Source organism: Eggerthella sp. BIOML-A4 (assembly GCF_009875575.1).
Classification (GTDB): domain Bacteria; phylum Actinomycetota; class Coriobacteriia; order Coriobacteriales; family Eggerthellaceae; genus Eggerthella; species Eggerthella lenta.
This window is the reverse complement of sequence record NZ_WWRX01000003.1, coordinates 115344-172337: the sequence shown is the minus strand read 5'-3', so window position 1 is coordinate 172337 and position 56994 is coordinate 115344. Positions and strand designations below refer to the sequence as shown.

Below are 56994 nucleotides of genomic sequence, written 5' to 3'. Positions count from 1 at the left end.
CCAGCACGCACGGCGTGGCGGGCAGCACGCTCCAACCGTCGCCGCCGAAGTCGCGCACCGCCTCCTCCAGCGCCGCCTGCAGCTCGGCCGCCACGCGGCGCACGGCCGGCTCGTCCTTGCTCCACACCAGCACGTTCGCCATGCGCACGTAGGGCGGGTAGCCCAGCAGGCGGCGCTTCGGCAGCTCGTCGCGCAGGAACAGGGCGCGGTCGTAGGCGGCGGCCGCGCGGATGGCGGGAGCGTCGGCCTCGTAGGTCTGCACGAGCACGCGGCCCGGCAGCTCGGCGCGGCCCGCGCGACCCGCCACCTGCTCCACAAGGTCGAACGTGCGCTCGGAGGCGCGGTAGTCGGGCAGCTTCAGCATGGTGTCGGCGTTGATGACGCCCACGAGCGTGACGTCCTCGAAGTCGAGGCCCTTCGCGATCATCTGCGTGCCCAGCAGCACGGCGGCGTCGGCGGCGGCGAACTCCTCGAGCAGACGCTGGTGCGCGCCCTTGCCGCTCGTGGTGTCGGCGTCCATGCGCACGATGGGCACCCCCGGGCCCACGCCGGGCATCTCGTCGAGCAGCACGCGCAGCTCGGCCTCGACCCGCTGCGTGCCCGCGCCGAACTTCTTGAGGTAGGGGCTGCCGCATTCCGGGCACACGGGCGGCGTGGGTATCCGATAGCCGCAGTGATGGCAGATCAGGAAGTTGCCGCGTTCGTGGTACGTGAGCGACGTGGAGCACGAGGGGCACTCGGGCACGAAACCGCATTCCCGGCACAGCAAGAATTTCGCGAAGCCGCGCTGGTTGAGCAGCAGCACCGCCTTGCGGCCGGCGGCCAGCTCCTCCTCGAGCGCGCGGGCCAGCGGCAGCGCGAACATCGAACGCGACCCGCCGCTGAACTCCTTCGCCATGTCCACCACCTGCACCTCGGGCAACGGTTTGCCGTTCGCGCGCTCGGGCAGGCTCACCTGATGCCATGAGGGGTTTTTCGCGCAGGCGTGCAGCGCCTCGATGGAGGGCGTGGCGCTTCCCAGCACCACGGCGGCCCCGGCGCGCCGCGCCATCCACACGGCCACGTCGCGCGCATGGTAGCGCGGCGCGCTGTCCTGCTTGTAGGAACCTTCGTGCTCCTCGTCGATGACGATGAGACCGAGGTTCGAAAGCGGCGTGAACAGCGCGCTGCGGGCGCCCACGACCACGCGCGCCGCGCCCGAGCGGATAAAATCCCACTGGTCGTAGCGCTCGCCCTGGCTCATGCGCGAGTGCATGACGGCCACCAGATCGCCGAAGCGGCCGCGGAAGCGCGCCACGGTCTGCGGCGTCAGCGATATCTCGGGCACGAGCACGCACGCCGTGCGCCCGGCGGCCAGCGTCTCCTCGATGGCCTGCAGGTACACCTCGGTCTTGCCCGAGCCGGTGACGCCGTCCACGAGCACCACCTCGCCCGCGCCGCGCGAGCGCGCCGCGTCGATGGCCGCGAGCGCATCGGCCTGTCCTCGCGTCAGCGGCGGCTTGGGCGAGGGGGTGAAGGAGCCTGCGGGTTGGACTGCGCCTGCGGGCTGGAGGCTCGCAGGTTGGACGGCCGCTGGTTGGCGCAGTGAGTCAGCGAGCGTTTCCGCAGCGCTTGAGCCGGGGTCGATGACGGAAACGTGGCGCACTTCGGTGCGCGAGCCTTCGTCGACGGCCGTATATCGGGCGTTGCGGGAAGCCGCGGCGTCGGCCCGCTCCGTCGGCCGGCAGGCCGACGGAACCTGAAAGCCCCGCATGCGACGGCGGTGCTCGATGCGCACGACGCCCTGCTTCTCCAGTGCCTTGAGAGGCGACGACACCGCGCCGAACTCGGCCGTCAGCTCGGCCACGCGCAGCTCGCCGCGCTCGAGCGCGGCCGCGATGGACGCCTGCTTCACGGCGTTCTTGCGCGGCTCGAAGTCCGCGAGCGCAGGCCCCGGCACCACCCAGCGGTCGTCGACTTCCCCCACCGTCGGCTCTTCAAGACGCCAGTAGCCTCCCTGCGCGCGCACCATGCGCGGCACGCCGCCAGGCGGCGTGAACAGGCGCACGCACGACGACAACGGCGCGATGTAGCGTTCCGAGAGCCACTGCGCGCACGCAGCCCCCTCCTCGTCGAAGTACGGGCGGCTCACCGCGCGCACGATGCCCTTGAGCTTGGCAGGGTCGAGACCTGCGGGCCAATCGCCTTCGGCGCGCTCCTCGATGCCGATGACGAAGCCGACGGCCTGCCGCGGCCCGAACGGCACGAGCACGGCGCAGCCGACCTCGATCGGCTGGTCGCCCGCTTCTTCAGGGACGGCGTAGGTATACGGCGCGTCGAGCGCCTGCGTGGGTATGTCCAAGATGACGGATGCGAGTTTCATGCCCCCAGTATATCCCAACCCCGAGCTGCCGCAGGAGCCCTACCGCTCCACCGCAGGAAATCCCTTGGCATTCCGCTCGCCCCCGCATCCGAACACGCTATCCGTTGTTAAACCAGGATCGACATGCACCGCCGCACGCCGCTTTCCCTATCGGGCGGCTGGCGATCAGGCGAGACGAGCACCTGGTCGATGGCCGAAGAGGGCTTCCGAACCGCCGGCGAGAGGGACGAGCCGACCTGGGCTATGTCAATCTTGGTTTAACCGCGGAACACGCTACCGTTGACGAAAAACCATCGGATTCGGAAGTTCTTAAGCGAACCTCAAGCGCACAGAGAAAGCTCCTGTCGAATAAGGACAGGTCACCGGAAAGATCACTTTCGATATCGCGCAACGAGCTCGACCGAAACGCACGATGTCTTCCGAATTCGGCGACTTTTCGCCATTTCGAGCCCGCTCCGCTGTTAAACCAGGGTTGGAATCGGCCTTTCGCCGTCGAGCCGGGATCGGAGGGGGCCCGGCCGGGCGGCGCCGCTCCCGGCCGGGCGGCGGGCGACGGGATCCGTGGGCACGAATCGACCACCATGACAATGTTGCCTTCGGCGAACTCATATTGCGACGGTTCCGAGTTTCAGCGACCTGGGCATATGTCGAGCGCCTTCCCGGAAGCCCGGCGCGAACGGCCCGAAACGGCTCGAAACGAGCCCCGAAATTGTCACGGACATCGATTCGCGCCCACGATCCCCGCTTTCCCTGCTAACCCCGGTTCAACAGCGAAGAGCCCGGCTGGCAGCACGAAACGGCGCGCGGGAGAGAACGCGGGACAGAAACCCTTCCAGACCTACCAAGCGCATAGCCGAACGCTCACGCTTCACGCGAAGCGCCCCCCGAGGCACCGTCCCGCGCGCCGCAAAAGCAAAACCGCCCGGCGCGATCGCCGGGCGGTTCGCCACATGCTTCTACGGTTGTCGCTTACGCCAGGCCGCAGGCCTTACGCAGCTCGTCGGCCTTGTCGGTGCGCTCCCACGTGAACTCGGGAAGCTCGCGGCCGAAGTGGCCGTAGGCGGCCGTCAAGCGGTAGATGGGGCGGCGCAGGTCGAGCGCGTCGATGATGGCGCCCGGACGCAGATCGAACGTCGCGTCCACCGCGGCCATGATGTCGGCCTCGGGAACCGCGGTCGTGCCGAACGTGTCGATCATCACGCTGACCGGCTTCGCCATGCCGATGGCGTAGGCAACCTGCACCTCGCAGCGAGCGGCCAGGCCCGCGGCCACCACGTTCTTCGCCACCCAGCGCGCCGCGTAGGCCGCCGAGCGGTCCACCTTCGTGCAGTCCTTGCCGGAGAACGCGCCGCCGCCGTGGCGGCCCATGCCGCCGTAGGTGTCAACGATGATCTTGCGGCCGGTGAGGCCCGCGTCGCCCATGGGGCCGCCCACCACGAAGCGGCCGGTGGGGTTCACGTGGATCTCGGCGTCGTCGGCCAGCGCCACGCCCTCGCGCTCGAGCACCGGCTTCACCACGTTCTCGACGATCTGGGCGCGCAGCTCGTCGTGGGCGATCTCCTCGGCATGCTGCGTGGACACGACCACCTTCTCCACATGCACGGGGCGGCCGCCCTCGTAGCGCACGGACACCTGGGTCTTGCCGTCGGGGCGCAGAAGCGGCATGGTGCCGTTCTTGCGCACCTCGGTCAGGCGCTCGGCCAGGCGGTGGGCCAGATACACCGGCATCGGCATGAGCGTGGGCGTCTCGTCGCAGGCGTAGCCGAACATCATGCCCTGGTCGCCCGCGCCGACGCGCTCGTAGGGGTCGCCCTCGTCCAGGCCGTGCTGGGCCTCCCAGCTCTCGTCGACGCCCTGCGCGATGTCGGGGCTCTGGTCGTGGATGGCGTTCAGCACGCCGCAGGTGTCGCAGTCGAAGCCGTACTTCGCGCGGTCGTAGCCGATGTCGCGCAGCACCTCGCGCACGATGGCGGGCACGTCGACGTAGGCCTGCGTGCGGATCTCGCCGGTGACGATGACCATGCCGGTGGTGGCCATGGTCTCGCAGGCCACGCGCACCTGCGCGGGATCGGCGGGCTGCCCGCTGGGGGCCACGTAGCCGGCGGCCGCCAGCTCGATCTCCTTGGCCAGGATGGCGTCGAGCACCGCGTCGGATATCTGGTCGCACACCTTGTCGGGATGACCCTCGGTGACCGACTCGGACGTGAACAAATAGGTAGAGCATTCTTCGGCCATACGTTCCTCCTTCATCGCTGTAGGCCGGACCACCTTGGCGTATCCGCCAGGTTGGTGTCGGGATCACAGAGCCAACTCTCTCCCCCGACTCTTGATAAAACAGAGAACCGCGCGAAAAGCCGGAATCCCCGTGAAACCTTGCCGATGGTACCCCGAAAGGAGGATGCGCGCAATAGCGAAAGTCCCGCATGCGCGCAACCCCCACGAGCGAGCACAACGCAGCCGAAAAATGTGAAAACGCAGACGCCAAAATAAACACAAAGTGCATCCGGGCATTCGGTCTATAAACGCATTCGACTACTTCTTTGCTTCACATCATGTCGAAGAACACCTTTGCCGATGCATGCAAATAGTATTCGGAATGCCACGAAACAAACTCCGCTTCTTGATTGGCGCGTATTCCGAAATTCAAAGCCCAATCGTGTGCATCAAAACCGCTTTTCAATAATCGAAACGAACAGCGAACCAAAGTCGGTAACAAAGTAAGCATCACCACTGCTAATAGCGAGAGTCCCGTTACCCTTGTCATCAAACTGCGTTGATCTTCTATCAACCAATCCCAATCCAGCCAGCCTCGGCAACCTCTCCCAATTCTTTTTGTCCGTCGGGAGAAAACGATTAAGCGAAAAATACCGTTGCGATTTCAACATTTCATAATCACCGGGAAGGATGCGGTCAATGATGTTTGCGTACATTCTAAAATCGTCCCATCCTAAATGACGGTTTATATAGCCAGCATACAACCTGGCCAAGAATACCGCCTTCTCTGATTCAGCGAATCTATCGAGGATAATGATCAAGTATTCGATCTCTTTGTCTCGATCTCCTGAACTAAAGTATTGTTTATATCTGTCCTGGAACTCGGGAGAATCATCAACAGTGTTGAGTTCGTCAAGAAATATCGCAAAGTTTTTAAGATGATGGCGCTCTCTAACCGATTTTCCAATCCTGTAGACGGAAGCAACCGTTGCGAGAATGGGAATATCTTTCAGAAACCCTTCTTCGAAGATCGAATCCAATCCGACCTCGGCAATGCCCGATAAAGAAGACAGCGCTTCTTCGTTGATTGATTTGGACAAAGATAACGAAAGTGTGGTTTCGCTGCCTCGGGGCTCATCCTCCCTCATAAGCTACCCCTTCCTTCGATTGGACGCTTTTGCAGTTTCAAAGCCAATTTTTATCAACATCCAGACACTTCGATTCTGTTTCTTCAAGTCCCATGATCACCCCAAAGCACCGCCCTTCTCAACATTCCGCCTCCTCGCCGTTCATATGGCGATACGGCAACTTCCCCGATCGCGGCGCGCGGCTCGTGGTAGACTTTTTGGTTGAAATCCAGCCTCCGCCCCGAGCACGTCCCGCCGCTTCGGGAGCGGCGTCCCGAAAGGATCGCCATGCCAACCAACGCCGACTACACGCGCGAGTACTTCCAGATCATGGACGCGCTCGGCGGCGACGTCGCCGGACGTCGCGCCGCCTACGACTACATGCAGAGCTCCACGGCCATCGTGCACCACCGCGTGGTAGCGTGCTCGTTCATCCCCCGCCTGTTCAATAGAAAAACCTACGACACGATGAAAGAGACGGCGGAAACCGCGCACCGCATCCTCGTCAAGGTCATCGAGCGCTACCTGGCCGACCCCGAGTACCGGCGCGCCTTCGACTTCGACCCGCGTCTGGAAGAGCTCATCCTGCTGCCGCGCGGCTACGACTCGGTGCTGCCGTTCGCCCGCGTGGACACGTTCCTGGACGAGGACGACTACCGGGTGAAGTTCTGCGAGTTCAACGCCGACGGCTCGTCGGGCATGAACGAGAACCGCGAGATCACCACGTCGGTGGCGCAGTCAGAAACGTTCAAGGAGTTCGCGAGCCGCCACCGGGTGGAGGGCTGCGAGCTGTTCGAGTCGTGGGTGCAGGCGTTCTTGGACATCTACGCCACCTACGCCCGCCGCGTGGAGAACCCGCGCATCGCCATCTGCGACTACCTGGAGAACGGCGTGGTGGACGAGTTCCACATCTACGCCGATCTGTTCCGCCAGCGCGGCGTCGAGTGCGTGGTGGCCGACGTGCGCGAGCTTTCCTTCGACGGCGAGGCGCTGCACGACAAGGACGGCCAGCGCATCGACGCCATCTGGCGGCGCTGCGTCACCAACGACGTCATCGACCACTGGGACGACTCCCAGGAGCTTCTCAACGCGGTGCGCGCCGAGAAGGTGGCGCTCATCGGCAGCTTCGCCGGGCACATCGTGCACGACAAGCAGATATTCAAGGTGCTGTTCGACGAGCGAACCCTGGAGTTCCTGGACGGCGACGAGATCTCGCTCATCGAGGAGACCGTGCCGATGACGGCGTTTCTGGACGACGACTACATCAACGTGCCGCAGATCCGCGCGAACAAGGACGAGTGGATCATCAAGCCCACCGACCACTACGGCGCCGACGACGTGTACGCTGGCTGCTACGTGTCGCAAGAGGAATGGGAGGGCCTCATCGACAAGTTCGCGAACGGCCGCGCAGGCTTCCCGTTCATCGTGCAGCGCTACATCCACCCCTTCAAGACCGAGACGCTGCCGCCGGACACGGGCATCGACCAGCTGGCCGACGACGAGGTGTCCGACGCCCCGAAGCTGTACAACAACCTGAACGGACTGTACCTGTACGACGGCGTGTTCCAGGGCGTGTTCAGCCGCCTGGGGCCGCTGCCCACGATCTCGAAGGACATGCAGGGCATGACCGCCGCCACGATCTGGGTGGACTAGGAACTTCGGCGCCGGCGGGGCGGGGGCGCCCTGCCGGCGCAGCATGCCGCGGGAGCGTCGCAAGAAGAGAGAGACGAGAGATGACCGATCTGATGAACAAGCTCGCCGCCGTGGTGGCCGCCGCATCGCTGGCGATCACGCTCGTAGCGGCCGGGTTCGCCGCATGCGCGGCGTTCCCGCAGACCACCGAGATGCTGGCCGGGGCATTCTCCGGCAACGGCAACCCGGGCACGCCGTTCTCGCACGACGAGCTGGTGCAGGCCGCCGTCGCCACGCGCGACTACACCGTAGGGTCGAACGACCGCGAGGCCGTGTTCTCCATGCTGCACGCCATCAACGAGAGCGCGGGCACCCCCTACGCCGAAGCAAGCCCGGACGAGCTGGCCGCCGCGCCCGAGGAGTACACGCTGCCGGCCGACGCCCTGTCGCACCTCGACGACGTGTACCACGTCGTGGCGGGCGCGCGCATCGGGCTCATCGTCGTCGCGCTCGTGGCCGTAGCCGCCTGCGCGCACATGGCCGTCCGCGTGGGGCGCCGTGCGCTCGGCGGCGTGGCTCAGGCGGCGGGCATCGCGGTCGTCGCGGTGTTCGCGCTTCTGGCCGCATGGGTGGTCGTGGACTTCAACGGCTTCTTCGCCGCCTTCCACTCGCTGTTCTTCGCGAACGGCACGTGGACGTTCTCCTACGACTCGCTGCTCATCACCATGTACCCGCCCGAGTTCTGGATAGGGATGGGGGCGGTGTGGCTCGCTGCGACGGGCTTGCTGTCCATCGCATCCATCGTCGTCGGCGCCTTGCTGCGCCGCAAACGGGCGTAGGGCGCCCCTCCCACCTGCGAAACCGCGCAGAACCGACGCGGATCTAGCGGAAATGCTACGCGGATCTAGCCAAAACCCAGCGCGTTTCCAGCGCCAAAATCGGTATATTTTTAGTATTTGAACTGGTAAGATGTCATTCGTTTCCCAGTAGGCCCCACCGGGAAGGAGCGACATGACCTTGTACCTTGCCGATGCGTCGGCCGTCGAATACTGGAGGAGAGCCGATCCGAGCGCGAAGACCCGTGCGAGGGCGGCCACGCCGTTCGGACAGGATCGCGAGACGCCTCCGTTCAGCGCCTCGGACCTCGCAGCCCTCGAGGAGGCGGGGGTCGGATGGCTCTCCGAGCCAATCCACCTCCTCGTGCCCGATGCGTCGTCGCGCCGTCGATGCAAGAGGACGAAGCTCCACGTGTGCTCGCATCGATTACCGGAGCGATCCTTCGTCAAGCTGTCGCGCCACGTGATGGTCGCCTCGCCCGAGCTCACCTGCCTGTCGATCGCGCCGTCGACGCCGTTCCCCTTGCTCGTCGAATTCCTGTACGAGCTCTGCGGACGATACCGCCTGCCCGACGGCCGAGGAGGCGACGCCACCGAGTTGCCACCCGCAACGACCGTCGCCGGCATCGAGCGCTTCGCCGACAAGGCTCGAGGAGTGCGCGGAGCCGCCGACGTGAAGCGGGCCTTGCGCTACGCGTGCGACAACTCGCTGTCGCCGATGGAGACCGACATCGCGGAAACCATGGTATTCGATCCGCGCATGGGAGGCTTCGGCCTGGAGAAACCGCAGCTGAACCCGCGTTTCGAAGTGACGAGGAAAAACCGCCGTGCGCTGCCGCAATCGGCGTACCTTCCCGATCTGTTTTGGCCCCGCGCGAACATCTCCGTGGAATACGACAGCGACAAGCACCATCGAGGCGACCGAAAGGCCTCCGAGGACGCCATCCGGCGCAACGGCATCGAGCACCTGGGCACGCGGGTCGTGACCCTCACTTGGGGACAAGCTCGAAACTACTACGAATTCGAACGCGTCGCGCTGCTGGTGGCCAGCGCCCTGGGCAAGAAGTTCGGACCGGGCTGGGACGCATGGGCAAACCGTCGCATCGAGCTCCACCGCTTACTGGTGCAGCGATAGGCGAAGCGAGCGCTATGAAAGGCAACCGCCTCCGCCCCTCTCCCCAGCACCCCTTGCGCAGCGCACGGAAACCGAAACGGGGACAAGTCCTTGAGTTGTGCGCGCTCGCGTCATCGAAAAGGGCCGAAAAACACCATGTGCCCGACTTATGCGCACCTCTCAGGGCGCCGAAAAGGAAAAAGTATGACTTGGTTAATTTCTGACCTGCGGTTTTCTCTGGCGTAAGATCGCACCACCTCCCACAAGGGGCGTTTTCCCAAAGCAGAGGTGCACATAAGTCCGGCACATGGGAGAAAACGCGGTTTTTCGCGGCAGGGGCCAATCGGGCAGCTCCTCCGCCACCCGGAATGCGGGATTCCGGCCCGACACGACCGAGGCCCGACGCGCCCACATTGAAGCGCGCGCCAATACGCCGCGATCGCGCCGGTCGAGCATTTTGATGAGGATGCGGCGCGCGCGGTTTGCGGCTTGAGCCAGGTTGTCTATACTGGCATTCACCCCCGAAACCCTGTTTCGAGGGCTTGAAACGAGAAATCATCCAATCTGGAGGATCACCGCAACCATGACTGACGAGAACAAGAAAGTCCGCGTGCGCTTCGCACCTTCCCCCACCGGCCGCCTGCATGTGGGCGGCGCACGAACGGCCATCTACAACTGGGCGTTCGCGCGCGCCATGGGCGGCGACTTCATCCTGCGCATCGAAGACACCGACCCCGAGCGTTCCACCGAGGAGAACGTGCAGGTCATCCTCAACGCAATGAAGTGGCTGGGGCTCGATTGGGACGAAGGCCCCGAGGTGGGGGGAGCCGCCGGACCCTACTTCCAAACGCAACGCACGGACACCTACGCCGCGGCGCTCGAGCAGATGAAGCAGCGCGGCAGCGTGTATCCCTGCTTCTGCACGAAGGACGAGCTTGACGCCAAGCGCGCCGCAGCTGAAGCGAACGAGGGCGGCTACGCGGGCTACGACCGCACCTGCCGCGACCTCGATCCCGCCGAGGCGGCCAGGCGCATCGAGGCGGGCGAGCCGCACGTGTGGCGCCTGCGCGTGCCCGCCGAGCGCGGGGCCATCGAATTCGACGATGCCGTGTACGGCCACGTCAGCTTCCCGGCCGAGGTGATGGACGACATGATCGTCGTGCGCACCGACGGCTCTCCCACCTACAACTTCGCCGTGGTGTGCGACGACGCGAACATGGGCGTCACGCACGTCATCCGCGGCGACGACCACCTGTCCAACACCCCCCGCCAGATCCTCATCTACGAAGCGCTCGGGTTCGACGTGCCCACCTTCGCCCACCTGTCCATGATCCTGGGCCCCGACGGCAAGAAGCTGTCGAAGCGCCACGGCGCGGCCAGCGTGGAGGAGTTCTGCGAGCGCGGCTACCTGCCCGACGCCATGGTGAACTTCCTGGCGCTTCTGGGCTGGTCGCTGGACGGCGAAACGACGCTCATCGACCGCAAAACCCTATGCGAGCGCTTCAGCCTCGACCGCGTCACGAAAAAGGACGCCGTGTTCGACGAGACGAAGCTCGATTGGATGAACGGCCAGTACATCAAGGAAATGGGAGCGAACGCCTGGGTGCAGGCATCGCTGCCGTGGCTGCAGGAAATCGGCGCCACGCCCGAGGACGTCGAAGCGCGCCCGGACTTCTACCTGGGGCTCTACCCCCTCGTGGCCGAGCGCCTTACGCGCCTCGACGATGCCGCCGGCAAGCTGGCCTTCATGTTCTGGGGCCCCGAGGTGCGCGAGCTCGACGAGAAGAGCGTCAACAAGGTGCTGAAGAAGGAGGGCGCGCGCGCCGACGAGGCCTTGCGCGCCTGCCGCGGCGTGCTGGCCGACGAGGGCGTGGCCTGGGAGGCCGAAGCGCTGCAGGAAGCGTGCCGTGCCGAGGGCGAGCGCTTGGAGCTCAAGCCGAAGCTGCTGTTCCAGCCGTTGCGCGTGGCGGTGTGCGGCAACATGGTGTCGCCGCCTTTGTTCGAGAGCATCGAGCTGCTGTCCCGCGAAGACGTGCTGGCTCGCATCGACTACGTGACGAAAGAGGTGTTCGGTGGCTGACGCCCCTGACAACATGCCCGAGCAGGCCGACGGCTCCTCCGCCGATACGGAGGGCCGTCCCAACCAGATCGTCGTGCTGCGCGACTACTGCACCCGCGTGCGCGGCGCCGACTGCAGCCGCTGCGCGCTGGCCTGCCCGCACGACGCGATCGGCTTCGCTGAGGACGGCCGCCCGACCATCGACACGGACGCCTGCACGCGCTGCGGTATCTGCTTAGGCATCTGCGACGCGTTCTCGTCCTCGCGCGTCACGATGATCGACGTGCACGCGCGCATCCGCCGCATCGCGCTGCGCGGCGAGGACGTGGTGCTCACCTGCAAGGAAAACGTCTTTCCCGGTCTGGAGCCCGCCGCCAACGTGGTGGTGCTGCCGTGCCTGGCATGCCTGTCGCCCGAGTTCTGGACGCTCGTGCTGACGGAGAACATCCCGGTGCGCATCGCGGCCGACCTCGCCTACTGCGCCGACTGCGAGCGGGCGGGCGAAATGGGCGAGATGCTGTACGCCCACGCCGTGGAGACAGCCGAGGAGTGGAGCGGGGCGAAGGTAGGCTACCTCGACGAGATCCCCGAGAAGGAGAACCTGGTCCGCGACCTGGCGAACCCCGAGGGCGTCGACCGCCGCAGCGCGTTCACGAACCTCGTGAGCGACGTGGGAGACATCGCGTCGGGCAAGCGCCGCCTGCGCAACTCCGACGTGCTGCAGCAGTTCTACGAGCGCAAGGAGCGCGCACGAGCCCGAGCGCGCCTCAACCTCGTGGACGGCGTGCAATTCAACGACTTCGTTCCGCAGGGCCGCACGAAGCACGTCATGTGGCCGAAGCGCCAGCTGCTGCTCGAGGCCATCGACCGCAACCCGGATATCGCGGCGCGCGTGCCCGTGGTGCTGTCCGAAACGGATCGCAGCCGCTGCACGAACTCGCTGGACTGCGTCGCCGCGTGCCCCACGGGCGCGCGCTTCCCCAGCCCCGAGAACGGCGAGCTGTCCTTCGACGCGCGCTACTGCATCGGATGCGGCCTGTGCGTGGACGCGTGCCCGCAGCAGGCGATCGAGCTCGTCGAAGCCACCGCGGCCGTATTCCTCCCCGACGAAGACGAGAACCCGGAACCCCCGATCGATTAGCCCTCGAGGCAAGGAGCATCGCATGACCGCACCCGAGCAACCCGCCGACGAACGCGACGACCGGAACGAGCCCGGCGGCCTCGACGGCCGGCAGAACCCGCCCGCTGCCCCGACGGGCGGCGCTCCCGTGCCCCCTCCGCTGCCGGGGAATGCGTACGCTCCTCAGCAGCCGCAACCTCAACAGCCCTCCTACGGCATGCCCCATCCTCCGTATGGCCAGCCCGCGCAGCCGCCGTACGGAGGCCAAGCCCCGCAGCAACCTTACGGCCAACAGCCGTACGGCGCCGCGCCCCAGCCCCCGTACGGCTACCCGGCGCAACCGCCCTACCCCGCCGCGCCCGCGCAGCCGAAGAAGAGGGTGTGGCCGTGGGTGCTCTCGGGCTGCCTGCTCGTTTTCCTGCTGGGCATCGGCGGATGCGTGGGCTGCGTGTCGTGCGCCGTCATGCTGGACGACCGCTACGGCAGCCCGTACGAATACGGAGGTTCCTACCCCTTCGATGATTACGGCTACAGCTTCCCCTTCGACGGTTTCGACGGCAGCTCCGGCGGCAACTCGAACGGCTCGGAGTACCACACCTACGAGGCCATCAAGGAAGCCGCCGGCGACCTGCCGAGCGAAATCGCGGACGGTAAGTGCTCCTCGGGCGTGTACCGCGTGGGCGCAGGCCAGGACATCGAAGCGGGCCGCTACTTCTTCGAGGGCAGCATGGACGAGGAAGGCTACTTCACCGTGTTCGCGAGCAACGGTTCGTCGGGCGGCTACGACGTGAAATCGGTTTTCACGTATTTCGGCAACTATTTCGCCGACCTCGAGGAAGGCGACCTCGTCGTGTTCATGGGCGCGGGCGACGACCGCATGTACCCGGCCGACCAGGCCGATTTCAAACCCGAAGCGCCTTACAAGAGCGGGCTGTACCATGTGGGCACCGACATTCCGGCGGGCACCTACGCCATCACGGTGCAGGACGAGGCGGCGGCCGTTGCCGACCAGGACAGTGCGGCCTACGTCATGAACAGCCTCGACTTCGACGGCGATACCATCATCGACACGAAGTACGTCCTGAAAGGCGGCACCCAGACGGTCACGGTGAAGGACGGCGAATGGCTGGAGCTGTTCGCCGCCGTCGCCACGCCGGCGGAATAGGAGGCGCGCGATGCTTTCCGACGATCCCACGCTCGAGGAGATCGAGGCAGTGTTCGCGAACGACCGCTTCGCCACCGAGGCGGCGGGCTGCCGCGTCGTGTCGGGCGAGCACGGGCGCGCCGTGTGCTCGATGGAACTGGCCGACGTGCACCGCAACGCGATGGGCAACGTCATGGGCGGAGCCATCTTCACGCTGGCCGACTTCGCGCTGGCGATATGCTGCAACATCGGCGAAGAGCCCACCGTGTCGGTGGACTCTTCCATCAGCTTCTTCCGCTCCACGCAGGGCGCGGCGCTCACCGCCACGGCCGTCTGCGACAAGCCGGGCCGCCATCTGGGATTCTACACCGTCACGGTCGAGGACGACCTCGGCAAGCAGATCGCGAAGATGACCGCCACCTGCTATCGCTAACCGCGGCTCCTCGCGCTTCCGCGAGATAGGGGGACGGACAGGCGAACCCTACGCGTAGCCGTAGGGTTTGCGCAGGTACACCAGGAAGAACGTCGTCAGCACGAGCGCGCACGCCTCCGCCACGATGATGGCGCTCCACACCCCGTCGATGCCCCACACGATGGGCAGCAGCATGACCGTGGACGTTTCGAACACGAGCGTGCGCATGAAGCTGATGAGCGCCGATACCTTGCCGTTGTTGAGCGCCGTGAAGAACGCCGAGCCGTATATGTTGAACCCGCACACGAGGAACGCCACCGCGTAGATGCGGAACCCGTGCAGCGTCATGGCGGCGAGCTCCGGATCGTAGCCCACGAACACGCTCACCAGCGGCGCCGCCAGCAGCTGCGAGGCGGCGAACATTACAGCGCCTGTGGTTCCCACCAGTATGAAGCTCTTGCGGAACAGCCCTTTGAGCTCGGTCCGGTTCTGCGCGCCGTAGTGATAGCTCACCACCGGCCCTGTTCCCATGGAGAAGCCGAAGAACACCGCCGTGAAGATGAAGTTCACGTACATGATCACGCCGTACGCCGCCACGCCGTCGGCGCCGGCCAGCATCATGAGCTGGTAGTTGTACAGCATGCTCACCACCGACGCGGCCACCTCGGTCATCAGCTCCGACGAACCGTTGACGCAGGCCGCCCCCAGCGCGCGGAAGTCCACCGCCGGGCGCATGAAGCGAAGGCGGCTCGTCTTGCTGCGCGCGAAGAACGCAACCGATACCGCGGCGGCAAGCGCCTGGCCCGCCGCGGTCGCAACTGCGGCGCCCGCTATCCCCCAGCCCAAAACGGCGATGAACAGATAGTCCAGCACGATGTTCGTCACACCCGCTGCGACCGTCACCGCGAAGCCCACCTGCGGCTTCTCCGCCGCGATGAAGAAGCTCAGAAACACGTTCTGCACGATGAACAGGGGCAATGCCACCAGCAGGATGCGCCCGTACAGAAGGCCCTGCTCCAAAAGGCCGCCTTGGGCGCCCAGAAGGAGCAGCACCGGTTCGAGCGCTGCGGCGCCTACCGCGATCAAGACGGCGCCCGCCACCGCCGCCGCGATCGTTATGAACGAGAACAGGCGGTTCGCCCGCTCGGCATCGCCTTCGCCCATCGTCTTCGCCACCAGGGCGGCGCCGCCCGTGCCCAGCATGAATCCGATGGAGCCCAGCGCCATGGCCAGCGGGAACACGAGGTTCACGGCCGCCAGCGCCTCCTTGCCGGCGAAATTCGACACGAACAGGCCGTCCACCACGCTGTAGATGGACGTGAATATCATCATGGCGATGGAGGGCAGTGCGAAGCGCACGAGGCGCCCGTAGGTGAAATGGTCGGAAAGCTTGATGGCCACGACGATCACCGTCCGTCCGGGTACGGCAGAGCTTCCACCTGCTCGCGCAGGAGCTCAAGATGCAGATGGGTCAGCCGCAGCAGCTCTTCGCTGTCCCGCGAGCCCATCGCAACGAACGCGGCCGTCTCGGCTTCCGCCACCGGCCGGACGCGCTCCTCCACCAACGCGCGACCAGCCTCGGTAAGGTGCAGGTGCGTGCCGCGCCCCTGCTCCACCCGAAGCTCCACGAAGCCCGTGCGCTCGAGCTTATGCACCGACGAGTTCACCGTCTGCTTAGTCAGGCCCGACGCCACGCACACGTCCCGCTGCAGACAGCCGTCGCCCAAATCGTCGAGCCAGTACAGGATACCGAAAGCGCTGTCGGACAGTCCCATCTTCACGGCTATGTCGTGGTACAGCTCGTTCTCGAGCCTGAACAGGTTGTTGTATTTCCGATTCGCACGGTCGTTGCGCGTATCCATGTCTCGCTTCGCTCCTTAACGAGTCTGATTTCGTACTCGAGAAAGTATAAGTACGAAATCAGACTCGTAAAGAGGGTTCACGAAACCATCATGCCGCTCCCCGTCACGCGCTGCCGGCTTGTCATCCTGAGCGAGCGCGAGCGCAACAGCCTGTCATCCTGAGCGGAGCGACCGCAGGAAGCGCAGTCGAAGGATCGCGCGCGGCGCCAACCGTGAGACTTCCAGCTATCGCCGCACGGGATCCTTCGACTTCGGCGCTGCGCGCCTACGCTCAGGATGACAGGGGCCGCTATACGGACTCGACCCGCTCGAAGAAATCGCGCGCGTTCCGGAAGAACACCTTGTCGGCGATGTCGCGGCCGAACTCGCAAGCCAGCAGCTCGTGCAGCGCGCCGATGCGGTCGCACGGTTCCAGCCAGCTGGGCACGTCGCAGCCATCGTAGTCGCTGCCCAACGCCAGCACGTCCTCGCCCGCCGTCTCCAACACATGGTCGACGTGACGCAACACGTCGTCGCGCGTCGGATCGGCCAGGCGATCGGTCAGGAACTGCGTGCAGAAGTTGAGCCCCGCGATGCCGCCGCAATCGGCCAGCTCGCGCAGCTGCCAGTCGGCCAGGTTGCGCGGATGCCCGCACACGGCGCGCGCGTTCGAGTGCGAGGCGGCGAAAGGGCGCCTCGCCGTTGCGCACACATCCTTGAACCCCGCGTCGTTGAGGTGCGACACGTCCACGACGATGCCGCGGCGCTCCAGCTCGCCCACGCATGAGCGGCCGAAGCCGGTCAGCCCGTGGCTCGTGTCGTTGCCGCTGCCCAGCGCGTTCGGTCCGTTCCAGGTGAGCGTCACCATGCGCACGCCCGCGTCGGCCAGCGCGTCAAGGCGGCTTTCGGCCTGCCCGTCGTCTTCGAGGAACGACGCGCCTTCCACGGTGAGCACGGCCGCGGTCTTGCCCGCGGCGAGAGCGGCGTCGACTTCGGCCATCGTGCGCGCTTGCGCCAGCTTATCGCCGCAGCGTTCCAGCTCGCGCTCCAGCACGGACTGCACGCGCCGGAACAGAGCCCAGGCCTCGTCGCCGCGCACCTCGTCGGGGATGAACGCCGCGAAGCACTGGCACCAGGCGAACCCTTCCGTACGCGCAAGCGAGACATGGGCATCGTTGTCGGCGAGCGTGGCCATGCGGTGCGCGGGGATGCGCGCGTCGTGCGCGGCGAAGCCGCCCGGCACCGACGCGTCGCCGTGGAACGCCAGCCGGTCGAGCGTGTCGCAGTGCAGGTCGAACACCCGCAGGCGATCCGCCGGCACGGCCTCTTCGCTCGCGAGCCGCACGGCGTCCTCCTCCGTCAGCCCCTCAAGCGTCATGAACAAACCCATCGCGCATCCTTCCTCGTCATATCCCGGGCCGATAGAGCAAAAGCGGCGCAAGTTCGCGCAGCATCGAATCCGGCCCGATCGATCCCGATCATCGTAGCAAAGACGGCGTCCGAGAAAATGTCGTCCAGGCGAACGCGCACAAAACGAAGACGGTCGCGAAACGCGTGGCGCCCTTCGCCGGCGTGCCGCGAGCCATTGTGCCGATGTGAAATCCGATTGGAAAGCGTGCGTCGGCTACCGAGAGCATCTCGAGGTTTGGACGCAAATCGACTCCCATGACACTACGAGGGCCGGTTTGACCGAAGAAGAGGTACGCTGGTTTTTCGCCATCTGGGGCTTTGCTCATACCAGATGACGCAACGCCAAGGAGATGCGCTTCGAAACTGTCATGGGCGCCGTTTTGAGCCCAGCAACCGACACGCCCCGCTCCCCGCTTGCCCTTCCAGCTGCAAAGCGCTATATTTAACCATATTGTTAAATGTTGCGGAGAAGGACGATGGGCATCCAGGAGACGTTGAAAGCGCTGTCCGACCCAGTGAGGAGGGATATCCTCGAGCACCTCAAGCACGAACGCATGCCGGCCGGCGACATCGCCGACTTGTTCGACATCTCCGCACCCGCTGTGTCGCGGCACCTTTCGGTGCTCAAGAACGCCGGCCTCGTGCGCGACTACCGCGAGGGCAAGTACATCTTCTACGAGTTGAAGGCGACCGTGCTGGAAGAGACGCTGCTTTGGATCGCGAATTTGAAGGAGCAGGCAGAATGAAGAACATCCGTAAGGTTATCTACGCTCTGATCGTCCTCAACCTCGTCGTGGACGCGGCGTTTCTCGTGCTCGCGCCCGACCAGGTCGCCGTGCATTTCGGCGCGAGCGGCGAGGCGGACCGCATCGGAAGCAAGTACGAGCATCTATGGTTTCCCGCGCTGGCGCTCGCGTTCGGCCTGGGGCTTCCGTTCATCGCGAAGCGAAGCGACGCGCACGACGGCGACAAGCTCTTGAAGGCCGATGTCGTGCTCTTGGCCCTGATGGCGGTGTTCTCGCTGTTCGTATTCGCGGACGGGCTCTCCAGCAGCGGCTCGCCGTTCGCAGCACTCGACCTCAACGTGGGAAGAGGCGCCGCCCTCGTCGCGGGCATCGCCTTCGTCATCTGCGGCAACATCATGCCGAAATCCGATCGAAACGAAGCCTTCGGCCTTCGCACGCCCTGGAGCCTGAGCAACGACGAGGTGTGGCGCAAATCGCAGCGTTTCGGCGGGTACGCGATGATCGCCTCGGGCGTGCTGACCGTCGTAGCCGGGCTCGCACTGCCCATGAACCTGGTCATGCCCGCCATGGTGGCCATCCTCTTGGCGGCAGCCGGCGCGAGCATCGTCGCCTCGTACGTGTACTACCGAAAGCACTACGACTTCGCTGAGTGACTCTCTTCGGTCGCCTGCGCGCCGTCTTGCCGGACGTTCGGCTTCTCCCCTGTCACCAGGAAAATCATCGCGATCATGAGCGCGCACCCCGCCAGGTCGGCGCCGGTGAACGCGGTGCCTAGCCACAGCGTGGCGAACAGCGTGGCGCTGACCGGCTCGACAGCGCCCAGCAGGCTTCCCTGCACCGACCCCACCACCGACACGCCGTGTAGGTACAGCGCGAACGCCGCGAACGTGCCCACTAGCACGAACGCTGCGAACACGGCCGCGCCTGCAGCATCGAGCGCCGGCAGCGCGAGCGGCTCGCCAAGCGCCACGCCGCCGAAGTACACCGCTGCGGCCACGATACCGCCGATGAACATGCCGATGCCCGTGACCGCGAAGCTTCCCCAACGGGCGAACAGCTTCTTCGGATACATGATGTAGAACGCCACCGACAGCCCGTTCGCGATACCCCACGCTAGGCCCATGGGCGGCAGGTACAGCGCGCTGGGGTCACCTTGCGTGGCGATGAGCCAGGTGGCGATGACGGCGGCCGCAAGCCCAGTCACCTCGCGCCCCCGCGGCATCCGTCGAGTGAGCACGCAGGTGAACAGCATGACGAAGGCGATGCCGGTGGTTTGCAGCACGGTTGCGGTGCCCGCGTTCGTGTAGCCGATCACGATGGTGTACGTGATCTGGCACAGGAACAGCCCCACGCCGCCGAACACGGCCAGCTGACCGAGCGTGCGCCGGTCGCCCAGCATAGCCGCAAGCTGCGCGCGGTTGCGCACGAGCAGCACTAGGAGGAACACCGCCCCGGCACCCAGCATGCGCACGGCCGTGATGAACGAGGGCGTTATGTCGTAGTTCGCCAGCAGGAACTGGGCGCACGCGCCTGAGAAGCCCCACAGCCCCGCGCCCACGAGCGCGCACACGACGCCCTTCAGATGCCGCCGCCGAAACACCGCCGCGCCCTCAGCGATCCCTTCCCTCATTTCGCCAGCTCTTCTAGGAACTCGGCTACGGGGGCCAGGAGGTTGTCGCCTTCGTCCAGCTTGAAGTAGCGCAGCGGCAGCGACAGCTTGCGCTTGTCGGCCAGGTAGCGCCCGCCGGCGCGGCGCAGGCCCGTCATCTTGTCGCGGGGCACGTCGACGGGCTCCACCACCAGCTTGCCCGCCGTCACCGACACGGTCTTGATATGGTGCTCGTTGGCGTAGGCCTTGATGCGCGCTTTCTCCAACAGGTTCTTCGCCGCCTGCGGCATGTCGGGGCGCTTGTCGGCCAAGTCGGCACGCACGTCCTCCACGGCCTGCTCGGTGGCGGCCGAGGCTATCCTGCGATACCACAGCACGCGTTCGTCGGCGTCCGGCACGTACTCTTCGGGCAGGTAGGTGTGCCCCGGCACGTTCACCGTGATATCGCTGAGCGCGGGCGGCAGCGCGTCCATGGCCTTGAGGTCGCCTTCGCGCGTGGCGCTCACGGCCTGGTTCAGCATCTGCGCGAACAGGTCGAAGCCCACTGCGGACATGTTGCCCGACTGCTCGGCGCCCAGCAGGCTGCCCGCGCCGCGGATCTCCAAATCGCGCATGGCGATGCGCATGCCGCTGCCGAGGTCGGTGTGCTCGTTCAGCGCGGTCAGGCGCGCGGCCGCCTCCTCGGTGAGCTCCATGTGCTCGGGGAACATGAAGTAGGCGTACGCCTGCGTGCACGAGCGGCCCACGCGGCCCTTCAGCTGGTACATCTGCGCCAATCCGTAGCGCTGCGAGTCCTCGATGATGAGCGTGTTCGTGTGCGGGTTGTCGATGCCGCTCTCGATGATGGTGGTGGCCACCAGCACGTCCAGCTCGCCGGCGCTGAAGTCCTCCATCACGCGCTCCAGCTGCTCCTTCGACATCTGCCCGTGCGCCACGCCCACGCGCGCCTCGCCCGCGGCCGCGGTGACGCGCCGCACCGCCTCCTCCATGGAGCGCACGCGGTTCGACACGTAGTACACCTGGCCGCCGCGCGCCAGCTCGCGCCTGATAGCGCCGCTCACCACGTCGGGATCCCACTCGCCCACGTGCACTTCCACGGGACGGCGCTCGTCGGGCGGCGTGAGGATGAGGCTCATGTCGCGCACGCCCGACAGCGACATCTGCATGGTGCGAGGGATGGGCGTGGCCGACAGCGTGAGCACGTCGATGGACTCGCGCAGGTTCTTCATCTGCTCCTTGTGGCCCACGCCGAAGCGCTGCTCCTCGTCGATGATGACCAGCCCCAGATCGTGAGGGTTCACATCGCGCGACAGCAAACGGTGCGTGCCCACCAGCACGTCCACGTCACCTTCCTGGAAGCCCTTGAGGGCGGCGGCCTGCTGCGCGGGCGTGCGGAAGCGCGAGAGCACCTCCACGCGCACGCCGAACGGCTCGCAGCGCTCCTTGAAGTTGGTGTAGTGCTGCTGCGCGAGGATGGTGGTGGGGCACAGCACCATCACCTGCTTGGAGTCCTGCGTCGCCTTGAACGCGGCGCGCAGGGCCACCTCGGTCTTGCCGAAGCCCACGTCGCCGCAGACGAGGCGGTCCATGGGCTTCGCCGACTGCATGTCGGCCTTCACGTCCGCGATGGCGGCCAGCTGGTCGGGCGTCTCCTGGTAGGGGAACGCCTCCTCCATCTCGCGTTGGGCCGCGGTGTCGGGCCCGAAGCGATAGCCTTGCACGGACGCGCGGCGCGCGTACACGTCCACCAGGTCGAACGCCAGCTTCTTCGTGGCCTTGCGCGCCTTGGCCAGCGCTCGCGACCAGTCGGCCGTGTTCAGGCGCGTGAGGCGCGGGCTCGCGCCCTCCGGCCCCACGTAGCGCGTCACGCGGTCGAGCTGCTCCACCGGCACGTACAGCTTGTCGCCCTCGGAGTACTCCAGCAGCAAGTAGTCGCGCGCGGTGCCGTCCACGTCGCGGCGGACCAGCTCCTTGAAGTAGGCCACGCCGTGCGCGGCGTGCACCACGTAGTCGCCCGGCTGGTAGGGGAAGGTGATCTCGGTGATGTCCACGTGGCGCGACGGCCGCGACGAGGACGCCCCCTGCGTGTCCGCCAGGCTCACGATGGCCAGCTTCGCCTTCGGGATGATCATGCCCAGGGGGACGTCCACGTCCACCACGTTCACCACGCCCCGCCGCAGACGGCGCTTGGCGATACCTTCCAGTTCGTCGGCGTCCTCTTCCGCGTCCAGCGTCTCTTGGATCGGCAGACCGTGGTCGACGAAAGCCAGCTTCATGTCCTGGCGCGCACGGAAGTTCGACGCGCTGAACACCACCGTGTAGTCGGTGTCCACGAGGCTGCGCAGCCGACCGAACAGCTTGTCGGGATGCCCCGCCACCTCCACGCGCTTCACCGGCAGCTCGTCGTCCACGTGCCCGCCCACGCGCATGATGGACACGTAGGTTGCGCGCTGCCCCTCGCCGAAGCTCACGGAGCCGGGCTCGGCGTACAGCCCGTCCACGGGGATGCTCGACCCCTTCGCGCGTCCCGCCGCGTCGTCGTAGGCGTGGCTCATGTCGTCGAACAGCGAGCGCGGCTCCAAAAGCACGCTCAGCGCGCCGGGGCGCACGTAATCGCCCAACGTGGACGTGGTCGCGTACAGGTACGGCAGCAGCATGTCGGAACCGTCGAAGCGCAGGCCGCCGTCCAGCTTCTCCAGCACGTCGCGCAGCACGGGGTTCGTCGCGGCCGGTCGCTCCAGCTTCTGGCGCGCGCGGGCGAGCCCCCGCTTGGAGCACGAGAACTCCACCACGGGGTAGATGCTCACATCCGGCAGCGCCTGGATGGTCTGCCCGGTGGTGGGCACGATGCGGCGGATCTCCTCCAGCTCGTCGCCGAAGAAGTCCAGCCGCACCGGGTACACGAGGTTGCCGGGGAACACGTCGATCGTGCCGCCGCGCACGGCGAAGGTGCCGGGGCCGTCCAGCTCGCCGGTGTTCCGGTAGCCGCGCTCCTCCAGCGCATGGGCAAAGTCCTCGAACTCCGTGACGCTCGCCGCCTGGGCGCCGGGCATGGCCGCCAGCTCGCGGCCCACCGAAAGCGCCACCGGCACGTGCACGTCGGAGCCCGCCGGCGGCAGCGCGCGCACGAGCGCGCGGGCGCTGGCCACCACCACGACCTCGCGGCCGCTGGCCAGCGCGTGCACGGCCTCCATGCGCCGTGCAACCTGCGCAGGGTCGCTGGGCTTCGGCACGAAGGGGTAGTCGCTGCGCTCGGGAAAGCGCATGACGCGCTCGTCGCCCAGGTAGGCCGCCAGGCTGCGCGAGAACGCCACGGCCGCGTCCTCGCCCGCCACCACGACGAGCGTCGGCTGCGGCTTGTGCGCGAACCGCGCCGCCACGAGGAACGGACGCGCCGACGAGGCCACGCCCAGCGTGCCGTCCTCGCCCGCGTCCAGCTTGCCCCAGAACGCGTCGAGGCAGCCCGATTTCTCCAGGGTGAACGTCAATGAATCGATGAGCATGGCGCGTCCTCTTCCGTATGCGAACAGCACGAAAAGCCGCGATCGGCGGCTTTATGCAAGGTTTCTGGTCGCCGTCTGCGCGCACGCGCGGACGGCGCTGCCGATTCTACCATCCGATAAGCTCTCGCGCGACGCCCGACAGCGCACCATGAAGGAGAAACCACAAGGGGACGGGGAACCGCCAGCGCTCAGCAGAACAATCGCGCTTCCTGGGCGCTACGCTCCAGATAATCGGTGTACTTGAGCAAAACCTGCGAGCGGTTCTCTATCCCCAGCTTCTTGTAAATGCTGTGGTTGTGCGCCTTCACCGTGCCCGCCGCGATGTACAGCTTGTTGCAGATGCCCTGGTTCGTCTCGCCCTCCATGAGCAGCTTCACGATCTCGCCCTCGCGGCCGCTCAGACCGTAAGCGTCGAGGAAACGCCGGAACGACATGTCGACGTTCGGCAGGTACGGCTGTTCCACCGTGTGCAGCAGCGTCCACGCGATATAGACGGCGCATCCGACGTAGATCGCCCAGCACGTTTCCACCAGAAGGTCGCGGTTCTCCCAGAACAGGACGGCCTCCACCCCCAGCACGCGACATGCCGCGTCGACCACGTGCAGCACCACCAGCGAGACGACCACCGCCTTCGGCCAAACGCCGTCCATCTTGGGAATCAGCCGCAGGAACACCCACGCGTACAGAAGGGGGTACACCGTGCCGAACACCGAGTAAGGCACGACGGGCGCGACGCCGAGCGCCGTCGCGACGGCGCAAGCCGCGCCGAGCACGACCATCGATCGCTTCGACGGCATATCATCGTAAAAGCAACCGCTGATCATGCGGATGATGAAGGGGTAGCAGGCTATGAACAGGGCTTCCGCAGCCTGGTAGAACGTCGCGAACAGAGGATCGGGATGGCCTAGCGCCGTGAACACTTCTTTCATGAAATAAGTTCCGTTATCCACGAACGAGCAGGCGAACAGGATCATGAGCCACCACGCCAGACGGCTGGACCGCGAACGGTGCAGCCAGAAGAACACGACCGCAAGAACAACGTACGTCGCCGCAAGGAGCATGTTGTACAGGAATACCGGATACGTCATCGGAACCACCCTCCGTCATTCGCGCTGGCGAAGACTCCCCTAAGCTCGCCAGGGTACGGCTCCGCCGCTCGAAGCGCAATACCAACCCGGGGTTATTTCGGGTATAGGAGCCGTTCGCCTCGTATAAACGCAAATAGGACTTCCGGACAGGGCGAATCCGCCTGTATACCTGCGTCAGGAAGCGGCTGGAACGCGGTCGACACGACCCGCCGCACGAGGAAGGGAGCAGCACGCCATGGACACGAACCAACCATCGAACACGTTGTCCCGCAGGAAGTTCGTCAAAATCGGCGCGACGGGAGCGGCCACGCTCTTCATCTTGCCGGCGCTTTCGGGCTGCGGAAGCGAAAACAGCGAAGCGCAAACGGACGAGGCGGAGGGAGGCGCCGGCGCCCAGCAGAAAACGGCCACCCTCGCGTTTCGCGGCGGCACGATCCAAACCATGACGTCCGAGAACGACGTCGCCGAAGCCTTGGCCGTCGACGGCAACGAGATCGTCTACGTCGGCGACGAGGCGGGGCTCGAGGCCTTCGCGGGAAGCGGCACGAAGGTGATCGACCTCGAAGGCGGCATGGTGGTGCCCGGCTTCATGGACGGCCACATCCACGCCCCGGGAGACTGGGTCACCAAGCTCTACGACATATACCTCGGCGACGCGACCACCGTCGACGAGTACGTGAAGATCATCTCCGACTTCGTCGCGGCGCATCCCGAACGCGAGGCGTACACGGGCAACCCGTTCATGGTGAACGCGTTCCAGCTGGAGGACGGCAGCAACCCCGGGCCGAACAAGAAGCTGCTCGACGAGATCTGCCCCGACAAGCCCATCCTGCTTTTGGACGTCTCGCACCACTCCGCCTGGGTCAACAGCAAGGCGCTCGAGATGGCGAACATCACGCGCGACACGCCCGACCCGCTCGGCGGCATCATCACCAGAGACGAGAACGGAGAACCCACCGGATACCTCATCGACGGCGCCGCCACCGAAGTGTCCGCCCTCGTCGTGTCCGAGCACACCGACGAAGAGTACGAGCAGGCCATCGCGAAGTACCAGGAGGACGCGTCGCGCTTCGGCCTGACCGGCATCACGAACCTCTCCGCCGTGGACGCGCGCTTCTTCTCCGAGCTGGAAAAGGCCGGCGAACTCAACCTGCGCATGAGGATCCTGCCCACCATCATCCCCGGCACCGATCCGAGCGAAGCGGTCAAAACGGTGAAGGGCCTTGCACGCTACGACAGCGAGATGATATCCACCGGCACCGCGAAGATGTTCTCTGACGGCGTCACCGAAGGCGGCAGCGCCGTCATGCTGGAACCGTACAACGAAGCCGCCGGCAAGGGATCGGACTGGTACGGCGAATCCGAATGGGATCAGCAGGAGTTCGACGCCATGGTGGCCGCCCTCGACAAGGCGGGCGTGCAGGTGCACGTCCACGCCATCGGCGACGGCGCCGTCCGCAACACGCTGAACGCCTTCGAGAACGCGATCAAGGAGAACGGCGAGCGCGCCGACCGCCGCTACACCATGACCCATGTGTGCGCCGTGGCCGACGAGGACATCAAGAGGATCGCCGACCTCGGGGTCATCAGCGCGCTGCAGTTCCTGTGGATGTACCGCGACCCGCTGTGCGAGCTCGAGATCGCCTACATCGGAGAAGAGCGCGCGATGGCCATGTACCCGGTCAAGAACATGCTGGAAGCCGGCTGCATCGTGAGCGGCGCCAGCGACGGCCCGGTCACCCCGTTCGCGCCCCTGGAGGAGATCGAGGTCGCCGTCACGCGCAACAGCCCCTATCCCGGCGAAGAGGACACCGATATGCATCGCTGGCCCGAGCAAGCCATCACGCCGTACCAGGCCCTGGAAGCCTACACGAAGAACGTCGCGTTCGAGAACTTCATGGAGGACCTCGTGGGAACCATCGAGGTCGGGAAGAAGGCCGACCTCGCGGTGCTCGACCAGAACATCCTGACCTGCGACCCGAAGAAGATCTCCGACAGCACCGTGCGCTACACGATCTCCGACGGCCGCATCGTGCACGAGGGCTAGCCCCACGACGCCGACGGCAAGAGCGGTACCAGCAATCGGACGGCGAACGGCAATCGCGGCGCGCATCCGCCGTTCGCCGTCCTCGAAAGCGGGACACGGACGAAGAACTTCATTATACTGGGAGGAGTTTCGCTAAAACCGCATCCCGAGGAGATCCTATGCCACGCGAGACCATGACCGCCAAACGCCAGCGCGCCCTCGCGGTGGCGGAGCGCATGAACGAGCATTACCCCGCCGCCGAGTGCGCGCTGCACTACTGGGGCGACCCGTTCCGCTTGACCATCGCCGTGCTGCTGAGCGCCCAAACCACCGACAAAGGCGTGAACAAGGTCACGCCCGCGCTGTGGGAGCGCTACCCCACGCCCGCGGACCTCGCAGCGGCCGACGTCCGCGACGTTGAAGGCATCATCCGCACCATCGGCTTCTTCCATACGAAGGCGGCGAACGTCATCAAGTGCGCTCAGATGGTAGTGGCCGACTACGGCGGCGAGATCCCGCGCGACATAGACGAGCTGCAGAAGCTGCCGGGCGTGGGGCGCAAGACGGCGAACGTCGTGCTCAACGAGGCGTTCGGCATCGTGGAAGGCATCGCGGTGGACACGCACGTGTTCCGCATCGCGCATCGGTTGAAGTTCGCCGGCCCCTCGGCCGACACGCCAGCGAAGACCGAGGCCGCCCTGCTCAAGCTGTACCCGCGCGAATACTGGGGTCCCATCAACCACCAATGGGTGCTGTTCGGCCGCGAAACGTGCATCGCCCGCAACCCGAAGTGCGCGACATGTTTCCTCTGCGACCTCTGCCCCAGCTGCGGGAAGGCGTAAGAAGAAAAAACTTGGATTAGAGTTCGCTCCAAGAAGCAGTACGGAAGCGTGCTGCATGCGAACGCGAAGGACTATCGCGAGAGGGGTTTGTATGCGCTACCGCGAACTGGGCAGGACGGGGCTCGAAGTCAGCGAGATCGGCTTCGGAGCCGAATGGATGGAAAAGAAATCGGCCGCCGAGGTGCGCGCCGTGGTCGAGCGCTGCGAGGAGGCGGGCATCAACATCCTCGACTGCTGGATGGCGGGACCCGAGGTGCGCAGCAACCTCGGAGCTGCGCTGGCCGGCACGCGCGACCGCTGGATCATCCAGGGCCACATCGGCTCCACCTGGCAAGACGGCCAGTACGTGCGCACGCGCGACATGGATCTCGTGCGTCCCGCGTTCGAGGACCTGCTCGCGCGCCTCGGCACCGACCACGTGGAGCTGGGCATGATCCACTACGTCGACGACGTCGACGAGTACGAGGGCATCATGGCCGGGGAGTTCATCGAATACGTGCGCGCGCTCAAAGCCGCCGGCGTCATCGGGCATATCGGGCTGTCCACCCACGCGCCCGAGGTGGCGAAGAGAGCCGCGCTGTCCGGCGAGATCGAGGCCGTCATGTTCAGCGTGAACCCCGCCTTCGACCTCCTGCCGGCCACGGCCAGCCTCGACGACGCGTTCACCTTCGCCTACGACGACGCGCTCGAGGGCATGGATCCCGCCCGCGCCGAGCTGTACGCGCTGTGCGAACGCGAGGGCGTGGGGCTCACGGTGATGAAGGGGTATGCCGGCGGACGCCTGTTCAGCACCGAGGCGTCTCCGTTCGGCGTGGCGATGACGCCCGTGCAGTGCATCCATTACGCGCTCACCCGCCCCGCTGCGGCCAGCATCCTGGCAGGCTTCGACGAGCCGGCGCACGTCGACGATGCCGTGGCCTACGAAACGGCGGCCGAAGCGCAGAAGGACTACGCGAGCGTGCTGGCGGGAGCGCCGAAGCACGCCTACTTCGGCCAGTGCACCTACTGCGGCCACTGCGCGCCCTGCACGGCCGGAATCGATATCGCCGCCGTCAACAAGTTCTACGACCTGGCTGTCATGCAGGACGAGATGCCCGCCTCGATCCGCGAGCACTACCGAGCACTTAACGCGACCGCCGACGATTGCACGGCCTGCGCCGCCTGCGAGCCGCGCTGCCCCTTCGGCGTGCCGATAGCCGAGCGCATGGAGAAGGCGGCCGCGCTGTTCGCATAACGCGTCGGCGCTGCCGCGCTGCCGCAGAGGCCGCGGCCCGCGGGAGCGCGCTGCCGCCCGAAGCGGACGCTTTCTCCGCAGAATCGGCCGTTCCGAGCGGCAGCGCGTCAGCCGCTACCCGTAGCTGGTCGGAGCCGGGCTCCCGTTCCCACGAGCGCCGCTTCGGCGTTTGTGCGCAAATCGCACCCCATGACAAATTCCGAGCGCGCTTCCGCCTGGGGGATTGCGTGATCGCCTCCATAAGCCCAGATGGCGGAAAACCCTGCGGTTCCGACGACACGAATTCGGACGGCCAAATTGGCATGGGAGGCATGTTGCGTCCAAACCGGGCATTCCTTCGCAACCAAGACGAGCGTGTCGGCTCGTCGAGCTCCGTCACGAACGGCGGTCGATCGCACCGAAGGAGCACGTCTCCCGGCACAGCCCGCAGCGCAGGCAATGCTCCTGGACGATGGCATACGGCGGCCCCTCCTCGATGCAGGCTTCGGGACACGCGTCGGCGCAAGCGCCGCATTCCTGGCAGCGGTCCGTGATGACGAACCCTTCGACGGCTGCGCGCAGCGATCCCAAGGCGAACGGCACGCGCACGATGGGCTTGCCGCTGAGATCGAAGTACTCGCCTTGCGCATCCTGCAGGTAGAACGGTTCCAGCACGTAGCGGGAATCGCCCGGGTACAGCTCGCGCATGGAGGGGTTCAGCTCGAAGATGCGGTCGATCAGGCGATGCCGTTCGGCCTCGTCGTCGGGACGCTCCACCGCCCCGCGCAGCCGGCAGGTGCGGAAATCCTGCGACTGCCCCACGATGGCCACGTAGCGCGTGCGCATGATGTCGGCGCAGAACGCCTTGCCGCGGGCGGCCACGAAGTACAGACGCCCGTCCTCCACCATCATCACGTCGATGACGCGCACCGCGGGCAGGCCCTCCTCGTCCACCGTGGCGAACGCCGCATCGCGCACCTCGCGCAGAAACAGCAGGCAGTACGCCGCATCGATGTCCTCGAGCTCAAGCGCCTCGTCCATGTCCGTCCTCCTTTTTCAAAGCGTGTTCGAAATTGTCGCGCACGGTGCCCAGGACCCTGCGCGCCGTTTCCATATCCGTAGGGTCGATGCCGAGCCCCTGCACCACGCTCAGCTCCTTCGACACCGCTTCGAACTCCCCGCGCAGCCCACGACCCCGCTCGGTCAGCGACACGATGGTGGCGCGACGATCCTCCACGCCTTTCTCGGTGCGTACGTATCCAGCGGCGGCGAGCTTCTTCACGAGCGCCGTCACCGTGGACGGATCGCGCCCGATGGCGCGCGCCAGCTCCTGCATGGGTTGCTCGCCGCAGGCGAACAACTGCATGAGGATGTCGCCGTGCGACGGCGCAATGCCGTCGAGGCCGCGTTCCTTCAGCTTGATCGCAATGAAGCGGTTCGCCTGTGCGAGCGTTCTCGACAGCTGGTTCACCAGATCGTCCATCCGCACCCCTTTCCTTCCGTCGATGCGAGCATTATACTTGGATATCAAAGTATTTCGCAAGGAAGGAGCCGAACCGTGGCCTGCGATCCCGCCGAGCTGCCCGCCTGCCCCGTCGAAACCACCGCCCAGCTCATCGGCAGCAAATGGCGGCTGCTCATCATGCGCGATCTACTGGACGGCACGAAGCGCTTCGGCGAGCTGAAGCGCTCGCTCGGCTCCATCTCGCAGAAGGTGCTTACCAGCAACCTGCGCGAGATGGAGGAGCGCGGCCTGGTCGAGCGCCGGGTCTACCCCGAAGTGCCGCCCCGCGTGGAGTACTCTCTCACGGAGGCGGGCGCCAGCCTGCGACCCGTCATCGACGCCATGCGGACATGGGGCGTCGATTACCAGCAACGCGCAGCGCAGACGCGAAAATAGCCTAGGCGAAGAAGAACCCGCTCGTCATCTCGAGGTAGTTGTCGCCCGCGTACCCCGGATTGCGCTTGCGAACGGCTTCCTTGAACTCCTCGGCCGATGCGCATACCGCCGCGACGTCCTTGAGTTCGCGCAGATAGTCGATCTTCGCCTGCACGTCCTTGAGGTCCTCGGGCGTGTAATGCGAGGTCAGGACAAGGTCGAATCCTCGATCGAGGTAACCTTCCAGCTGGGCGATCAGCGCGTCTGCATGTCCTGCGCCCGCCACGATGGAGTGGCAGTCGTGCCCCAGCATGTGCGTGTACGCGACGTTGAGGTCGGGCAGCTCGAGGTCGAAAGCCTCCGCGTTGCGTACGATGCGCAGGTGCACGCCCGCAAGCTCGAACTCGTCACTTTCGATGACGTTCGTCACCGTGGCGATGGAAGCGTCGAACGCTTCGCCGAAAGCTTCGGCGAAGCCGTCGATGAGCGCCCGGCCGCCGCCGACATGACCGTACGCGTCAGCCTCCTTCGTAGCGTATACCGGCGTGCCGCCCAGGAAACTAGCCCCAGCCATGTGGTAGGCGGCCACGATGCCTTCGATTGCGATGCCGAGCCGCGCTACGTACTCCTCAAGCGCGCGTATGCTGTCGAAAAAGCACGGGTACTCGATGACGAAGCCCCGTCCATCCTTCTCGACCACGAACACCTCGTCGTCGATCGGGTCGCCCGTGCGGTACGCGTGCAGCTTCACGTTTCCGAAATCGTACACGTCCACCAACCCGGTCTCTAGCTCCACCTGCGTGCATGCGGTTTTCTCCACGTCTTGCTCCTTTGCTTCGCGCGACTTTCCTGCCGCTTCCGTTTCAAACAAGAAGAACGATACCCGTAGCGCAGCACAACCGAAAGTAGGCACAATATCGTGCCCTAGGCACCTCGCGGTAACGAAGAGCTTCGCCGCTCGCCGAGGCGGGATGCGCGCACGCTTCCCGCGAAGTGGTACAATGAAAGCGCTGATTCTGCGACGTCACCGCGACGCGACTGAACCGCGCCTACCGTTCCCACCCATCATCGGAGGTTGCCATGTACGCATGCGGAGATACGGTCGTCTACCGTCATCATGTCTGCGAAGTTGCCGCCCTGCGCGAGAACTACTTCGAAGGCAAGGACTACCTCGAGCTGCGCGCGCTGTTCGAGAACTCGCTCAAGCTGTTCGTTGCCGTGGACGAGGCCACGCCCGACAACCTGCGCCCGGTCATGTCGAAACGCAAGGCGCTCGCCCTGATAGACTCCATCGTGGACGCCGACACCATCGACGAGAACGCCCTCAAGCCCGACGCGCCCACGCCCACCCTGCTGGAGCGCCGCATGAAGGAAGAATACGACAAGCGCCTCAGGACGTTCGCGCCCGAGGATCTGATTCCCATCATGAAGTCCGTCCACGAGCGCAGCGTGCGGCGCGTCGATTCGGGCCGCCGCATCACCGCCACGGACAAGAAGTACTTCGACCTGGCGGAAGGCCTGCTGTGCGACGAGCTTGCGGTGTCGCTGGCCGTCCCGCGCGAGAACGTGAAGGACGTGCTCGTCGAACGCGTGAAGCAAGCCGAGGCGCTCCGGCGTTGACGGGCTGCCAGAGGCCCCCGCTACGCCGGGAGACGCGACTCTACGGAGCGTTCATTGCGCCGGCCGCGGCGCGCGCGTATCGTGAACGCCGTCCGAAAAACCAGGGAGGAACGCCATGGACGCCAGAAACACCGGCACGCTCATCCGCGCGCTTCGCGAGGAGCGCGGGCTCACCCAGCGCCAGCTCGCCGACGCGCTCGGCGTCACCGACAAGGCCGTGTCCAAGTGGGAGCGCGGAGGCGGCTGCCCCGACGTCGAGCTTTTGCCCGGCCTGTCCGAACGCTTGGGAACTCCCGTGGAAACGCTGCTCGACGGCCGCCTGGCCGTCGATGCCCGAACGGGAGGAACCATGAAACGCACCGCATTCCGCGTCTGCCCCGCCTGCGGCAACGTGATCGTCACCACCGGCGACGCCGAAGTGTCCTGCTGCGGCAGGAAGCTGCCCCCGCTCGTCGCCTTGCCAGCCGACGAGGCGCACGCCGTGCACGTCGAGCCGATCGAGGGCGACTGGTACGTCACCTTCGACCACGAGATGAACAAGCAGCACCACCTCGGCTTCGTCGCCGTCGTGGGCTTCGACCGCATGGCCGTCGAAAAACTCTACCCCGAGCAGGGCGCCGAAGCGCGCCTGCCCCGCCTCGCCGGCGCGAAGCTCTACACGTACTGCACGGCCCACGGCCTCATGCGGCACGAACCCGCGCGCCGCTAGCGCGCGGGACGCATCACCACCGCGCATGCCGTCTGCACGAGGCCGATCACCAGGTAGATCACCGAGACCGGATTCGGCAGGTACACGAGCTCGAACACGCACCAGACGATGAGCAGCGCGCCGGCCAGCAGCGCCCACGAACGCGCGCGCCCATCGCTGCGCGCGAACAGCACAGCGGCCACGAGGTTTGCCACCCCGTTCACGAGCGCAAGGGCAAGCCCCGGCCAGAACAGATCGGCCGTCATATACGCAGGCAGCGGCATCCGCTGAATCAAGGGCACCATGAGGTCGAAGAAGCCGAAGAGCTCGCCGAACGCGGGCGGCAGGATGCCCGCAGCGCCCGCCATCATGAAGCCGCCGCACACCACCGCGCACACCCCGTTGAACACGCAGATGACGCGCACGATGCGGCGCGCCGCGTTCATGCGCGCTCCGCGCTTCCCGCCGGCACCGCGGCGGCGTCAAGCGCGCGGACGCGCGCCGCGACCGGCGCGATGGCGGCGCGGTCGGTGCCGTCGAAGCCGCCGCGCATGCCCTCGAGCATCTCGGCGGTGCGCGGGTCGGCGGCGGCGTTTTTCTCCTGCATCTTGAAGAACAGCTTCATGGCCAGCTTGTCCGGCAAGCCCAGGCGCTCGTAGGCGAACCCGCCGCGCAGGTAGAAGCGCTCCACGTCGTCGAACTCCGGCGACGGCAGCTCCTTGGCAAGCGCCTCTTCCACCATGTCGGTCCATTCCACGGGCGTCGCGCCCACTGCGAACACGACGAACCGCGTCTGCAGATGCTTCTCACGGGCGCGCGCAAGCCACTTCTTGCCCGCGAGCCCTCCCGCATGAAGCCATCCGCCCAGCACCACCACGTCGAAACCGCTTGCGTCGAACCGCGGCTCGTCGCCGAGCGACACCGCCTGGCACCCCAGCTCCTCCGCAAGCCACTCCGCGTAGCGCTTCGTGAACCCCGTCTGCGACGAATACACAACCACCGTGCTCATGCCCGCTCCCCTCCTCGAATGCCCCGCCCCGCCGCCGTATGCGCCCGCGCGAACCGCTCGACGTGGGCGGCGAGCCGCGGTTCGGCTTCCTCCCATGTCAGACCCGCATGCATGAGCATGAACGGGACGCCCTGCAGTTCGACGGCCATCTGCGCGGCGTCGTCGCGGACGAACTCGCCCGTCGCCATGAGATGCTCGAAGATGGTGCGCTGCAGCGCCATGGGCTGCTCGACGAACACGAGGCGGTAGACGCGCCCCGCCTCCTCGCTCTCGAACTGGCTGATCACCAGCAAATGGCGCAGGCGCACCATGTACGGATCCTCGAAGAAGTAGCGAAACGACGGCAGCACCATCTCGTGTATGCGCTCGGCGTTCATCTCCTCGTACGGCGTCGCGTCGTCGGAGACGTCGAACAGGATGCTGCGCTCTCCGAAGAACCGACGCGTCCGCTCCAGCGCATCGCGCACGATGGCGTCGAATATGGCCTGCTTGCCGGAAAAATGGTTGTACAGCGACGCGTCCTTGATGCCGACGGCCGCCGCGATGTCGCGCACCGACACCGCATGGAAGCCGCGCGATGCGAACAACGCGAACGCCTCCTCGACGATGCGTTCCTTCGTGTCCTTCCCCCGCATGGTCTCTCCTCTACAAAACTAGCGACTGCTAGTATATTAACTAACAATCGCTAGTTTTTCAAGGGATGACGCTCATTCCCTTTGTCATCCTGAGCGGAGCGCCGCAGGCGCTCAGTCGAAGGATCCCGCGTGGCGACAGCCGTAACGCTAACAGCTAACGCCGCACGGTACCCTTCGCGTTCCCGCTTCGCGGTGCCTCCCTGCGCTCGCTTCGCGTGCTCGGGAGTTCGACAGTACACCGGACTGTCGAATGCTTGCGCTCGCTCAGGATGACGGGGGAGTTGCCTCCCTACTCCTTCTGGAACTCCTCCAACATCTCGGCGAGCACTTCTACATGGGAGCGGCGAGAGCGCGTGGCGGTTCCCACCAGCGCCACGGACTCGCAGTCCCCGTAACGGTCGAAGAACTGCGGCACGGCCTCACGCTCGCGCATGTCCTCGCGGTAGGCATCGGCGTAGGCGTCCCACCCGATGTTGCCGTGGATATAGCGCTCCATCATGGTGGGCGCCGGGGCGAACAGCTTGTCGTGCACATAACGGGCATGGACGAGCTCCTCGACGAAATAGGCCAGGTCGTCACGCTTCGTGAAGCCGGCCAGCTGGTTCGTGTTCTTCAGCCTCGTGTCCACCACGAGGTCGACCTTCCAGTCGACGAGGCGCTTGAAGAACTCTTCTGCCGAAGTCTCGTAAGCGCTGATGGTGTGGATGTGCATGAGCGGATGCTCCTTCGCGTCAATCGTTTCCTCCGGTACGTTACCCCAAGTTATGCCGGCGCGCGGGCGCAACGGTGCACTGTGGACAAAACGAGAAGCCTTCGTCATTGCGCCGCCATCCGGCACATTTTCCCATCGATGAAAATCTTCCCCTCTTCGATAAGCATTTACGCTCGAAAACGCACCGATTGCGTTTACAATACAGAAGGCATGCTCAACGGATCATTGAAACGGAGCGCACTTCTTGGACACGAAAGAAGCGCTGAAGTCGTTCGAGCTCGACGCGCGACTGTTCTACGACGCTATAGCGTTCAGCACGGACGACTACCTGTACATCATCGACATGCAACGCGATATCGCGCTCGTCTCCGACAACATGCGCGACGACTTCGACCTGCCGGACAGCCTCGTTCCCGGCCTCATCCCTCTCTGGAGAGAACTCATCGTCGAACGCGATCGGAAGCGCTTCGATGATTCGATCGACAGCATGCTCTCAGGGGAAACCGACTGCCACGATCTCGAATACCAGGTGAAGAACGCCCTGGGAGAAAGTATCTGGGTGATGTGTCGCGGACTTCTGAAGCGCGACGAGAACGGCCAGCCGACGATGTTCGCCGGCGTGGTCACCTGTCTGGAGCGCAAGGGTAAAATCGACTCGGTCACCGGGCTGTTCACGCACGACGAATGCACGAACCTCATCGATCGGCTCATCGCCTGCGAATCGCAGGGCGGCGTCATGCTGTTGGGGCTCGATGACTTTTCTCGCATCAACCTGCTGAACGGCCACGCTTTCGGAAACACCGTGCTCAGAATGTTCGCCCAGTCCACCCAACGCCTCATCCCCGAAGGAGCGTCCATGTTCCGCCTCGATGGCGACGTGTTCGCTATCGTGATGGACGGCGCCGGCTGCGCCGCCATGGAAGAGCTCTACCACGCCATCCACGTGGTTGCGAACCGCCAACACACCATCGACGACTTGAGCTTCTTCTGCATGGTGTCGGCCGGCATCGCGATGATCGGCCAAGACGCCCAGAGCGCCCAGGATCTGCTGCGCAACGCGGAGAACGCGTTGGAAGAGAGCAAACAGCGCGGCAAGAACACTTCCACGTTCTTCTCGTCCGCGACGATCGCGACGAAGCTTCGCCGCCTGGAGATCAGCGACTACATGCAGTCTTCCGTCCTCGACGATATGAAGAACTTCGAGCTGTACTACCAGCCGCTCGTATGCGCGGAAACCATGGACATCGCCGGAGCGGAAGCGCTTTTACGTTGGAGTTCCAAGGAGCACGGCCAGCTCTCGCCGGTGGAGTTCATTCCCGTGCTGGAGTCGTACGGGCTCATCGGCCAGGTGGGCCGCTGGGTGCTGGAGCAGTCGTTCACGCAGTGCAAGCGCTGGTCGGAAACGCATCCCGGCTTCATCATGGACGTGAACATCTCCTACCTGCAGCTGCTCGACGCCGACTTCGTGCCGTTCGTGGAGCAGCTCGTCGAGCGCACCGGGGTCGACCCGGCGTCCATCGTGCTGGAGATGACCGAGAGCTACTTCGTCACCGACATGGACGCGCTGCGCGCCACGTTCGACCGTCTGCGCTCCATCGGCATCCGCATCGCCATGGACGATTTCGGCACCGGTTACTCGTCGCTTGGCCTGCTGGCCCAGTCGCCCGCCGACATCGTGAAGATCGACCGCCTGTTCATCAAGGACATCCACCGGGAAGCGTTCAACCGCGCGTTCATAGACGCGGTCATCGAGCTGTGCCATAGCGTGGGCATCGAGGTGACGGTCGAAGGGGTGGAAGAACCCACCGAGCTCGACGCCGTGCGCGCCATCGGCGCCGACAGCATCCAGGGTTTCTTCGTCTCGTGCCCCATTCCGGCGCATAGCTTCGAGGAACGGTTCATCACGCCGCAGACGGCCTCTTAGTCCCGCGTCTTCCAGCGCATCAGATCGATCTAGGCCCGCGCTCGCAAAGGCGAGCCCAGGCGCGCAAGCTCCCCTGCCACCGTCTCGACCAACAGGGGCAGCGCCGCATCCACTTTCGGAGTCAGCCCCACGGTGACCACGGCAGGCGATGGGTTCTCCACCTGCATTCCCAGGCACAGGCCCTCGGCTTCGTAGCCTAAAAGCGCAGCGGCGTCGAACAGGTCGACCAGCTTGAGATCGTGCAGCGACGCTGTTGCCCCCGAATGGCGCGCCATGGCATCGGGCTCGAAGCGAAACACCGTGCCAGGATCGGCATCGGTGCCGTCAACTGCATCCACCGTGATGATAACGTCGTACTCGCGCACGCGCTCGATCATGTTGAGCGAGAGGCAACCCAAATCGAACAGCTCCACGTTGTCGGGAATATCGTATCGCGTCAGCAGCTCCTCGTACACGGCAGGGCCTACGCCGTCGTCGAGCATAAGCTTGTTGCCAACGCAGAACACCGCGATGCGCCGGGCAGCACCCACCTTACGCCCCCACCGTCGGGCGGATGACCAAGTTGTAGTACGTCGCCGCCGCGATCATCGCGATCCCTGCGATCACGCTCGCTATCGTCCAGATGCGCTCGCGCTTGAGGTACGTCTCCTTGTCCTGACCGAGGCTCGCCGCGCGATGCGCCGCGAAGGGCTGGCCCAGGATGGCGAACACCACCGTGCCCACCGTCAGCGTGAGCAATACGATCAACGCGATGCCTATTGCCAGCGGCGTGCGCTCGGTGAATGCCGCATAGAACGTGTTGTCGGCGAACAGCCAGATGGGATAGAACAGGATAGCGGCCCACATGCCGTGCGCGGGGCCCCAGATAGGCGGCAGGAACAGCGCGCCGATGTTGAGCCGGGGAATACCCTCGAGGAACTTCTCTTCGCGAGCGATCTGTTCGTCGGTCAATTCAGTCACAATTCGTTATCCCTTTCGTACCTTCGTCGATTGTCTGCCATTATAGACGAGGAAGTCCCGCACATGAGGGGGCTTTAGCCGAGCGGAAGGAGACGTCATGAAGCTGCTGGCAATCGCAGGGTCCCTGCGCGAGAACAGCTATAACCGGCAACTGGCCGAAGCGGCCGGAGCCCTGATGCGCGAGAAGCACCCGGAGGTCGGATACGGCATTCTCCGCTGGGAAGACGTGCCGTTCATGAACCAGGATATCGAGCATCCCGCCCCCGAAGCGGTGACGCGCGTGCGCGAGGCCGTTCGCGAAACAGACGGCTTGTGGCTGTTCAGCCCCGAGTACAACCACGCGATCCCCGGACCGCTGAAGAACCTCCTGGACTGGCTGTCGCGCCCCGTAAGCGCCACCGAAGCGCAGGTGCTGGCGGAGAAGCCCGTCGCGCTGGCCGGCGCGAGCATCGGCATGAGCGGCGCCTCGCATGCTCAAGATCAGCTCGTGGGCATGCTGAGCTTCCTCGACGCGCACGTGATGAACAAGCCGCGCCTGTGCATCCCCCATATCGCCACGCAGGCCGACGAGCAGGGGCGCCTCAAGCTGGAATCCTCGGCACCCTACCTCGAAGCCCAAGCCGACGCCTTCGTCAGGTTCGTCGAGCGCGAACAGGGCTAGCGAGGACCTCCCTCATCTTGAGCGCGTGTCGAGGGGACGGGGGATTTGACACACGAAGTCCCCTGGTGCGTCAAATCCCCCGTCCCCTCCACACACCCCTGGCACGCGATTCCCCGCCCCACTCCGGACGTGAAAGGACCCGGTTTCCCGGGTCCTTTCGTCAGTGCCGAAGCTGGAAGCTTACGCCTTTTCGCCGTGCTTGAGGTCGTCCTCGCCCACGATGGTGTGCTTCTCGGGGTCGTACACCAGACCGCCGTGCTCTTTCCAGAAGAACATGAGCAGCGTCGGAGAGATGCCCTCGATGTTCGCCAGGTAGATATGGATGAGCATGAAGCAGATGAAGATGTACATCATGAAGTAGTGGATGATGCGCATCGACATGAGGCCGCCCACCAGATCAGTGCCTGCCGCAAAGAACGCCCAGTTCATCGTCGGAGCCCACAGGGCGAGACCCGTGTAGAACATCACGATGATGAGGATGGGGATGGCCAGGTAGCTGATCTTCTGAGGCACGCCGAGCTTGGCGCCCAGCGGGTGATCCTTCTTGAAGAACAGATAGTAGCGAATCCACGCGCCCAGCTGGTGACGGTTGTCAGCCTGCGGCAGCCACGTCTTGTAGTCCGTGACCTGGTAGCGGGTGCCGCCATCCGGCGCGGACTTCACGAAGAAAGCCATGATCACGCGGACGATGCAGTTGATGAACAGCACGAAGCCCAGGAACACATGAACTCCGCGGGCTATGCCCATGAAGCCGCCCCAGAACGGGAAGTGGATGCTGAAGCCCGTGATGATCAGGAGGATCATCGCAACAAGGTTGATCCAGTGCGTGATGACGAAGGGCATCGGATGCGCTTCGCGGTAATGTGCCAAGTGCGCCATGTTACTTCACCCCCCAAGGGCTCGTGACGGTCTCGAAGCTCTTGCCCGTCGCCGGCTCGGTGATGTGCACCGCGCAGGCCGTGCAGGGGTCGAAGCTGTGCACCGTGCGCAGCGCGTTGATCGGCTTCTCGATGTCGCCCACCGGGTTGCCGATAAGCGCCTGCTCCATCGGGCCGTGCTCGCCGCTCTCGTTGATGGGAGCGAGGTTCCACGTCGTCGGGATGATGATCTGATAACCCTCGATCTTGCCGTCCTTGATGCTCTCGGAGTGGTAGAGCGCGCCGCGCGGAGCCTCCCAGAAGCCCGTGCCGGCGCCGGTGATGGTGGACGGCTCGCGGAAGTACTCGCTGTCGCCGCTCTTCAGCGCCTCGATGAGCTCGGCAACCCAGTCCTTCATGAGGCCGGCGATGTAGAGCGTCTCGATCTGGCGAACGGCGGTGCGGCCGAGCGTCGACTGCGCGACCCCGATCTGCCCGGGAGCGCCGAGCGCTTCCAGAAGGCCGTCAACCTGCTCGACCACGAACGGCACGTTGCGCTTGTACGCGGCCAAGACGCGGGAAAGCCCGCCAGCCTCGTAGGGCTTGCCGTCGTAGGCGGGGCACTTGACCCACGTGTAGCGGTCCTCGACGTTGTACTCGGTGTACTCCGGCTCGGTGACGAAGTACGGCGACGTGTACGTGGCATCGCCCTTGTACCAGGAGCGGCCCATGTACTCGGTGATGAGATTCTCCTGCACGTCGGAGAGGTTGAGCTTGTCGTCGATGACGCCCATGGGCAGGTAGCGGTTCGCCATCTGCTCGGTGTAGCTGGCGTAGTCGCCCGGGCCCTCGAACACGCCCCAAGCCACATAGCGGCCGCAGCCCTTTCCCCAGTTCAACGCATCGATGTAGTACGGCGCGATAGCAAGGGTGTCGGGGATCATGGTCGACTCGACCCAGTCGTAAATCTCATCGGCAAGGGCTTTCAACTCGTCAAGCTTCTGATCGGTGGGCACGAAGGCCGTGCCGCCCGGTACCAGCGTCATGACGTGCGGCATCTTTCCGCCGATGATAGCGGAGATCTGCGAAGCCTTGGCCTGCATCGTCAGCGCCTCAAGGTAGTGAGCCGTGCAGATGAGGTCGAGCTCGGGCGGCAGCTGGTAAGCCGTGCCGTCCTCCGCGTCGAACCAGTTGCCGGAGAAGATGGACAGCTGGCCGTTGTCGGCGAAATTCGCCAGACGCTCCTTGAGCGCGACGAAGTCGCTGTTCATGGAGGTGCCTGCAGCCTGAGCAAGGTCGTAAGCGTCCGCCGGATCGGCCTTGAGGGCGTTCAGCGGGTTCACGTAGTCGAGGGCAGCCAGGTTGTAGAACCACAGGATATGGCTGTGCAGGAACTGCGCGCCTTCCAGCAGGTTGCGGATGATGCGCGCGTTGTTCGAGATCTTGATGCCGTAGGCTTTTTCGGCCGCGATAGCGGACGAGTGGGCGTGGGACACCGGGCACACGCCGCAGATGCGCTGCACGATCTGGGCAGCATCCTCGGGCGTGCGGTTCTCGACGACCATCTCCATGCCGCGGAAGCAGCCGCCGGACACCCAGGCATCGGAAACCTTGCCGTTGGTCACTTCCATCTCGACGCGGAGATGGCCTTCGATACGGGTAATCGGGTCGATGACTGAACGAGTCATAAGGGCTTACCTCCCTTCTTTTTTGTCGTCGTTGTTAAGGTCGGCCTCGTCGTACTTGCCGATGGACTTGTCGGGATGCTTCGCGTCCCAGCCGCGCACCTTCTCGAAGTCGGCGCCGCCGTCCATGCGGCCGGTGATCTTCATGCCGAAACCGTGCACCACGAGGGCCGCGGCAAGAATGCCGGTGATGCCGAGCGCGATAGTGCCGGGCTGAACCATCCAGTCGCCGATGCGCAGGTCGCGATGACGCTTGTAGAACGGGGTGTTGACCTCGACCCAGTTATGGCCGGGATCGTTCGGGTTGGCCTCGCAGCATCCGATGCAGGGAGCGCCGGACTGCACGCACCAGCTGCGACGGTTGTTCCACATGGTCACGCCGCAGTTCGCCTTCGTCTGAGGTCCGCGGCAGCCAAGCGGGTACAGGCAGTATCCCTTGGCCTCTTCCTCGGAGCCGAACTTGTACACGAACTCGCCGTTCTCGAAGTGGCCGCGGCGCTCGCAGTTGTCGTGGATCGTCTGGTCGAAGATGCCGGCAGGCTTGTCCTCGCTGTTGAGCGCGGGAAGCTTCTCAAGGAAGATCACGTCCGCCAGCACGGCCACGAGCCACTCGGGGTTGGCCGGGCAACCGGGAACGTTCACAACCGGCGTGTTGATGCCGGCCTTCTTCAGGAACGCCTGCACGCCGAGCGCGCCCGCCTGGTTGGGATGAGCGCCCATCCAGCCGCCGTTGACCGCGCAGGAACCCAGCGCGACTACGGCGTTGGCTTTCTCGGCAGCCTCGATCAGATGCTCCGTACCGGGCTTGTCGGCGACGCGCAGAGCCTGGCCGCCCCAGCCTTCCAGCACAGCTCCCTCGTACACGAGGATGTAATTGCCGGCCTCGATCGTCTGCTCCTTGGCCTCCTCCATCGACCAGCCGGCTGCCGCCGACAGGGTCTCGGAGTAGTTGAGCGAGATCATGTCCAGCACGATCGAAGCCGCATCCGGCGTCTCGACCTGCGCAAACGACTCGGTACAACCCGTGCACGACGCGCCCTCGATCCAGATAACCGGATACAGCTTGCCCTTCGTTGCGCCGATCACGGATTTCTCGAGGGCCTGCGCCACGCGCGGCGCAGCGAGCTCGGACAATCCGGCCGCGACCGCAACGGCGCCGCAGAGCTTCATGAAGCTGCGGCGGCTGACGCCGCGCGCGGAAAGCATGTTCTGAAACTCTGAAACTGTGGCCTCTGTTTCCATGTGCACACCTCCTCAGGTGCTCTCGTCTTCCAATGCTTGCTGATTCAGTATTTTCCACGACTCCAGAATTAAAACGCACAGCGAGGGCGCGAGCGCAACGTTTGACCCGCAAGTGGCTGAAAAATGTTACGCATCAACATCCACGTAACATGAGTTATACACTTGATTAGCTACTTTATGCATTTTCATGCAGGGTGATACTTTTTTCGCCCCTCTCTATGCATACCGCTAACAGGTGAGAACTCCCGTTGGTTTCTCGTTCACCGCCGTTCATCTTGTCGTGAAGACGGGTATGATAGCACAAGCACGAATAACCGAGAACCCCGATAGAAGGATTGGACCCATGGCTTCAACCGAACCCGTATTCGCCTACCTCGGCCCTGCCGGAACCTACACCGACGAAGCCGCGCGCGCGTTCGCAGCCCGCCTCGGCATCGACGAGCCGAACCTGTTCGAGTGCGCCTCGTTCGACGAAGTGTTCGACTGCGTCGATCGCGGCAAATGTGAGTTCGGCGTGGTGGCGAAGGAGAACTCGCTCGAAGGGTCCGTCACGGCCACGCTGGACAACTTCTCCTTCAAAAGCTCGGCCACCATCCTCGGCGAAGAGGTCATCGACATCCACCACTGCCTCGTCATGCATCCCGACGCGAAGATCGAGGACGTTGCCACGGTGGCCTCGCACGCCCAAGGGCTCGCGCAGTGCCGCCGCTTCCTGAGCGAGCGCCTACCGGGCAGGTCCACCATCACCACATCGTCCACCGCCGAGAGCGCGCGGCTGGTCATGGAGAACCCGCGCGTCGCGGGTATCGCCAACGCGTTCGCGGCCGAGCTGTACGGCGCGCGCGTCGAGGAGCGCGAGATCGAGGATCATTTCGGGAATCAGACGTCGTTCGCGCTCATCGGCCGCCAGGGGCATCCCCCCGTGTTCACCGGCGATCGCTACAAGACCTCGCTCGCGCTGTTCTTGCAGGTGGACCGCGCCGGCACGCTGAACATGATCCTGTCGGAGTTCGCCTACGCGGGCATCAACCTGTCGATGATCCAGTCGCGCCCTACCAAGCAGGCGCTCGGCGACTACATGTTCTTCATCGAGTTCAAGGAGAACGTGAACGACCTTGCCGTGCAGACCGCGCTCAACTGCCTGCGCCTCAAGCTGCGCGAGGTCAAGGTGCTGGGAAGCTACCCTATTATGTAGGGGCCGACCGTCGTCTTGAGCGAGCGCGCCCGGTTGCCATCCCGACCGGAGCGCCGTCTCGTCCGGCTCTCTAGAAGGCTATGATCCCCAGATGCTCCAGCAGGATCTTGAGGCCGATGAGGATGAGGACGATGCCGCCGACGACAGTGGCGGGCTTCTCGTAGCGGGCGCCGAAGCGGTGGCCCACGGCCACGCCGACGATGGACAGGGCGAACGTCGTCACGCCGATCAGCCCCACGGACGTGAGGATGTCCACGCGCAAGAACGCGAACGTGATGCCCACGGCCAACGCGTCGATGCTCGTGGCGACGGCGAGCATCACGAGCTCGCGCAGGTCGAGCTTACCGTCGGCCGGGCAGGACAGCTCCTCGTCGTCCTCATGGAAGGCGTCCCACAGCATTTTCCCGCCGATGAGGGCCAAAAGCACGAAGGCGATCCAATGATCCACCGGCGTGATGAACTGCTCGAACTGCGTGCCCAGCGCCCATCCGACAAGCGGCATGAGCGCCTGGAAGCCGCCGAAGAACAGCGCGACGACCGTCGCCTGGCGCAGGTTGAGCCGCTTCATGCACAGGCCTTTGCATACCGACACGGCGAACGCATCCATCGACAGGCCGATCGCCAGCAACAACAGCTCCACGAATCCCATGGGTTTTCCTCTCGTCCGCTTGCGGCCCCCCCTGGCCGCCCCGCACTCCACGGTTTAGGCATAAAAATACCGGCGTGCGCGCCGGCTGCATGATGAGCGGTGCGACGCGTGCGCCACACCGCGAGTCTTGTCGTTTAAGGTTGCGCCAGCTTCGAGCGGAAGCAGCATGTTGACGCAGCCACCTCGTTCAAGGCCGACTACTCCCCCACGGGATGCGGCATATTCTAACACATGAAAGTCAAGAATCGTATGCAAGAATCATGCAAGAAACGCTATTTCGCGCACAAGAAACTATCGAGGAGCAATGCGTACGCGATTGAATAGGGAGAGTCCGCCCGGCGGCACTCGGTAGGTCGCGCGGCGCGCTGCATAGATTCAGCTCGCTCGACCATGCGCTCCGATCGCGGCGGGAAGCCCGGCGAGATTGGGCGCGAATCAGCCCCCATGACAATCTCGAGACCTGTTTTGCATGCCGTCCGATCAGGATCACGTGCAAAACCCCAGGTGGGTACTATTCAGCGAGCTCTCGTAACCTGATTCCGCCGTCAGGATTGCCATGGGTACCGTTTTGCGTCCAAAGCGCTCGAAAACGCCGCCCTGCAAGAAAAGGATTCGACCGCATGCCATCCCAAGCGCGGACCGGAACCGGAGGAGGGCAAAGAATGCAACCTCCCGCCGCAGCGGGCCCCGTCAGGCGAAGAACGCGCCGCCCTCTCGGCGGAAGAAGCCTTCGGACACGAGGTCGGCCACAATGGACTCGAACGTGGCCGCATCCACGCCGTCGCGCCCGGCGGCGCGCTCGAAGGCGTCCAGGCGCTCGGCCAGCTCGTCGGCGCCGATGCCCGGCTCGGCCAGCACGACGCGCACGAGCTCGGCGCGCTTCTGCCGCCGCGAGCCCTCGAAGGCCGACTGGCGCGCGTAGTGGGCGCTGCGCCGCGAAGGGTTCGCCACGAGCGTCTTGAGGTGCGCGCCGTAATCGAGCAGCGCGTAGTACCAGGCCCGGGCGTCGTCCTCGGGGCAGGTGGACGCCACGAGCGGCGCCAGCTCGCGGTCGGAAACCTTGTCGCGGTCGGGGAACAGCTCGTGCAGGAACACCGTGCGCACGTTCGTCTCGATGTACACGGAGGGGCGGTTGTAGGCGAACGCCATCACGCCCGCCGCCGTGGCCGGACCGATGCCCGGAAGCGTTTCCAGCTCCTCAGCCGTGTCGGGCAGCAGCCCTCCCCGCTCGGCCGAACACGTCTCGGCCGCCCGCTTGAGCGCAAGCGCACGGCGGTTGTACCCCAGCCCCTGCCACTGCGCCAGCACGTCGGCCGTGCCTGCGGCCGCCAGGGAGTCGATGGTGGGAAACAGCGACAGGAAGCGCGTCCAGTGCTTCTCGACGCGAGCCACCTGAGTCTGCTGCAGCATGACCTCGCTCACCAGCACGGCGTACGGGTCGTCGATGTAACGCCAGGGCAGGTCGCGATGCAGCCGAGCGCCCTCGCGGCGCACAAGCTCCACGAACTCGTCGCGCCCGAGCGCCTCGGACGGCCACGCAATCGAGCCGGAACCCGCTATGCGCACGATTCGCACGCGCTCGCGTCGTCGGCGTCGGGAGCCTCCGCGGCAATGCGCGGCGTGGGCGCGGCGCATTGCGCAGCGCAGCGGACGGCGGCCGGAACCGCGTCTGCGTCCTTCGCCTTCGCCATAGCGGCTTCCACCACCGGATGCGACGCCCCCTGCTCGATGAGGTCCTTGAGCGTGATAGCGCCGAAGTAGGCGTTCAGCAGCCGATCGGCTCCCTGCCACAGCTTGTTGTAGGCGCAGTCCTTCTGTTTGTCGCAGTAAGCGGGATCCATCACGCACAGCGAGATGCTCACCGGCCCCTGAACCGCCTCGAGCACTTCCAGCAGGGTCACGGCGGCCGGATCGCAGTTGAGCGCGAGCCCGCCGCGGGCGCCGCGCACCGTCTTGATGAGCCCGCCCTTCACCAGATCGTGCTGGATGCTGCGCGCGAAGGCGTAGGGAATGTCCTCCTGCTCGGCGATGTCGGACACCGACACGTAGGAATCCCCGCTCTTGTAGGCGGCCCTCAGTATCCGGCAGGCGTAGTCGCAGCGGCGCGTGACGTCCATTAGTTTCCCTCTTCCCCGTCGAGCAGGTCTTCCAGATGCTCCAACTCGCGCCTGAAGTCGTTCACGACCGCCTCTTCGAGCGCGCGGTACTCGTCGGAATCGAGCGGCTGGTAAGCCGCCAGCTTGTCGTACAGGTTGTCCGCCGTCACCGGCAGGTAGCGGCGCGCGACGAGGCTGGCCTTGTAAGCCTCCTCGATGGCCTCGCGTGCGGCCATGTACATATCGTAGCGCGGCATCTGCGCTGAATAGCGCACAAGCGATGCACGGTCGATGCCGCGCAGGGACGGATGCTCGCGGGCTATCTCCATCCAGATGTCGTCGCGCTCGGACACCGTGGGAAAGTCGATGTCGATCACCGACAGCGGCTCCAGGAGGTCGAAGAAGAACGGGTCGATCTCCCCCGCCTCGGACGAGGAGGCCAGCACGAACACGTCGGGGTTCTCCACCGCCGAGCGGATGAGGCTGATGGCCTCGCGCGCGCCCCGCGACAGGCTGGCCATGATGAACCCGCCCAGATCGTCGCCGGCCGACTCCACCATGGGCGACATCCACAGATCCAAGTCCTCCAGCATGAGCACGCCAGCGCCCTCGAAGGCGTTGCGCGCCGCGTTGAGCTTCGGCTGGCGGTCGGCCTGCGCCATGACGCACAGCACCGGCATCCCCTGAAGGTTCTCCTCCATGTGCATGCGGATGGCCGGCAGCCCCAGCTCGCCCAGCGTGGCCGCCATGAATCGGTTCGCGTCCTCGCGCGCCGGAGAACGGAACAGCAGCGCGTCGGAGGCCGGCATGCGGTCCAGGCCGTGGCGCGCGTTCAGCAGCTCCACCAGCTCTTGGAAGCGCTCGTCGTGCTGCATGCCCACCCCGAAGTCGCGCATGAGCTTCACGGTCTCGTCGTAGCCCACGAGCTCGCGATACGTTATGTTCTCGAGGGACGACACCACCGCATGAGCGTCCGCGTCGTCGCCGCAAGCCTGGATGGCCTCGGCGAGCGACTTCTGCACCTCGGAGACGGACGGGGCCTTTTCGCCCTCCTCGCCGCCCTCGTCCGCCGCAGCACTCTGAGCGGCCTGCGGCGCAGCCTCGGCGACGCACGCCGAAGACGGCTCGGTGACGTGCTCCACCCGCATGAGGCGCGCGGCATCGAAGCCCAGGAAGTCCTGGGAGATCATGTCGGTCATGTCCTCCAGGTCCTCGCGCGAAAGGCCGTACTCCTCCAGCTTGTCGAGCGCGAGGCTCTGCAGCTGCTCGGCGCAAGCCGCGGCCTCGTCCGAGGACAGGTAGGGCTCGAGGCGCTCGAACGCGTATTCGGCGATGGAGCGCTCCTTGAGCTTGCAGGCCAGCTGCCAGGCCTGCTTCAGGCCCTCGAGCGCCGCTTCGTCGACGGCGGAGCCTTCGCCGTGCTGCGCGCGCTCGAACGCCGCCAGATACAGATGCATGCCGAGGACCGCGTCGCCCGAAGCGCACGCCTGGGAAGCGAGCCGCAGGTACTCGGTCGAGGAATTGCTATGCTCGTCGTTCTGGCTGGGCGAGCTGTTCGCATCGTTCTCAAACATGGACCCAACCTCCTTTTCGATGTGATCGCACGTCGCGAGAAAATGACTATGTCCAGGTCACATTTTACCCAAGAAGAAAGCCCCCGCATAGGTCGAACCGCAAAAACCCCAAAACGTAAGCAACCCGAAGGGTATGAGCGCAAGGCTCTACCAGTCGAGGATCTCCCAGCCCTTTTCGCGCGCGGTGCGGGCGAGCGGCCGATCGGGCGACACGGCGCGAGGATGCTCCGCGGCCGACAGCACGGCGCGGTCGGAATGATGGTCGCCGTACGCGTAGGCGAGCTCCCAGTTGCCCGGCCCGAAACGGCTGTCGCCGAAGCGGCGCACGGCGGCCAGCTTCTCCTCCCCCTCCACCGGCAGACCCTCCACCGCGCGGGTGTAGGTGCCGTCGGTGGCCACGCTCATGCGCGTGGATATCTGGTTGTCGAACGGATGGTGCTCCATGGCGCGCAGGATGATAGGCTCGAACGTGGCCGAGATGACCACCACGGTGTCCCCCGCCTCGGCGTGGGCGCGCATGGCGGCATCCGCCTCGGGCCTGAACAGCGGCGCGATGCGCTCGTCGTAGAACTCGGCGAGGAAGGCGTCCACCTCGGCGGCGGGCTTGCCCTCGAACGCCGTGAACACGAGACCGCGCACAGCCGCCTCGTTCTGCGGCAGGCGCAGCTTGTAGGCGGCCGCCCACAGAAGGATGCGGAAGACGACTCGCTTCTTCAGCATCTTGCGACTCAGAAGGTGGCTGACCAGCAGCACGGGCGAGTTGCCCGCGATGCTGGTGCCGTCGAAGTCGAACACGGCAAGGCGCGCCTTGCTTTCAGGCGCGCCTTGCATCTGCGCTGATGCGCTCTCAGTTCCCGTTGCGGGCATACGTCGCTGTTCCCATTCCCTGAGCGAGGGGGCGAAGACGCGCCCGTATGCGCTAGTCCTCCACCTCGTCAATCGTCTCGGTGAACTGAGAATTATACAACTCCGCGTAGAAACCGCCAAGCGCCAGCAGTTCCTCGTGCGTGCCCTGCTCCACGATGTCGCCGTCGCGGATGACGAGGATGAGATCCGCGCTCTTGATGGTGGACAGGCGATGCGCGATGACGAACGAGGTGCGCCCGGCCATGAGGTTGTCCATAGCCTTCTGGATACGCTCCTCGGTGCGCGTGTCCACCGAGCTGGTGGCCTCGTCGAGGATGAGCATGCGGCGGTCGGCCAGGATGGCGCGCGCGATGGTCAGCAGCTGGCGCTGGCCCTGGCTGATGTTGCTGGCGTCCTCGTTGATCTCGGTGTCGTAGCCCTGCGGCAGCGTCTGGATGAAGTGGTTGACGTAGGCCGCCTTCGCCGCCGCCTCCACCTCCTCGTCGGTGGCGTCCAGCTTGCCGTAGCGGATGTTGTCGCGGATGGTGCCGTGGAACAGCCACGTGTCCTGCAGCACCATGCCGAACAGGCTGCGCAGATCGTCGCGCGCGAAATCGCGGATGTCCGTGCCGCCGATCTTGATGCAGCCCGACTGCACGTCGTAGAAGCGCATGAGCAGCTTGACCATGGTGGTCTTGCCGGCGCCCGTGGGACCGACCAGCGCGACGGTCTGGCCTTCCGACACCTGGGCCGAGAAGTCCTTGATCACCGGCTTCTCCGGATCGTAGCCGAAGCGCACGTGGTCGAACTGCACGTTGCACTCCACGTCGGCGGTACGGGCGGTCGCATGGTCGGGCTCCTCCTCGGGCGCGTCGAGGAACTCGAAGATGCGCTCGGCGGCCGCGGCCATCTGCTGCAGCACGTTGGACACCTGCGTGAGCTGGGTGATGGGCTGCGTGAAGTTCTTCACGTACTGGATGAACGCCTGGATGTCGCCCACCGTGATGATGCCCTGCACGGCCAGGAAGCTGCCGGCGATGGCGACGGCCACGTAGCCCAGGTTGCCGACGAACGTCATGATAGGCTGCATGAGGCCGCTGAAGAACTGCGACTTCCACGCCGACCCGTACAGCTTCGCGTTCGTCTCGTTGAAACGGTCGACCGTGCCGTCCTCGCGGTTGAACGCCTTCACGATGGCGTGACCCGAGAACGTCTCCTCCACGATGCCGTTGATCTTGCCGAGCGTGCGCTGCTGCGCCACGAAGTACTTCTGCGAGCGCTTCACCACCACCATGATGAGCACGATGGAAACCGGAAGAATGACCACGGTGATCAGCGTCATGAGCGGGTTGATGGACAGCATCATGATGAGCACGCCGACGATGGTGGTCACCGACGTGATGAGCTGGGTGACGCCCTGGTTCAGGCTCTGGCCCAGCGTGTCCACGTCGTTCGTGATGCGCGACAGGGTGTCGCCCACGCTCGTGCGCTCGAAGTAGCCCATGGGCATGCGGTCGATCTTGTCGGCGATGGCGCCGCGCAGCTGGTAGCACGTGCGCTGCGAAACCGAGCTCATGATCCAGCCCTGCACGAACGAGCATGCCGCGGACAGCAGGTACAGGCCCAGCGTGAACACGAGGATCCGCGCGATCGCGTCGAAGTCGATGCCGCCCGAGCCGTCGATCTTCGCCACGATGCCGTTGAACAGCTCGGTAGTGGCCGTGGACAGCACCTTCGGCCCCACGATGTTGAAGATGGTGGAGCCCACGGCGAATACGAGCACCACCACGATGGCCGCCTTGAAGCGACCCATGAAGGCGATCAGCTTGGCAAGCGTTCCCTTGAGGTTCTTCGGCTTCTCGCCGGGCATCATGCGCCCGCCGGGACCGTGGCCCATGGGTCCGCGGCGAGGTTCCTGCGCCTGGGCGTTCTCCTGCGCGCTCATGCCGCATCACCTCCGTTCAGCTCGGCTTCCGACAGCTGGGACATCGCGATCTCCCGATACTCCTCGCAGGTTTCCATCAGCTCCTCGTGCGTGCCCTGGCCCACGATGCGGCCGTCGTCCAGCACCACGATGCGGTCGGCATGCAGCACCGTCGAGATGCGCTGCGCCACGATGACCACGGTCTTGCCGCCCAGGCGCGTGTGCAGCTCCTGGCGCAGCGCGGCGTCGGTCTTGTAGTCGAGCGCCGAGAAGCTGTCGTCGAACAGGTAGGCGCGCGCCTCGGTGGCCAGCGCACGGGCGATGGCCAGGCGCTGGCGCTGGCCGCCCGACACGTTCGAGCCGCCTTGCGACACGCGCGTGCCCAGGCCTTCCTCCTTCGAGGCGACGAATTCCGACGCCTGGGCGATGTCGACGGCCTCCCTGATGCGGTCGACGGGCATCCCCTCGTCCGCGTAGGCCACGTTCGACTCGATGGTGCCTGAGAACAGAAACGCCTTCTGCGGCACGTAGCCCAGCTGCTCGCGCAGCGCCTGCTGCGTGACGTCGCGCACATCCACGCCGTCGATGGTGACCGAGCCCTCCGTCACGTCGTAGAAGCGCTCGATGAGCTTGATGACCGTCGACTTGCCCGATCCGGTGGAGCCGATGAGCGCCGTGGTCTTGCCGGGCTCGGCCGTGAAGTCGATGTGCTCGAGCACGCATTCCTTCGAATCGCCGTAGCGGAAGCTGACGTCGTTGAAGGCGATGGTCGCGCCCTCGCCCGAGCGGCGCAGCTCGGCGTCGCGGGCCTTGTCGGCGGCCGGGTCGCAGATGGTGGGCTTTGTTTCCAGCACCTCGTTCACGCGCTGGGCCGCCACGTCGGCGCGCGGCAGCATGATGGAGATCATGCCGATCATGAGGAAGCTCATGATGATGACCATCGCGTAGGTGATGAACGCGATGAGGTCGCCCGTCTGGATGGTGCCGTTGTCGATGTAGCCGCCGCCCACCCATACGATGAGCACCGACACGCCGTTCATGATGAGCATCATCAGGGGCATCATGAACGTCATGACGCGGTTCGTGAACAGCTGCGTCTTCATGAGCTTGGTGGAAGCCTCGTCGAAGCGCTTCTCCTCGTAAGGCTGGCGGTCGAACGCGCGGATGACGGGCAGGCCCGTGAGGATCTCGCGCGACACGAGGTTCACGCGGTCGATGAGGGTCTGCATGATCTGGAACTTGGGCAGCGCCACGCGCATCAGCACCATGATGAGCACGAAGATGACCGCCACGGCCAAGATGATGATCCAGCTCATGGCGAGGTTCGTGCGCGAAACCATGATGATGCCGCCGATGGCGAGGATGGGCGCGTACAGCACCATGCGCAGCAGCATGACGGTGACCATCTGCACCAGCTGGATGTCGTTCGTGCCGCGCGTGATGAGCGAGGCGGCCGAGAAACTTTGCACCTCGGCGTCCGAGAACGACACCACGCGGCGGAACAGCTTCGAGCGCAGCGTGGCGCCCACCTTCGCGGCCGTGCGCGAGGCGATGAAGCCCACGAGCACGGCGGCGACCATGCCGAGGGCGGCAAGCCCCAACATCAGAAGGCCGATGCGCACGAGGTAGCCCATCTGCATGTCGGACAGATTGTAGCCGAGCGACTCGTACTCAGCCTTGGCGGCGGCGATGGCCTGCTGGTCGACGATGGAGTCGCCCATGTCCCCCATATGCTGCTTGGCCTCGTCCAGCATATCGAGGATCTTCTGCTTGTCGATAGCGCCGGCCTCGTAGGCCTGCATCACCTGGTCGAGGTCGAGGTCGGGGATCTGGCTGGAATAATGGATGGCAACCAGCGGCAGGGCCACCATGCGGTCGAGCTCCTCCTGCTCCTTCTTGCCCTGGTCGTTGAGCTTGTACGTGCCGTCGTCCGTCTCGGTGTAAGCGTCGCGGAACGTCTGCTCGTCGTCGACCGGAAGCATCATAGCGATCTCGTCATGGGTCTTGGCCGTCATCTCGTCGGTGGCCGCATGCTCCACGCCGGACTGCTGGATGCCCACATCGACGATATCGGACGTGTAGTGCGGCAGCGCCAGGTCGGTGAACGCCTGCACGACGAGCAGGCACACGATGAGCAGCACGGCCACCTTGCAGTTCTTCAGATAGCGAATTATGCGCACGGCGCCTCATCTCCTTCCGCGCGGCTCTTGCACGTCGCCTCAGGATCCAGCTCGTGGAACTCGACCACTTTGCGCAGGATGCGAACGAGATGCCGCATGTCCTCGATACCCACGTGCTCCATGACCGCGTCCATGTGCTCGTCGCGCAAACGTCTGCCCTCGGCAGCGAAGCGCTCGCCCTCTTCGGTGAGGCTTACCGACACGGCGCGGTAATCGCCGCTTGCGCGGTGCCGCTCGATGAGGCCCTTCTCCTCGAGGGTCTTGAACGTCTGGGACAACGCGCTCGGCGTCGTGTGCGTCAGCTCCGCGACGCGACCCGGCCTGACGTCCTCGCACGTATGCTGAAGAGCGCTGACCGTCATCATCGTGCGCGCCTCGGACGGCGTCACGCCTTCGGGCGTTGGCGGCGTGAACCGCTCGCGCCGTGAGCGCTGCATAAGCTCGTACAGCTCGCGTTTCGTCTCATTGAACGAATCCGTCATCTCATCTTCCTTGCCTTCGATTCCTGTCGTATACAATTTAGTCGCTAAACTTTATCACTACTGTGAAATTTCACACCAAAATGTTTCCCTCATCACAGAACCTGCATGCGAACCCGGCGCACGCTTTCCCAAACTTTTTCAAATTGGGGTATTGCGCGAATCGGCGACACCCGGTAATATATTCCGCGCTGCAAAGCACGGGGTGTTAGCTCAGTTGGTTAGAGCGCCGGCCTGTCACGTCGGAGGTCGCGAGTTCGAGTCTCGTACATCCCGCCATCTGAATGCTAAGAACCCGCTTCGGCGGGTTCTTTTCGTATCGGGGAAATTCGTCATAATAATGATTGCGCAGCGAAGGTTCTTCCGGTAGAATAGCTTTCGCTGCAAAGCACGGGGTGTTAGCTCAGTTGGTTAGAGCGCCGGCCTGTCACGTCGGAGGTCGCGAGTTCGAGTCTCGTACATCCCGCCATCTGAATACAGAAAGCCCGCCGATCGGCGGGCTTTTTTTTTCTTGCTCGAAGCGGGCGCGGAAGATGCGACCCCTCCCCGTCAGCGAGCGGCGCGCTGTTCGGTGCGCATGACCGACAGCACGCGCAACGGCGCGGAGGCTTCGGGGGCTACGGCATCGGCTGCTTCGCAGCACGCGCGCAGCAGCACGTCGGGACGTAGCGAGCCCGTCGGCTTCGATTCCAGCGAGAACGTGGCCACGGCGCCGGACAGCTCCAGCTCCCCCACGAGGAAATCGGCCGTGCACAGCACCTTCTCCTTCTTCTTGCGCACCACCGTAACTTCGTCTGGCACCGGAAAGGTTGCGGGAGGGTGCGACAGCAGCGCGCGGTAGACGGCGATAGGGTACGCCGCCGATGCGGCCGGCGCGTGCGGCTCGATGTAGTCGCACGCCTTCACCATCAGGTCGGGCACGCTTGCGCGCTGCAGAGCCTCAAGCGCCTCGTCGACAGGCACGTAGCGCGTCATCTGCAGGTCTGCCAGCTCGTGCGTGCCGCCCACACCCACGGGCAACGCCGCGCCGAACGCGATCTTCATATGGGGCGAGAAGCCCTGGCTCACTGCGAACGGCAGGCCTGCGCGGCGCACCGCGCGCTCGAGAGCGCGCGCCACTTCGAGATGAGACAGCATCGCCAGGCGTCCCTGCTTGCAGAACGTCATGCGCAGACGGAACAGGTTCGGATCAGGCATGGGTCGCCTCCTTTCCGGCGCCTTCGCGCCGCGCGGGATCCTTCGTCTCGCTTCGCTCTCCCAGGATGACGGAGGAGGCGTCGGCTTCGCCGCTTTGCCCGGGATGGCGAAGGAGCTCGGCTTCGCCGCTTCGTCCATGACGGCACGAGGGCTCGACCGCGTTCGAGCCGGACGCCACGCGGGGCTGGGCCAGCTCGTTGTCCACCCCGAGCGTCGGGCACGCGCCGCAGGCCGAGCAGTTCTCGAACGTGCAGTCGGGCGTCGTGCGGCCCTCGTCGGCCAAGCGGCGCTCGCGCGCCAGCCACCGCGTCGACACGCCGGTGGAAATATGCTCCCACGGCATGACGCGGGTCGTGGGATACGCCGTCTGCGCGATGGCGGCCGGGTCGATGCCCACCTCGTCCGCCGCCTCGCGCCAAGCGGCCTCTGCGAAGCACTCGGTCCACGCGTCGAAGCGCGCGCCTCGGCGCCAGGCGGTCTCCACCCACGCGGCGGCTTCGCGCCCCGCGCGGCTCATCACGGCCTCCACGAAGCTGGTGGCCGGATCATGCCAGTGCACGTCCACGGCGCGGTACTTCACCGAGTTGCGCAGCAGCTGCACGCGCCGCAGCGCCTCCTCGGGCGGGATCTGCCCGTCCCACTGGAACGGCGTCTGCGCCTTCGGCACGAACAGCGCGCACGACACGCTCATGCGCAAGGATCCGCGCTGCTCGGGAGGCGTGGCGGCCTTCATGCGGTCGTAGGCTCGCTGCGCGAGGCTCGCGATGCCCTTGATGTCGTCGTCGGTCTCGGTGGGAAGGCCTATCATGAAGTACAGCTTGCAGCGGCGCCACCCCGCCTTGAACGCGGCGTCCAACGCGCCGAACAGGTCGTCTTCGGTGACGTTCTTGTTGATGACGTCGCGCAGGCGCTGCGTGCCCGCCTCGGGCGCGAACGTGAGGCCGCCCTTCTTCTGGCCGGCCACCAGCTCGGCCATGTCCACGCCGAACGAGTCGAGGCGCTGCGAAGGCACCGAGATGCGCACGCCCTTCCCGTCGCAGGCGCGGTTGATGCGCGTGAGGATAGAGGCGATCTGCGAGTGGTCGGTGGACGACAGCGACGTGAGGCTGACCTCGTCGTAGCCCGTCTCGGCCAGGCCTTGCACCACCGATTCCACCACGTTGTCGGCCGAGCGCTCGCGCACGGGGCGGTACATCATGCCCGCCTGGCAGAAGCGGCAGCCGCGGGCGCACCCGCGCAGGATCTCGACGTTCAGCCGATCGTGCACCACCTCGGTGAACGGCACGATGCACGGCTCCCAGCCAGGGCTTTCCGCGAAGCCCTCGAACAGGCTCTTCTCGATGCGCAGAGGCAGGCCCTCTTCCAAAGGCTCGATCCACGAGCCCGCTTCCTGCGCCTCGTCCTCGGCACGCCAGCGGTACAGCGACGGCACGTACCAGCCCGGCTCGTCGGCCAGCGCGCGCAGGATGTCGGCGCGCGCAGCGCCCTCGGCGCGCAGGCGGCGGACGACGGCCAGGCCGCGCGGCAAGGCCTCCTCCCCTTCGCCGATGCTGAACGCGTCGAAGAACGGCGCGTAGGGCTCGGGGTTGTAGGCGCAGGGGCCGCCCCCCACCACGAGCGGGTCGCTTTCGGCGCGCTCGTCTGCATGCAGCGGGATGCCTGCCAAATCGAGCGTCTCAAGCACGTTCGTAGCCGCCAGCTCGTGCGGCAATGTGATGCCCACGGCGTCGAACTCGGCGAGCGGCGCGCAGCTCTCTATGCTGAACAGCGGGATGCCCTCGGCGCGCAGCGTGTCGCACATGGCGGGCGCAGGAAGAAACGCGCGCTCGGCGGCCATCCCGTCGACGGCGTTCACCACGTTCACGAGGATGCGCAGCGCCTGGTTCGCCTGCCCCAGCTCGTAGGTATCGGGATACACCATGCAGAAGCGGAAGTCCGCTTCGGGCTTGTACACGCAGCCGAACTCGTGGTTGAGGTAGCGCGCGGGGCGCTCCGCAGCGGCGAGCAGCGGCTCCAGACGCGGCCAGAGATCCGTCATCAAACTCGTTTCCCTTCTTCGGTTTGCTTTAGCGGGAGAATCAGCGGACTTTGCCGGAAGCGAAGCGCGTGAGGGCGGCATCGCGCACCCCGCCGGCCGCCTGTGCCGCGCGCCCGGCGCGGTCGCGCACGGCGTCCATGGCCTTCGCCCCGGTCGCCTGCGCCTTCTGCGCAGCGCGCTTCGCGGCGGCCTGCACCACCTTGTCGCGCGCCGCGGCCACGGCGTCGGTGAGCTTGCCCAGCGTGGCTCCGTCCTCGTAGTACTCGATGGCCGCGCGCCCCATGGCGACGGTGCCCGTGTAGCCGATGGCGGCTTTCACGGCCCAGCCGAGCGCGGGTACGAACGCCACCAGCTGGCGCGCCACCGCGCGGCAGGCGAACGCGCCGCCTACGAGGGCCGCAAGCTCCTTCACGCGCTCCATGTTGAGCTCTTCTCCGTACGCGGCGGCAATCATGAGCAGCATCTTCGCTTGGTTGAGCGTCATGACCGGCATGTCGGCGCCCGGAATGATGACCAGCAGGCCCACGCCCGCGTTCTGCAGCGCCGTGGAGTTCACGGCTTCCAGCGACAGGGGCTTGCGCACGAACGGGAACGCCAGCGCGAACGCGAGGCGCTTGTCGTTGCACGCGGCGATCACCCAGCCGCC

At 65.4% G+C, this 56994-nt stretch carries 50 protein-coding genes, 2 tRNA genes and 1 riboswitch (2 of these 53 running past the window's edge); of the genes, 20 read left to right on the top strand and 32 right to left on the bottom strand.

Annotated elements, in window-relative coordinates:
• The 3 genes from priA to GT613_RS03745 all read right to left on the bottom strand — a co-directional run.
• Positions 1–2362, bottom strand: partial view of a primosomal protein N' gene (gene priA / locus GT613_RS03755; protein WP_009608307.1) — the 5' portion only. The gene continues 152 nt to the left of window position 1, outside the view; 2362 of the gene's 2514 nt are visible here — the first part of the coding sequence; the start codon lies at positions 2360–2362; its stop codon lies beyond the left edge, outside the window.
• Between the two features lie 969 nt (positions 2363–3331).
• A complete protein-coding gene (gene metK, locus GT613_RS03750; RefSeq protein ID WP_161172506.1) occupies positions 3332–4597 on the bottom strand; it encodes a methionine adenosyltransferase in 1266 nt (421 codons plus the stop codon).
• Between the two features lie 8 nt (positions 4598–4605).
• A riboswitch (SAM riboswitch) is annotated at positions 4606–4698 on the bottom strand.
• A gap of 327 nt (positions 4699–5025) precedes the next feature.
• The gene (locus GT613_RS03745) at positions 5026–5724 is read right to left on the bottom strand and encodes a hypothetical protein (protein ID WP_009304568.1); all 699 of its coding nucleotides are present in this window, start codon (positions 5722–5724) and stop codon (positions 5026–5028) included.
• Positions 5725–5991: 267 nt separating this feature from the next.
• Between GT613_RS03745 and GT613_RS03740 the strand changes: the two genes are divergently transcribed.
• The 7 genes from GT613_RS03740 to GT613_RS03710 all read left to right on the top strand — a co-directional run bounded on the left by GT613_RS03740 (position 5992) and on the right by GT613_RS03710 (position 14041).
• Positions 5992–7356, top strand: coding sequence for a glutathionylspermidine synthase family protein (locus GT613_RS03740; RefSeq protein ID WP_009304569.1), 1365 nt, complete (start codon positions 5992–5994; stop codon positions 7354–7356).
• Between the two features lie 80 nt (positions 7357–7436).
• A complete protein-coding gene (locus tag GT613_RS03735; RefSeq protein ID WP_009304570.1) occupies positions 7437–8174 on the top strand; it encodes a DUF1461 domain-containing protein in 738 nt (245 codons plus the stop codon).
• A gap of 172 nt (positions 8175–8346) precedes the next feature.
• The gene (locus GT613_RS03730; protein ID WP_009304571.1) at positions 8347–9306 is read left to right on the top strand and encodes a hypothetical protein; all 960 of its coding nucleotides are present in this window, start codon (positions 8347–8349) and stop codon (positions 9304–9306) included.
• Positions 9307–9868: 562 nt separating this feature from the next.
• Complete coding sequence (gene gltX, locus GT613_RS03725) at positions 9869–11365, top strand: glutamate--tRNA ligase (protein WP_009304572.1); 1497 nt, start codon at positions 9869–9871, stop codon at positions 11363–11365.
• The gene (locus tag GT613_RS03720; protein WP_009304573.1) at positions 11358–12485 is read left to right on the top strand and encodes a 4Fe-4S binding protein; all 1128 of its coding nucleotides are present in this window, start codon (positions 11358–11360) and stop codon (positions 12483–12485) included. The genes gltX and GT613_RS03720 overlap by 8 nt, the downstream gene beginning before the upstream one ends.
• Before the next feature lie 22 nt (positions 12486–12507).
• On the top strand, positions 12508–13629 hold the full coding sequence (locus GT613_RS03715; protein ID WP_009304574.1) for a hypothetical protein: 1122 nt from the start codon (positions 12508–12510) through the stop codon (positions 13627–13629).
• 10 nt (positions 13630–13639) lie between these two features.
• Complete coding sequence (locus tag GT613_RS03710) at positions 13640–14041, top strand: PaaI family thioesterase (protein ID WP_009304575.1); 402 nt, start codon at positions 13640–13642, stop codon at positions 14039–14041.
• A gap of 48 nt (positions 14042–14089) precedes the next feature.
• Here GT613_RS03710 and GT613_RS03705 read toward each other — a convergent pair whose 3' ends face one another.
• The 3 genes from GT613_RS03705 to GT613_RS03695 form a co-directional block, all read right to left on the bottom strand.
• Positions 14090–15421: an MATE family efflux transporter gene (locus GT613_RS03705; protein WP_226843950.1), complete on the bottom strand. Its 1332-nt coding sequence runs from the start codon at positions 15419–15421 to the stop codon at positions 14090–14092.
• A gap of 5 nt (positions 15422–15426) precedes the next feature.
• On the bottom strand, positions 15427–15882 hold the full coding sequence (locus GT613_RS03700) for a MarR family winged helix-turn-helix transcriptional regulator (protein WP_009304577.1): 456 nt from the start codon (positions 15880–15882) through the stop codon (positions 15427–15429).
• 289 nt (positions 15883–16171) lie between these two features.
• Positions 16172–17251 (bottom strand): dipeptidase, encoded by a 1080-nt coding sequence (locus tag GT613_RS03695; protein WP_009608384.1) that lies wholly within the window; start codon positions 17249–17251, stop codon positions 16172–16174.
• A gap of 496 nt (positions 17252–17747) precedes the next feature.
• On the opposite strand from GT613_RS03695, the gene GT613_RS03690 reads away from it, so the two are divergent.
• Positions 17748–18017 (top strand): autorepressor SdpR family transcription factor, encoded by a 270-nt coding sequence (locus tag GT613_RS03690; RefSeq protein WP_009608321.1) that lies wholly within the window; start codon positions 17748–17750, stop codon positions 18015–18017.
• Positions 18014–18670 carry an SdpI family protein gene (locus GT613_RS03685; protein WP_009304580.1) on the top strand — a complete coding sequence of 219 codons (657 nt, stop codon included), beginning with the start codon at positions 18014–18016 and terminating at the stop codon, positions 18668–18670. The genes GT613_RS03690 and GT613_RS03685 overlap by 4 nt, the downstream gene beginning before the upstream one ends.
• On the opposite strand, the gene GT613_RS03680 is transcribed toward GT613_RS03685, so the two are convergent.
• The 3 genes from GT613_RS03680 to GT613_RS03670 form a co-directional block, all read right to left on the bottom strand.
• Positions 18652–19647: a DMT family transporter gene (locus GT613_RS03680; protein ID WP_009608339.1), complete on the bottom strand. Its 996-nt coding sequence runs from the start codon at positions 19645–19647 to the stop codon at positions 18652–18654. The two genes, GT613_RS03685 and GT613_RS03680, sit on opposite strands and share 19 nt — an antisense overlap.
• Positions 19644–23129, bottom strand: a complete 3486-nt coding sequence (mfd, locus tag GT613_RS03675) for a transcription-repair coupling factor (RefSeq protein WP_161172505.1) — start codon at positions 23127–23129, stop codon at positions 19644–19646. The genes GT613_RS03680 and mfd overlap by 4 nt, the downstream gene beginning before the upstream one ends.
• Positions 23130–23317: 188 nt before the next feature.
• Positions 23318–24217 (bottom strand): helix-turn-helix transcriptional regulator, encoded by a 900-nt coding sequence (locus GT613_RS03670; protein ID WP_114516286.1) that lies wholly within the window; start codon positions 24215–24217, stop codon positions 23318–23320.
• A 235-nt stretch (positions 24218–24452) separates the two neighbouring features.
• On the opposite strand from GT613_RS03670, the gene GT613_RS03665 reads away from it, so the two are divergent.
• The 3 genes from GT613_RS03665 (at position 24453) to GT613_RS03655 (ending at position 28319) form a co-directional block, all read left to right on the top strand.
• Entirely contained in the window at positions 24453–26264 is a 1812-nt protein-coding gene (locus GT613_RS03665) for an amidohydrolase (protein WP_021410817.1), read from the top strand.
• A 158-nt stretch (positions 26265–26422) separates the two neighbouring features.
• Positions 26423–27085, top strand: coding sequence for an endonuclease III (nth, locus tag GT613_RS03660; protein WP_009304585.1), 663 nt, complete (start codon positions 26423–26425; stop codon positions 27083–27085).
• A gap of 91 nt (positions 27086–27176) precedes the next feature.
• Entirely contained in the window at positions 27177–28319 is a 1143-nt protein-coding gene (locus tag GT613_RS03655) for an aldo/keto reductase (RefSeq protein WP_021410822.1), read from the top strand.
• A gap of 375 nt (positions 28320–28694) precedes the next feature.
• Here the strand turns inward: GT613_RS03655 and GT613_RS03650 are convergent, their stop codons facing one another.
• Both GT613_RS03650 and GT613_RS03645 read right to left on the bottom strand, forming a co-directional pair.
• Positions 28695–29339 (bottom strand): 4Fe-4S binding protein, encoded by a 645-nt coding sequence (locus GT613_RS03650; protein ID WP_009608355.1) that lies wholly within the window; start codon positions 29337–29339, stop codon positions 28695–28697.
• Positions 29323–29781, bottom strand: coding sequence for a MarR family winged helix-turn-helix transcriptional regulator (locus GT613_RS03645; protein WP_009608305.1), 459 nt, complete (start codon positions 29779–29781; stop codon positions 29323–29325). Before GT613_RS03645 ends, GT613_RS03650 begins: the two co-directional genes overlap by 17 nt.
• Positions 29782–29856: 75 nt before the next feature.
• On the opposite strand from GT613_RS03645, the gene GT613_RS03640 reads away from it, so the two are divergent.
• Complete coding sequence (locus GT613_RS03640; protein ID WP_009608388.1) at positions 29857–30198, top strand: helix-turn-helix domain-containing protein; 342 nt, start codon at positions 29857–29859, stop codon at positions 30196–30198.
• Between the two features lies 1 nt (position 30199).
• On the opposite strand, the gene GT613_RS03635 is transcribed toward GT613_RS03640, so the two are convergent.
• Positions 30200–30997: a hypothetical protein gene (locus tag GT613_RS03635; protein ID WP_009608335.1), complete on the bottom strand. Its 798-nt coding sequence runs from the start codon at positions 30995–30997 to the stop codon at positions 30200–30202.
• A gap of 260 nt (positions 30998–31257) precedes the next feature.
• Between GT613_RS03635 and GT613_RS03630 the strand changes: the two genes are divergently transcribed.
• Together GT613_RS03630 and GT613_RS03625 are read left to right on the top strand one after the other, a co-directional pair.
• On the top strand, positions 31258–31797 hold the full coding sequence (locus tag GT613_RS03630; protein ID WP_009608338.1) for a CarD family transcriptional regulator: 540 nt from the start codon (positions 31258–31260) through the stop codon (positions 31795–31797).
• 115 nt (positions 31798–31912) lie between these two features.
• Complete coding sequence (locus tag GT613_RS03625; RefSeq protein WP_009608369.1) at positions 31913–32506, top strand: helix-turn-helix domain-containing protein; 594 nt, start codon at positions 31913–31915, stop codon at positions 32504–32506.
• On the opposite strand, the gene GT613_RS03620 is transcribed toward GT613_RS03625, so the two are convergent.
• The 4 genes from GT613_RS03620 to GT613_RS03605 all read right to left on the bottom strand — a co-directional run bounded on the left by GT613_RS03620 (position 32503) and on the right by GT613_RS03605 (position 34841).
• Complete coding sequence (locus tag GT613_RS03620; RefSeq protein WP_009608308.1) at positions 32503–32931, bottom strand: hypothetical protein; 429 nt, start codon at positions 32929–32931, stop codon at positions 32503–32505. The two genes, GT613_RS03625 and GT613_RS03620, sit on opposite strands and share 4 nt — an antisense overlap.
• Positions 32928–33494, bottom strand: coding sequence for a flavodoxin domain-containing protein (locus tag GT613_RS03615; protein WP_009608303.1), 567 nt, complete (start codon positions 33492–33494; stop codon positions 32928–32930). Before GT613_RS03615 ends, GT613_RS03620 begins: the two co-directional genes overlap by 4 nt.
• The gene (locus GT613_RS03610; RefSeq protein ID WP_009608292.1) at positions 33491–34129 is read right to left on the bottom strand and encodes a TetR/AcrR family transcriptional regulator; all 639 of its coding nucleotides are present in this window, start codon (positions 34127–34129) and stop codon (positions 33491–33493) included. The genes GT613_RS03615 and GT613_RS03610 overlap by 4 nt, the downstream gene beginning before the upstream one ends.
• A gap of 289 nt (positions 34130–34418) precedes the next feature.
• A complete protein-coding gene (locus GT613_RS03605) occupies positions 34419–34841 on the bottom strand; it encodes a DUF488 domain-containing protein (RefSeq protein ID WP_009304592.1) in 423 nt (140 codons plus the stop codon).
• A 244-nt stretch (positions 34842–35085) separates the two neighbouring features.
• Between GT613_RS03605 and GT613_RS03600 the strand changes: the two genes are divergently transcribed.
• Positions 35086–36765 (top strand): bifunctional diguanylate cyclase/phosphodiesterase, encoded by a 1680-nt coding sequence (locus GT613_RS03600; protein ID WP_009608295.1) that lies wholly within the window; start codon positions 35086–35088, stop codon positions 36763–36765.
• 29 nt (positions 36766–36794) lie between these two features.
• On the opposite strand, the gene GT613_RS03595 is transcribed toward GT613_RS03600, so the two are convergent.
• Both GT613_RS03595 and GT613_RS03590 read right to left on the bottom strand, forming a co-directional pair.
• A complete protein-coding gene (locus GT613_RS03595; protein WP_009304594.1) occupies positions 36795–37295 on the bottom strand; it encodes a hydrogenase maturation protease in 501 nt (166 codons plus the stop codon).
• A 1-nt stretch (position 37296) separates the two neighbouring features.
• Positions 37297–37725 carry a hypothetical protein gene (locus GT613_RS03590; RefSeq protein ID WP_009304595.1) on the bottom strand — a complete coding sequence of 143 codons (429 nt, stop codon included), beginning with the start codon at positions 37723–37725 and terminating at the stop codon, positions 37297–37299.
• A gap of 97 nt (positions 37726–37822) precedes the next feature.
• On the opposite strand from GT613_RS03590, the gene GT613_RS03585 reads away from it, so the two are divergent.
• Complete coding sequence (locus GT613_RS03585) at positions 37823–38386, top strand: NADPH-dependent FMN reductase (protein ID WP_009608368.1); 564 nt, start codon at positions 37823–37825, stop codon at positions 38384–38386.
• A gap of 180 nt (positions 38387–38566) precedes the next feature.
• Here GT613_RS03585 and GT613_RS03580 read toward each other — a convergent pair whose 3' ends face one another.
• From GT613_RS03580 to GT613_RS03570, 3 genes are read right to left on the bottom strand one after another with little or no spacing between them, the layout of a single operon-like run.
• Positions 38567–39265 (bottom strand): cytochrome b/b6 domain-containing protein, encoded by a 699-nt coding sequence (locus GT613_RS03580; protein WP_009304597.1) that lies wholly within the window; start codon positions 39263–39265, stop codon positions 38567–38569.
• A gap of 1 nt (position 39266) precedes the next feature.
• Positions 39267–40931, bottom strand: a complete 1665-nt coding sequence (locus GT613_RS03575; protein ID WP_009304598.1) for a nickel-dependent hydrogenase large subunit — start codon at positions 40929–40931, stop codon at positions 39267–39269.
• A 6-nt stretch (positions 40932–40937) separates the two neighbouring features.
• Positions 40938–42170 carry a hydrogenase small subunit gene (locus tag GT613_RS03570; RefSeq protein ID WP_009304599.1) on the bottom strand — a complete coding sequence of 411 codons (1233 nt, stop codon included), beginning with the start codon at positions 42168–42170 and terminating at the stop codon, positions 40938–40940.
• Between the two features lie 343 nt (positions 42171–42513).
• Here GT613_RS03570 and pheA point away from each other — a divergent pair, with 343 nt between their 5' ends.
• On the top strand, positions 42514–43365 hold the full coding sequence (gene pheA / locus GT613_RS03565; protein ID WP_009304600.1) for a prephenate dehydratase: 852 nt from the start codon (positions 42514–42516) through the stop codon (positions 43363–43365).
• Between the two features lie 70 nt (positions 43366–43435).
• Here pheA and GT613_RS03560 read toward each other — a convergent pair whose 3' ends face one another.
• The 8 genes from GT613_RS03560 to GT613_RS03525 form a co-directional block, all read right to left on the bottom strand.
• Positions 43436–44014, bottom strand: a complete 579-nt coding sequence (locus GT613_RS03560) for a manganese efflux pump MntP family protein (RefSeq protein WP_009608315.1) — start codon at positions 44012–44014, stop codon at positions 43436–43438.
• Between the two features lie 690 nt (positions 44015–44704).
• Positions 44705–45580, bottom strand: coding sequence for an adenine glycosylase (locus GT613_RS03555; RefSeq protein ID WP_035576930.1), 876 nt, complete (start codon positions 45578–45580; stop codon positions 44705–44707).
• Complete coding sequence (locus tag GT613_RS03550; RefSeq protein ID WP_009608300.1) at positions 45571–46131, bottom strand: Rrf2 family transcriptional regulator; 561 nt, start codon at positions 46129–46131, stop codon at positions 45571–45573. Before GT613_RS03550 ends, GT613_RS03555 begins: the two co-directional genes overlap by 10 nt.
• Positions 46131–47684 carry a hypothetical protein gene (locus tag GT613_RS03545; RefSeq protein ID WP_009608318.1) on the bottom strand — a complete coding sequence of 518 codons (1554 nt, stop codon included), beginning with the start codon at positions 47682–47684 and terminating at the stop codon, positions 46131–46133. Before GT613_RS03545 ends, GT613_RS03550 begins: the two co-directional genes overlap by 1 nt.
• 147 nt (positions 47685–47831) lie before the next feature.
• Positions 47832–48551 carry an HAD family phosphatase gene (locus GT613_RS03540; RefSeq protein WP_009304605.1) on the bottom strand — a complete coding sequence of 240 codons (720 nt, stop codon included), beginning with the start codon at positions 48549–48551 and terminating at the stop codon, positions 47832–47834.
• 52 nt (positions 48552–48603) lie between these two features.
• Positions 48604–50475 (bottom strand): ABC transporter ATP-binding protein, encoded by a 1872-nt coding sequence (locus GT613_RS03535; RefSeq protein ID WP_009304606.1) that lies wholly within the window; start codon positions 50473–50475, stop codon positions 48604–48606.
• Entirely contained in the window at positions 50472–52634 is a 2163-nt protein-coding gene (locus GT613_RS03530; RefSeq protein ID WP_009304607.1) for an ABC transporter ATP-binding protein, read from the bottom strand. Before GT613_RS03530 ends, GT613_RS03535 begins: the two co-directional genes overlap by 4 nt.
• Positions 52625–53116: a MarR family winged helix-turn-helix transcriptional regulator gene (locus GT613_RS03525; protein ID WP_009304608.1), complete on the bottom strand. Its 492-nt coding sequence runs from the start codon at positions 53114–53116 to the stop codon at positions 52625–52627. Before GT613_RS03525 ends, GT613_RS03530 begins: the two co-directional genes overlap by 10 nt.
• 199 nt (positions 53117–53315) lie before the next feature.
• Between GT613_RS03525 and GT613_RS03520 the strand changes: the two genes are divergently transcribed.
• Both GT613_RS03520 and GT613_RS03515 read left to right on the top strand, forming a co-directional pair.
• A tRNA-Asp gene (locus GT613_RS03520) sits at positions 53316–53392 on the top strand.
• A 113-nt stretch (positions 53393–53505) separates the two neighbouring features.
• Positions 53506–53582: transfer RNA gene (locus GT613_RS03515), tRNA-Asp, on the top strand.
• A gap of 80 nt (positions 53583–53662) precedes the next feature.
• On the opposite strand, the gene GT613_RS03510 is transcribed toward GT613_RS03515, so the two are convergent.
• The 3 genes in view from GT613_RS03510 to GT613_RS03500 are tightly spaced (at most 40 nt apart) and all read right to left on the bottom strand, a layout consistent with a single transcriptional unit that may run on beyond the window.
• The gene (locus GT613_RS03510) at positions 53663–54310 is read right to left on the bottom strand and encodes a TIGR03936 family radical SAM-associated protein (protein WP_009608313.1); all 648 of its coding nucleotides are present in this window, start codon (positions 54308–54310) and stop codon (positions 53663–53665) included.
• A complete protein-coding gene (locus GT613_RS03505) occupies positions 54303–56348 on the bottom strand; it encodes a TIGR03960 family B12-binding radical SAM protein (protein WP_009608377.1) in 2046 nt (681 codons plus the stop codon). Before GT613_RS03505 ends, GT613_RS03510 begins: the two co-directional genes overlap by 8 nt.
• Before the next feature lie 40 nt (positions 56349–56388).
• Positions 56389–56994, bottom strand: partial view of a YcjF family protein gene (locus GT613_RS03500; RefSeq protein WP_114556748.1) — the 3' portion only. 531 nt of this gene lie beyond the right edge of the window; 606 of the gene's 1137 nt are visible here — the last part of the coding sequence; its start codon lies beyond the right edge, outside the window; its stop codon occupies positions 56389–56391.

Bases quoted from the DNA above. Each gene is read 5' to 3' on its own strand.
- metK (WP_161172506.1), bottom strand. From the start codon at position 4,597: ATGGCCGAAGAATGCTCTACCTATTTGTTCACGTCCGAGTCGGTCACC.
- GT613_RS03610 (WP_009608292.1), bottom strand. From the start codon at position 34,129: ATGCGGGGGAAGGACACGAAGGAACGCATCGTCGAGGAGGCGTTCGCG.
- GT613_RS03525 (WP_009304608.1), bottom strand. From the start codon at position 53,116: ATGACGGATTCGTTCAATGAGACGAAACGCGAGCTGTACGAGCTTATG.
- GT613_RS03700 (WP_009304577.1), bottom strand. From the start codon at position 15,882: ATGGATACGCGCAACGACCGTGCGAATCGGAAATACAACAACCTGTTC.
- GT613_RS03575 (WP_009304598.1), bottom strand. From the start codon at position 40,931: ATGACTCGTTCAGTCATCGACCCGATTACCCGTATCGAAGGCCATCTC.
- GT613_RS03645 (WP_009608305.1), bottom strand. From the start codon at position 29,781: ATGGACGATCTGGTGAACCAGCTGTCGAGAACGCTCGCACAGGCGAAC.
- GT613_RS03695 (WP_009608384.1), bottom strand. From the start codon at position 17,251: ATGGGTTTGTTCATGACGCTTGAGGGGCTGACGGAGGAGGACGCCGTG.
- gltX (WP_009304572.1), top strand. From the start codon at position 9,869: ATGACTGACGAGAACAAGAAAGTCCGCGTGCGCTTCGCACCTTCCCCC.
- GT613_RS03730 (WP_009304571.1), top strand. From the start codon at position 8,347: ATGACCTTGTACCTTGCCGATGCGTCGGCCGTCGAATACTGGAGGAGA.
- GT613_RS03580 (WP_009304597.1), bottom strand. From the start codon at position 39,265: ATGGCGCACTTGGCACATTACCGCGAAGCGCATCCGATGCCCTTCGTC.
- GT613_RS03650 (WP_009608355.1), bottom strand. From the start codon at position 29,339: ATGGACGAGGCGCTTGAGCTCGAGGACATCGATGCGGCGTACTGCCTG.
- pheA (WP_009304600.1), top strand. From the start codon at position 42,514: ATGGCTTCAACCGAACCCGTATTCGCCTACCTCGGCCCTGCCGGAACC.
- GT613_RS03680 (WP_009608339.1), bottom strand. From the start codon at position 19,647: ATGAGGGAAGGGATCGCTGAGGGCGCGGCGGTGTTTCGGCGGCGGCAT.
- GT613_RS03620 (WP_009608308.1), bottom strand. From the start codon at position 32,931: ATGAACGCGGCGCGCCGCATCGTGCGCGTCATCTGCGTGTTCAACGGG.
- GT613_RS03585 (WP_009608368.1), top strand. From the start codon at position 37,823: ATGAAGCTGCTGGCAATCGCAGGGTCCCTGCGCGAGAACAGCTATAAC.
- GT613_RS03545 (WP_009608318.1), bottom strand. From the start codon at position 47,684: ATGTTTGAGAACGATGCGAACAGCTCGCCCAGCCAGAACGACGAGCAT.
- GT613_RS03715 (WP_009304574.1), top strand. From the start codon at position 12,508: ATGACCGCACCCGAGCAACCCGCCGACGAACGCGACGACCGGAACGAG.
- GT613_RS03510 (WP_009608313.1), bottom strand. From the start codon at position 54,310: ATGCCTGATCCGAACCTGTTCCGTCTGCGCATGACGTTCTGCAAGCAG.
- GT613_RS03740 (WP_009304569.1), top strand. From the start codon at position 5,992: ATGCCAACCAACGCCGACTACACGCGCGAGTACTTCCAGATCATGGAC.
- GT613_RS03505 (WP_009608377.1), bottom strand. From the start codon at position 56,348: ATGACGGATCTCTGGCCGCGTCTGGAGCCGCTGCTCGCCGCTGCGGAG.
- GT613_RS03690 (WP_009608321.1), top strand. From the start codon at position 17,748: ATGGGCATCCAGGAGACGTTGAAAGCGCTGTCCGACCCAGTGAGGAGG.
- GT613_RS03570 (WP_009304599.1), bottom strand. From the start codon at position 42,170: ATGGAAACAGAGGCCACAGTTTCAGAGTTTCAGAACATGCTTTCCGCG.
- GT613_RS03605 (WP_009304592.1), bottom strand. From the start codon at position 34,841: ATGCACATCCACACCATCAGCGCTTACGAGACTTCGGCAGAAGAGTTC.
- GT613_RS03745 (WP_009304568.1), bottom strand. From the start codon at position 5,724: ATGAGGGAGGATGAGCCCCGAGGCAGCGAAACCACACTTTCGTTATCT.
- GT613_RS03665 (WP_021410817.1), top strand. From the start codon at position 24,453: ATGGACACGAACCAACCATCGAACACGTTGTCCCGCAGGAAGTTCGTC.
- GT613_RS03685 (WP_009304580.1), top strand. From the start codon at position 18,014: ATGAAGAACATCCGTAAGGTTATCTACGCTCTGATCGTCCTCAACCTC.
- GT613_RS03710 (WP_009304575.1), top strand. From the start codon at position 13,640: ATGCTTTCCGACGATCCCACGCTCGAGGAGATCGAGGCAGTGTTCGCG.
- mfd (WP_161172505.1), bottom strand. From the start codon at position 23,129: ATGCTCATCGATTCATTGACGTTCACCCTGGAGAAATCGGGCTGCCTC.
- GT613_RS03560 (WP_009608315.1), bottom strand. From the start codon at position 44,014: ATGGGATTCGTGGAGCTGTTGTTGCTGGCGATCGGCCTGTCGATGGAT.
- GT613_RS03655 (WP_021410822.1), top strand. From the start codon at position 27,177: ATGCGCTACCGCGAACTGGGCAGGACGGGGCTCGAAGTCAGCGAGATC.
- GT613_RS03670 (WP_114516286.1), bottom strand. From the start codon at position 24,217: ATGACGTATCCGGTATTCCTGTACAACATGCTCCTTGCGGCGACGTAC.
- GT613_RS03630 (WP_009608338.1), top strand. From the start codon at position 31,258: ATGTACGCATGCGGAGATACGGTCGTCTACCGTCATCATGTCTGCGAA.
- GT613_RS03540 (WP_009304605.1), bottom strand. From the start codon at position 48,551: ATGCCCGCAACGGGAACTGAGAGCGCATCAGCGCAGATGCAAGGCGCG.
- GT613_RS03615 (WP_009608303.1), bottom strand. From the start codon at position 33,494: ATGAGCACGGTGGTTGTGTATTCGTCGCAGACGGGGTTCACGAAGCGC.
- GT613_RS03735 (WP_009304570.1), top strand. From the start codon at position 7,437: ATGACCGATCTGATGAACAAGCTCGCCGCCGTGGTGGCCGCCGCATCG.
- nth (WP_009304585.1), top strand. From the start codon at position 26,423: ATGCCACGCGAGACCATGACCGCCAAACGCCAGCGCGCCCTCGCGGTG.
- GT613_RS03535 (WP_009304606.1), bottom strand. From the start codon at position 50,475: ATGAGCGCGCAGGAGAACGCCCAGGCGCAGGAACCTCGCCGCGGACCC.
- GT613_RS03625 (WP_009608369.1), top strand. From the start codon at position 31,913: ATGGACGCCAGAAACACCGGCACGCTCATCCGCGCGCTTCGCGAGGAG.
- GT613_RS03550 (WP_009608300.1), bottom strand. From the start codon at position 46,131: ATGGACGTCACGCGCCGCTGCGACTACGCCTGCCGGATACTGAGGGCC.